At 71.4% G+C, this 57,671-nt stretch carries 38 protein-coding genes and 1 riboswitch (2 of these 39 running past the window's edge); of the genes, 19 read left to right on the top strand and 19 right to left on the bottom strand.

Annotated elements, in window-relative coordinates:
- The 11 genes from Amac_RS56060 to Amac_RS11250 form a co-directional block, all read left to right on the top strand.
- Positions 1-984, top strand: partial view of a type I polyketide synthase gene (locus Amac_RS56060; protein WP_246268251.1) — the 3' portion only. It extends 10,119 nt beyond the left edge of the window; the window shows 984 of its 11,103 coding nt (coding positions 10,120-11,103); its start codon lies off the left edge, out of view; its stop codon occupies positions 982-984.
- Positions 985-998: 14 nt separating this feature from the next.
- Entirely contained in the window at positions 999-5,936 is a 4,938-nt protein-coding gene (locus tag Amac_RS11300; protein WP_155354284.1) for a type I polyketide synthase, read from the top strand.
- 15 nt (positions 5,937-5,951) lie between these two features.
- Complete coding sequence (locus Amac_RS57260) at positions 5,952-15,155, top strand: type I polyketide synthase (RefSeq protein ID WP_170322434.1); 9,204 nt, start codon at positions 5,952-5,954, stop codon at positions 15,153-15,155.
- A gap of 12 nt (positions 15,156-15,167) precedes the next feature.
- Complete coding sequence (locus Amac_RS11285) at positions 15,168-21,698, top strand: type I polyketide synthase (RefSeq protein ID WP_155354283.1); 6,531 nt, start codon at positions 15,168-15,170, stop codon at positions 21,696-21,698.
- Positions 21,695-22,468 (top strand): SDR family NAD(P)-dependent oxidoreductase, encoded by a 774-nt coding sequence (locus Amac_RS11280; protein ID WP_155354282.1) that lies wholly within the window; start codon positions 21,695-21,697, stop codon positions 22,466-22,468. The genes Amac_RS11285 and Amac_RS11280 overlap by 4 nt, the downstream gene beginning before the upstream one ends.
- A gap of 8 nt (positions 22,469-22,476) precedes the next feature.
- Complete coding sequence (locus Amac_RS11275) at positions 22,477-22,890, top strand: ester cyclase (RefSeq protein WP_155354281.1); 414 nt, start codon at positions 22,477-22,479, stop codon at positions 22,888-22,890.
- The gene (locus tag Amac_RS11270) at positions 22,883-23,293 is read left to right on the top strand and encodes a nuclear transport factor 2 family protein (protein WP_155354280.1); all 411 of its coding nucleotides are present in this window, start codon (positions 22,883-22,885) and stop codon (positions 23,291-23,293) included. Before Amac_RS11275 ends, Amac_RS11270 begins: the two co-directional genes overlap by 8 nt.
- A gap of 111 nt (positions 23,294-23,404) precedes the next feature.
- Positions 23,405-25,072, top strand: a complete 1,668-nt coding sequence (locus Amac_RS11265) for an ABC transporter substrate-binding protein (protein ID WP_218041010.1) — start codon at positions 23,405-23,407, stop codon at positions 25,070-25,072.
- 8 nt (positions 25,073-25,080) lie between these two features.
- A complete protein-coding gene (locus tag Amac_RS11260; protein WP_246268250.1) occupies positions 25,081-25,998 on the top strand; it encodes an ABC transporter permease in 918 nt (305 codons plus the stop codon).
- Positions 25,995-26,828 (top strand): ABC transporter permease, encoded by an 834-nt coding sequence (locus Amac_RS11255; protein ID WP_155354278.1) that lies wholly within the window; start codon positions 25,995-25,997, stop codon positions 26,826-26,828. Before Amac_RS11260 ends, Amac_RS11255 begins: the two co-directional genes overlap by 4 nt.
- Positions 26,825-28,387, top strand: a complete 1,563-nt coding sequence (locus Amac_RS11250; protein WP_155354277.1) for a dipeptide ABC transporter ATP-binding protein — start codon at positions 26,825-26,827, stop codon at positions 28,385-28,387. The genes Amac_RS11255 and Amac_RS11250 overlap by 4 nt, the downstream gene beginning before the upstream one ends.
- A 1-nt stretch (position 28,388) precedes the next feature.
- Here Amac_RS11250 and Amac_RS11245 read toward each other — a convergent pair whose 3' ends face one another.
- The 8 genes from Amac_RS11245 to Amac_RS11210 all read right to left on the bottom strand — a co-directional run bounded on the left by Amac_RS11245 (position 28,389) and on the right by Amac_RS11210 (position 38,094).
- Positions 28,389-29,510, bottom strand: a complete 1,122-nt coding sequence (locus tag Amac_RS11245; RefSeq protein WP_155354276.1) for an LLM class flavin-dependent oxidoreductase — start codon at positions 29,508-29,510, stop codon at positions 28,389-28,391.
- Between the two features lie 67 nt (positions 29,511-29,577).
- Positions 29,578-30,651, bottom strand: coding sequence for an LLM class flavin-dependent oxidoreductase (locus Amac_RS11240; RefSeq protein ID WP_155354275.1), 1,074 nt, complete (start codon positions 30,649-30,651; stop codon positions 29,578-29,580).
- On the bottom strand, positions 30,648-31,802 hold the full coding sequence (locus Amac_RS11235) for an LLM class flavin-dependent oxidoreductase (RefSeq protein WP_155354274.1): 1,155 nt from the start codon (positions 31,800-31,802) through the stop codon (positions 30,648-30,650). The genes Amac_RS11240 and Amac_RS11235 overlap by 4 nt, the downstream gene beginning before the upstream one ends.
- A complete protein-coding gene (locus tag Amac_RS11230; protein ID WP_155354273.1) occupies positions 31,799-33,124 on the bottom strand; it encodes an NtaA/DmoA family FMN-dependent monooxygenase in 1,326 nt (441 codons plus the stop codon). Before Amac_RS11230 ends, Amac_RS11235 begins: the two co-directional genes overlap by 4 nt.
- Entirely contained in the window at positions 33,121-34,734 is a 1,614-nt protein-coding gene (locus Amac_RS11225) for a dipeptide ABC transporter ATP-binding protein (protein WP_155354272.1), read from the bottom strand. Before Amac_RS11225 ends, Amac_RS11230 begins: the two co-directional genes overlap by 4 nt.
- On the bottom strand, positions 34,731-35,537 hold the full coding sequence (locus tag Amac_RS11220; protein WP_155354271.1) for an ABC transporter permease: 807 nt from the start codon (positions 35,535-35,537) through the stop codon (positions 34,731-34,733). The genes Amac_RS11225 and Amac_RS11220 overlap by 4 nt, the downstream gene beginning before the upstream one ends.
- Positions 35,534-36,457 (bottom strand): ABC transporter permease, encoded by a 924-nt coding sequence (locus Amac_RS11215; protein ID WP_155354270.1) that lies wholly within the window; start codon positions 36,455-36,457, stop codon positions 35,534-35,536. Before Amac_RS11215 ends, Amac_RS11220 begins: the two co-directional genes overlap by 4 nt.
- A complete protein-coding gene (locus Amac_RS11210) occupies positions 36,454-38,094 on the bottom strand; it encodes an ABC transporter substrate-binding protein (RefSeq protein ID WP_155354269.1) in 1,641 nt (546 codons plus the stop codon). The genes Amac_RS11215 and Amac_RS11210 overlap by 4 nt, the downstream gene beginning before the upstream one ends.
- A 58-nt stretch (positions 38,095-38,152) precedes the next feature.
- A riboswitch (SAM riboswitch) is annotated at positions 38,153-38,266 on the bottom strand.
- Positions 38,267-38,360: 94 nt separating this feature from the next.
- Here Amac_RS11210 and Amac_RS11205 point away from each other — a divergent pair.
- Positions 38,361-38,975 (top strand): acyl-CoA dehydrogenase, encoded by a 615-nt coding sequence (locus tag Amac_RS11205; protein ID WP_155354268.1) that lies wholly within the window; start codon positions 38,361-38,363, stop codon positions 38,973-38,975.
- A gap of 79 nt (positions 38,976-39,054) precedes the next feature.
- Positions 39,055-40,773 carry a lysine--tRNA ligase gene (lysS, locus tag Amac_RS11200; RefSeq protein WP_155354267.1) on the top strand — a complete coding sequence of 573 codons (1,719 nt, stop codon included), beginning with the start codon at positions 39,055-39,057 and terminating at the stop codon, positions 40,771-40,773.
- Positions 40,774-40,821: 48 nt separating this feature from the next.
- Here lysS and Amac_RS11195 read toward each other — a convergent pair whose 3' ends face one another.
- From Amac_RS11195 to Amac_RS11185, 3 genes are all read right to left on the bottom strand, one after another.
- Positions 40,822-42,537 (bottom strand): S8 family serine peptidase, encoded by a 1,716-nt coding sequence (locus Amac_RS11195; RefSeq protein WP_155354266.1) that lies wholly within the window; start codon positions 42,535-42,537, stop codon positions 40,822-40,824.
- A 143-nt stretch (positions 42,538-42,680) separates the two neighbouring features.
- Positions 42,681-43,331: a response regulator transcription factor gene (locus Amac_RS11190; protein WP_155354265.1), complete on the bottom strand. Its 651-nt coding sequence runs from the start codon at positions 43,329-43,331 to the stop codon at positions 42,681-42,683.
- A gap of 23 nt (positions 43,332-43,354) precedes the next feature.
- Positions 43,355-44,935 (bottom strand): sensor histidine kinase, encoded by a 1,581-nt coding sequence (locus Amac_RS11185; RefSeq protein ID WP_155354264.1) that lies wholly within the window; start codon positions 44,933-44,935, stop codon positions 43,355-43,357.
- Between the two features lie 138 nt (positions 44,936-45,073).
- Here Amac_RS11185 and dctP point away from each other — a divergent pair, with 138 nt between their 5' ends.
- Positions 45,074-46,546, top strand: a complete 1,473-nt coding sequence (gene dctP, locus Amac_RS11180) for a TRAP transporter substrate-binding protein DctP (protein ID WP_155354263.1) — start codon at positions 45,074-45,076, stop codon at positions 46,544-46,546.
- Positions 46,547-46,551: 5 nt separating this feature from the next.
- On the opposite strand, the gene Amac_RS11175 is transcribed toward dctP, so the two are convergent.
- From Amac_RS11175 to Amac_RS11165, 3 genes are read right to left on the bottom strand one after another with little or no spacing between them, the layout of a single operon-like run.
- The gene (locus tag Amac_RS11175) at positions 46,552-48,003 is read right to left on the bottom strand and encodes a sensor histidine kinase (RefSeq protein WP_155354262.1); all 1,452 of its coding nucleotides are present in this window, start codon (positions 48,001-48,003) and stop codon (positions 46,552-46,554) included.
- Between the two features lie 4 nt (positions 48,004-48,007).
- A complete protein-coding gene (locus Amac_RS11170; protein WP_155354261.1) occupies positions 48,008-48,352 on the bottom strand; it encodes a response regulator in 345 nt (114 codons plus the stop codon).
- Between the two features lie 58 nt (positions 48,353-48,410).
- A complete protein-coding gene (locus Amac_RS11165) occupies positions 48,411-49,607 on the bottom strand; it encodes a cytochrome P450 (RefSeq protein WP_218041009.1) in 1,197 nt (398 codons plus the stop codon).
- Positions 49,608-49,732: 125 nt separating this feature from the next.
- On the opposite strand from Amac_RS11165, the gene Amac_RS11160 reads away from it, so the two are divergent.
- On the top strand, positions 49,733-50,323 hold the full coding sequence (locus Amac_RS11160) for a TetR/AcrR family transcriptional regulator (RefSeq protein WP_155354260.1): 591 nt from the start codon (positions 49,733-49,735) through the stop codon (positions 50,321-50,323).
- 70 nt (positions 50,324-50,393) lie between these two features.
- Complete coding sequence (locus tag Amac_RS11155; RefSeq protein ID WP_155354259.1) at positions 50,394-50,816, top strand: Hsp20/alpha crystallin family protein; 423 nt, start codon at positions 50,394-50,396, stop codon at positions 50,814-50,816.
- A 6-nt stretch (positions 50,817-50,822) separates the two neighbouring features.
- Here the strand turns inward: Amac_RS11155 and Amac_RS11150 are convergent, their stop codons facing one another.
- The 4 genes from Amac_RS11150 to Amac_RS11135 form a co-directional block, all read right to left on the bottom strand.
- The gene (locus Amac_RS11150) at positions 50,823-51,803 is read right to left on the bottom strand and encodes an LLM class flavin-dependent oxidoreductase (RefSeq protein ID WP_155354258.1); all 981 of its coding nucleotides are present in this window, start codon (positions 51,801-51,803) and stop codon (positions 50,823-50,825) included.
- Positions 51,804-51,820: 17 nt separating this feature from the next.
- Positions 51,821-52,687 (bottom strand): leishmanolysin-related zinc metalloendopeptidase, encoded by an 867-nt coding sequence (locus tag Amac_RS11145; protein ID WP_170322433.1) that lies wholly within the window; start codon positions 52,685-52,687, stop codon positions 51,821-51,823.
- Positions 52,688-52,768: 81 nt separating this feature from the next.
- Positions 52,769-53,170 carry a DivIVA domain-containing protein gene (locus tag Amac_RS57255; protein ID WP_155354256.1) on the bottom strand — a complete coding sequence of 134 codons (402 nt, stop codon included), beginning with the start codon at positions 53,168-53,170 and terminating at the stop codon, positions 52,769-52,771.
- Positions 53,171-53,178: 8 nt separating this feature from the next.
- Positions 53,179-54,312 carry a ZIP family transporter gene (locus tag Amac_RS11135; RefSeq protein ID WP_155354255.1) on the bottom strand — a complete coding sequence of 378 codons (1,134 nt, stop codon included), beginning with the start codon at positions 54,310-54,312 and terminating at the stop codon, positions 53,179-53,181.
- 141 nt (positions 54,313-54,453) lie between these two features.
- Here Amac_RS11135 and Amac_RS11130 point away from each other — a divergent pair, with 141 nt between their 5' ends.
- The 3 genes from Amac_RS11130 to Amac_RS11120 are packed head-to-tail and all read left to right on the top strand — an operon-like array spanning position 54,454 to position 56,663.
- The gene (locus Amac_RS11130; RefSeq protein ID WP_155354254.1) at positions 54,454-54,858 is read left to right on the top strand and encodes an ArsR/SmtB family transcription factor; all 405 of its coding nucleotides are present in this window, start codon (positions 54,454-54,456) and stop codon (positions 54,856-54,858) included.
- Positions 54,851-55,792, top strand: coding sequence for a cation diffusion facilitator family transporter (locus Amac_RS11125; protein WP_246268249.1), 942 nt, complete (start codon positions 54,851-54,853; stop codon positions 55,790-55,792). The genes Amac_RS11130 and Amac_RS11125 overlap by 8 nt, the downstream gene beginning before the upstream one ends.
- A gap of 4 nt (positions 55,793-55,796) precedes the next feature.
- Positions 55,797-56,663 carry a 3-methyladenine DNA glycosylase gene (locus Amac_RS11120; RefSeq protein ID WP_155354253.1) on the top strand — a complete coding sequence of 289 codons (867 nt, stop codon included), beginning with the start codon at positions 55,797-55,799 and terminating at the stop codon, positions 56,661-56,663.
- Here Amac_RS11120 and Amac_RS11115 read toward each other — a convergent pair.
- Positions 56,640-57,671, bottom strand: the 3' portion of a protein-coding gene (locus tag Amac_RS11115; RefSeq protein ID WP_155354252.1) for a serine hydrolase domain-containing protein. Its footprint extends 81 nt past the window's final position; 1,032 of the gene's 1,113 nt are visible here — the last part of the coding sequence; its start codon lies off the right edge, out of view; it ends in the stop codon at positions 56,640-56,642. The genes Amac_RS11120 and Amac_RS11115 overlap by 24 nt on opposite strands.

The following is a 57,671-nucleotide window of genomic DNA, read 5'->3' as shown; positions in this document are numbered from 1 at the left end:
GCGGCGGGCGTCCTCGACGACGGCGTGCTCGGGTCGCTCACCCCGGAGCGGATCACGGGCGTCCTGCGGCCCAAGGCCGACGCCGCCTGGCACCTGCACGAGCTCACCCGGGACCGGGACCTGTCGGCCTTCGTGCTGTTCTCGTCGGCGGCCGGTCTCCTCGGCACCGCGGGCCAGGCCGGGTACGCCGCCGCCAACTCCTTCCTCGACGCGCTGGCACGGCACCGGCGGGCGAACGGCCTGCCCGCCACCGCGCTGGCCTGGGGACAGTGGGCCGAGCCGAGCGGCATGACCCGCCACCTCACCCCGGCGGACCGCGCCCGGCTGGCCCGCGCCGGGCTCCCGCCGATGGGTACCGCGCAGGCACTCGCCCTGCTCGACGCCGCGCTGGCCGGGCCGGATCCGGTGGCGGTGACCGCCCACCTGGACCACGAGGCGAGCGGTTCCCCGCTATTCGCCCACCTTCGCCGGAACCGGGCCCTCGCGAACGGCCATTCGCCCGGACACGCGAACGGTCATGCGCCTGGCTATGCGAGCGGCCATTCGGCCGGTTACCCAAACGGTCACGCGGACGGCCACCCGAACAGTTCCGCGTCATTGGCCGGGGAGCTCGCGCTCCGCTCCGAGGCCGAACAGTCGAGCCGCCTGCTCGACCTCGTACGGACCGCCGCGGCGGCGGTGCTCGGACATGTGGACACCGACGCAGTCCCGCCCGACCGGGGCTTCCTGGAAGGCGAGTTCGACTCGCTCAGCAGCGTCGAGTTGCGTAACCGGCTCGGTCAGGTCACCGGTCTGAGGTTGCCGTCCACCCTCGTGTTCGATCATCCGACTCCGCTCGCGCTCGCCGCGTACCTGCGGGAACGGCTCGTCCCGGCGGAGCCGGAGAGCGGCGCCGAGCTCGGGACGGTGGTGGACGCCGAGATCGACCTGGCCACCAATGAGGAGCTCTTCGAGCTCATCGACACCGAACTGCGTCTTTCGTGAAGGGCATCGCGTCCATGACCGAAGAAGAGAAGCTCCGCTCCTACCTCAACCAGGTGACGCACCAGCTCCGGCGGACCCGGCAGCGCCTCCAAGAGGTGGAGTCGGCGAGCCGGGAACCGATCGCCATCGTGGGCATGGCCTGCCGGTTCCCCGGCGGGGTGGCTTCACCCGCGGATCTGTGGCGGCTGGTGACCGACGGGCGGGACGCGATCGGGCCCTTCCCCGCCGACCGCGGCTGGGACCTCGACGCGCTCTACCATCCCGATCCGGACCGCAGCGGTGCCACCTACGTCCGGGAGGGCGGTTTCCTCTACGACGCCGCCGGCTTCGACGCGGGGTTCTTCGGGATCTCGCCCCGGGAGGCGCTGGCCACCGATCCGCAGCAGCGGCTGCTGCTGGAGACCGCCTGGGAGGCGCTGGAGGACGCCGCCGTGGACCCGTCCGCGCTGCGCGGCTCCGACGCGGGCGTCTTCGCGGGCGTGATCGCCCAGGAGTACGGCCCCAGCCTGCACCACCGCCCGGCCCGCAACACCGACGGCTACGTGCTGACCGGGAACACGACCAGCGTCGCGTCGGGGCGGATCGCGTACTCGTTCGGGTTCGAGGGTCCGGCGGTGACGGTGGACACGGCCTGTTCGTCGTCGCTGGTCGCGTTGCATCTGGCGGCGCAGTCGCTGCGGCTGGGCGAGTGCTCCTTCGCGCTCGCCGGTGGCGCCACCGTGCTGGCCGCGCCCGGCATGTTCATCGAGTTCGCGCGGCAGCGCGGGCTGGCCCCCGACGGCCGGGTCAAGGCGTTCGCGGGTGCGGCGGACGGCACCGCGTGGGCGGAGGGCGTCGGGCTGCTGGCGCTCGAACGGCTCTCGGACGCGCGCCGGAACGGGCGCCGGGTCCTGGCTCTGCTGCGGGGCAGCGCCGTCAACCAGGACGGCCGCAGCAGCCAGCTCACGGCGCCGAACGGCCCGTCCCAGCAGCGGGTGATCCGGCGGGCGCTGTCCTCGGCCGAGCTGGCCCCCAACCAGATCGACTTGGTGGAGGCGCACGGCACCGGCACGACACTGGGTGACCCGATCGAGGCGCACGCGCTGCTCGCCACGTACGGGCAGAGCCGCGACGCCGGCCGTCCGTTGTGGCTGGGTTCGCTGAAGTCGAACATCGGTCACGCGCAGGCGGCGGCGGGGGTCGGTGGTGTGATCAAGGTGGTGCAGGCGATCCGGCATGGGTTGCTGCCGCGGACGTTGCATGTGGATGAGCCGTCGCCGTATGTGGACTGGTCGGCGGGATCGGTGGAGTTGCTGACCGAGACCCGGGAGTGGCCGTCGGGCGTGACGCGCCGTGCGGGCGTGTCGGCGTTCGGCGTGAGTGGCACCAACGCCCACGTGATCATCGAAGAGCCGCCGTCGGAGCCGCTGTCGCCGTTGTCGTCGCCCGAGGTCGCGTCCGGGTCAGGGTCACTGGCAGGGGCCGTGGCGGGGTCCAAAGCCGCATCCGCAGCCGCGTCCGAGCAAGGGTCCACGGTCGCGTCCGCGGCGGGATCCGAGGCTGCGTCTTTGGCCGCGTCCGTGGTGGGAGGAATCGGCGAGTCGGCGCGCCTGGCCGCTCGCTCTCGGCGGGTGGCCGGTGCTCCCACTGTCGATGCGTCGTTGCCGGTGTCGGCTTCGCCGTCGTCGCTGGGGGCTCCGGCATTTTGGGTGGTCTCTGGGCGTAGTCTCGCGGGTCTGCGAGGGCAGGCGACGCGGTTGGCAGAGCTTGCGGCAGCTGATCTTGATCCGGCGGATGTGGGTTATTCGCTGGCGCGTGGTCGTGCGGTTCTGGATGAGCGTGCGGTGGTGGTTGCCGGTGACCGTGGGGAGTTGCTGGCGGGGTTGTGGTCGTTGGCGGCGGGTGAGCCCTCGGGTCAGGTGGTCGGTGGTCGTGCGGGTCGGGCGTTGGCGTATCTGTTTTCTGGTCAGGGGAGTCAGCGGGAGGGGATGGGCCGGGAGCTGTATGAGCGTTTCCCGGTGTTCGCTGAGGCTTTTGACGCGGCCGTCAAGGAGTTGGACGCCCATCTGGCCGGGGCTCTGGTCGGGGGTGCGCCAGGCGAGGCGGTCGGGGGTGGGCTAGGCGTGGTGCCCGCTGACGTGCCGGGCGGCGCGGTCGGTGAGCTGGGCGGGCTTTCGGTTCGGGATGTGGTGTTCGGTTCGGCTGGGTTGCTGGATCAGACCGTCTATACGCAGTCGGGCTTGTTCGCGTTGCAGGTCGGGCTGTTCCGGCTGTTGGAGTCGTGGGGGATATTTCCGGATTTTCTGGTGGGTCATTCGATTGGGGAGTTGGCGGCGGCGCATGTGGCCGGGGTGTGGTCGCTGACCGATGCGGCGAGGGTGGTGGCCGCGCGGGGCCGGTTGATGCAGGCGTTGCCGTCGGGTGGGGCGATGGCTGCGATCGAGGCGAGCGAGGAGGAGGTTCCCGAGGGCGTTGAGATCGCGGCGATCAACGGGCCCAATTCGGTGGTGATCACGGGTGATGAGGACGCGGTCGAGGCCGTTGTCGCCTCATGGAAGCGGCGGACTCGGCGGTTGACGGTTAGCCATGCGTTCCATTCGGCCCGGATGGAACCGATGCTCGGCGAATTCCGGCAAATCCTGGAATCGGTGACCTTCAGTGAGCCGGTGATTCCGGTGGTGTCGACGTTGACCGGGCGGGTGAGCGACATCACCGATCCGGGCTACTGGGTGCGGCAGGTTCGCGAGCCGGTTCGTTTCGCCGACGCGATAAGAACGCTGGACGCCGCCGAGGTCACGACATTTCTGGAAATCGGGCCGGACGCGGTGCTGGCGGGGATGGCGCGTGAGTCGCTTCCGGACGGCCGGGTGGTCGCCTCCGTGCTGCGCAAGGGCCGTCCCGAGGAGGAAACCGCCCTGTTCGCGCTCGGCCACGCCCACATCCACGGCCGCCCGATCGACTGGGAGGCCGTCATCCCCGGCGCGACCAGGGTCGACCTGCCCACCTACGCCTTTCAGCGGGAACGCTTCTGGCTGGACGCGAGCAAGCCGGGCGGCGCGCTGGCCCAGGGCGTTGACGCCTGGCGGCACCAGGTGGCGTGGCGCCGCATGCCCGAGCCCTCCGGTGGGAGTCTCCAGGGGCGGTGGCTCGTCCTTGTCCCAGAAGGCGCGGGGGCAGAACAGGCGGCCGACCTCGCCGAGCGGGCGCTGAGCCGTCGCGGCGCGCAGGTCGTCCGGGTCCTCGTCCCGTCCGCCGACCGGGCCAAACTCGCCGCCGAGCTGGCGTCAGCGGGCCAGGTCGCGGGCGTGCTCTCGCTCCTTTCGGTCACCACCCGCGATCGTGCGGAGGCCGTCCCATGGGCGTACGCGGGGAATCTGGCCCTGCTCCAGGCCGCGCACGACACCCTCCTGACCGCCCCCCTCTGGTATGTGACCGGGAACGCCGTCTCGACTGGCTCCGGCGACGCCGCCCCCGATCCCGCGCAGGCGCTGCTCTGGGGCCTGGGTGCGATCGCATCCGTGGAGAGTCCCGCCCACTGGGGTGGCCTCGTCGATCTGCCAGAGCCGTACAACGAAGAGAACTGGGAGCGGCTCGCCGCGCTTCTCGGGGGCGCGGAACGTGAGGTCGCCATCCGCTCGTCCGGCGTGTACGCCCGGCGCCTGGCCCGCACACCCCCGCCCGACGAGACCCGGTCCTGGACGACAGACGGCACCGTCCTGGTCACCGGCGGCACCGGCGCGCTCGGCGGTCACGTCGCGGCCTGGCTGGCGGGCCGGGGCGTACGGCATCTTCTCCTGGTCGGCAGGAGAGGGGCGGCCGCGCCGGGCACGGCCGAGCTGAGCGAGCGGCTCGCGGCGCTCGGGGCGGAGGCGACCTACGCCGCCGCCGACGTCGGCGATCGGGACGCGCTGGCCCGCGTGCTCGCGTCGATCCCGCCGGAACGCCCGCTCACCGCCGTCGTGCACGCGGCGGCCGACCTGGACGACGGCCTCATCACCGCGCTGACACCGGAGCGGGTCGAGCGCGTCCTGCGGGTCAAGGCGGGCGGGGCCCGGCATCTGCACGAACTCACCCGCGACCTCGACCTGTCCGCCTTCGTGCTGTTCTCGTCGGTGGCCGGCGTCTGCGGCGTGGCCGGGCAGGCCAACTACGCGCCAGGCAACGCCTACCTGGACGCCATGGCCGCGCGCCGCCGGGCGGAGGGACTGCCCGCCACCTCGATCGCCTGGGGTCGCTGGGCGGGCGCGGGCCTGGCCGACCCGGCGGCCGGGCGCACCCTCGCCAGGTACGGCCTGCGCGCCATGCCCCCAGACCTGGCCGTCACCGCCCTGGGAAAGGCCCTCGACCGTGACGAGACCCACGTGGTGATCGCCGACGTCGACTGGGCGGCCCTGTTCGGGAACCGCCCGCACACCCTGGTGAGCGAGCTGCCGGAAGCCCACCAGGAGACCACGACGGCGCCCCCCGCCGAGGAAGACCTGGCCGGACGGCTCGCCGGGCTGACCGAGACCGAACAGCACCGGCTCCTGCTCCGGCTGGTACGGACCCAGGTCGCCGCCGTGCAGGGCCGCCCCTCACCCGAAGCCGTGGACCCCGGCGTGCGCTTCCGCGACCAGGGATTCGACTCGCTGGCCGGGGTCGAACTGCGCAACCGGCTCGCCGCCGCCACCGGCCTGCGGCTGCCCCCGTCCCTCGTCTACGACCACCCCACCCCCGACGCCCTGGCCGCCCACCTGCGCATTGAGATCGCCCCCGGTTCCGGGCCGGACGCCGTGGCCTCGGTCCTGGAACGGATCGACGCGCTCGAAGGCGCGCTGGCCACCCTGACCGGTCAGGACCGCGAGGCCGCGGGGGCCCGGCTGCGGCGGCTGGCCACCTGGGGGGACGGCGTCCCCTCCGCGGCCGACGAGCTCGAGTCGGCGGGCGACGACGAGCTCGTCGAGTTCATCACCAGAACCCTCGGCATCTCCTGAACCGGTGAGGCAACGATGACTGACGACCAGATCCGGCATCTGCTCAAGCGGGTCTCCGCCGAGTTGCACGAAACCCGGCAACGGCTCCAGCGCGTACGGGACGACCAGAGCGAACCGATCGCGGTGATCGGGATGGCCTGCCGGTTCCCGGGCGGGGTGCGATCCCCCGAGGACCTCTGGCGGCTGGTGGCCGACGAGGTCGACGCGGTCTCCGAGTTCCCGGACGACCGGGGCTGGGATCTGGACCGCCTGTACGACCCCAACCCTGACCGCCCCGGCACCACCTACACCCGGCACGGCGGGTTCCTGGCGGATGTGGCGGAGTTCGACGCGGAGTTCTTCGGGATCTCGCCGCGGGAGGCGCTGGCCACCGACCCGCAGCAGCGGCTGCTGCTGGAGACCGCCTGGGAGGCGTTCGAGCGGGCCGGCCTCGACGTGTCCGCCCTGCGCGGCGGCCGCACCGGCGTCTTCGCCGGGATGAACGGCCAGGACTACGCGGCGCGCCTTCCCTATGTCCCCGCCGCCGTCGACGGCTACCTGAGCATCGGTACGGCGGCGAGCGTGGCGTCGGGACGCATCGCGTACACGTTCGGGTTCGAGGGCCCGGCGGTGACGGTGGACACCGCCTGCTCGTCCTCGCTGGTGGCCCTGCACCTGGCCGTCCAGTCGCTGCGATCGGGAGAGTCCGACCTGGCACTCGCGGGCGGGGTGACGGTGATGACCTCGCCGGTCGGTTTCGTGGAGTTCTCCCGGCAGCGCGGCCTGGCCCCCGACGGCCGCGTGAAGGCGTTCGCCCGCGCCGCGGACGGCACCGGCTGGGCCGAAGGCGCCGGGTTCCTGCTGGTGGAACGCCTGTCGGACGCGCTCAGGCTGGGCCACGAGGTGCTGGCCGTGGTACGCGGCTCCGCCGTGAACCAGGACGGCGCCTCCAACGGCCTGACCGCGCCGAACGGGCCCGCACAGCGGCGGGTCATCCGGCGCGCGCTCGCCTCCGCCGGGCTGTCGGCGGGCGAGGTCGACCTGGTGGAGGCGCACGGCACCGGCACCACCCTGGGCGACCCGATCGAGGCGCACGCGCTGCTCGCCACGTACGGCCAGGGGCGTGATCCGAGCCGACCGCTCTGGCTCGGCTCGGTGAAGTCGAACATCGGGCACACCCAGGCGGCGGCGGGCGTGGCCGGGGTCATCAAGGCGATCGAGGCGATCCGGCGCGGCCTGCTGCCCCGGACCCTGCACGTGGACGAGCCGACACCGCACGTCGACTGGTCGGCCGGGCAGGTAAGGCTGCTGACTCGCGCCCAGGAATGGCTATCGGACGTGCCCCGGCGGGCCGGGGTGTCGGCCTTCGGGGTGAGCGGCACCAACGCCCATGTGATCATCGAAGCGGCTCCGGTGGTGTCATCTTCGTCGTCGTCCCCTCGATCGCCTATCGGGACGATCACGGAAGAAGCCGCGCCGGCTGCCGTGACAGGTGCGGTGCCATGGGTGCTCTCTGGGCGAACTCACGCAGGCCTTCGCGCTCAAGCCGCTCAACTGGCCGGATATCTCACGACAGAACCGAATAAGACGGACGCGGGGCACTCACTGGCCACCCGCCGCGCGGTTCTCGACGAGCGCGCGGTCGTGGTCGCCACCGACCACGACGACCTGATCGCCGGGCTGCGATCTCTGGCGAACGACGAACCATCCGCCAGCGTGATTCACGGCGGTACGGGCGGCGAGCTGGCATATCTGTTCACTGGCCAGGGAAGCCAGCGAGAGGGAATGGGCCGGGAGCTGTATGAGCGTTTCCCGGTGTTCGCCGAGGCTTTCGACGCGGCGGTCGCAGAGCTGGACGCTCATCTGAGCGGCGTCTCGGTTCGGGATGTGGTGTTCGGTTCGGCTGAGTTACTGGATCAGACGGTTTATACGCAGTCGGGTCTGTTTGCGTTGCAGGTCGGGTTGTTCCGGCTGTTGGAGTCGTGGGGGATATTTCCGGATTATTTGGCGGGTCATTCGATCGGGGAGTTGGCGGCGGCGCATGTGGCCGGGGTGTGGTCGCTGGCGGACGCGGCGAAGGTGGTAGCTGCGCGGGGGTGGTTGATGCAGGGGTTGCCGCCTGGTGGGGCGATGGCGGCGATTGAGGCGGTCGAGGAGGAGGTTCCCGAGGGGGTCGAGATCGCGGCGATTAATGGTCCTTCGTCGGTGGTGGTCACCGGTGATGAGGACGCGGTCGCGGCAGCGGTGTCCGAGTTCGCCGCTCGGGGGCGGCGGACTCGGCGTTTGACGGTCAGCCATGCGTTCCATTCGGCCCGGGTGGAACCGATGCTCGGCGAATTCCGGCAAATCCTGGAATCGGTGACCTTCAGCGAGCCTTCGATCCCGCTGGTGTCGACGTTGACCGGTCAGATCACAACCGTCACTCACCCGGATTATTGGGTGCGGCAGGTGCGGGAGCCGGTCCGGTTCGCCGATGCCGTGAACACTCTGGATGCCGCAGGTGTCACGACATTTCTGGAATTGGGACCTGATGGGGTTCTGGCCGGGATGGCGCGGGAGTCGCTTCCGGATGAGCGCGTGATCGCTTCCGTGCTGCGCAAGGGTCGTCCCGAGGACGAATCCGCCCTGCTCGCGCTCGGCCACGCCCACATCCACGGCCGCCGGATCGACTGGAACGCCGTATTCCCGGGAGCGAGAAAGGCCGATCTGCCCACCTATCCGTTCCAACGGCAGCGCTACTGGCTCGACGTTCCGCAAGCGCCGCCCAACGGTGCATCCGATCACCCGCTGCTGGACGGCGTCGTGCACCTGGCCGGCGGCGGCGTGCTGCTCACCGGCAGGATCTCCACCCGCTCACACCCCTGGCTCGCCGACCACGCCATCGCCGGAACACCGGTCTTTCCTGGCACCGCCCTGGTGGAACTCGCCCTCCGGGCACTGAACGAAGCGGGCGGCAGCACCCTGGACGAGCTGGTGATCGAGACCCCGCTAGTGCTCCCGGATCACGACACAGCGGAAATCCAGGTCTCCGTCGAGCATCTCGACGTCGCCATCCACTCCCGGCTCGACGGCGGCGAATGGCTCAGACACGCCACCGGCCGCATCACCACCACCGACCACCAGCCCCCTCACCAGCACACCGCCCGTCGGGATTCCACCACTCGGGACTCCGGCGGTAAAAGGGTCGCTCGTGAGGGTTCCGGCGGTCACGAGGTTGCGCGTGAGGGTTCCGGCGGTGAGGGGGTCGCACATGGCGTTTCCGGCGGTCACGAGATTGCACCTGAGGGCTCCGGTGGTCACGAGGTTACGCGTAGGGCTTCCGGCGGCACGGGGAATGCGAGTGGTGTTTCCGGTGGTCAGGGGGGCGCGCGTGAGGACTTTGGCGCCGAGGGCTCCGGTCGTGGGGGCTTCGGCCTGGTTGAATGGCCGCCCGCGGATGCCGAAGCAGTCGATGTCCGGGGGCTCTACGACGGGTTGGCCGTTGCCGGGCTCGATTACGGTCCTGCGTTCCAGGGTGTGACGGGCGCATGGCGGCGTGGTGAGACGATCTTCGCTGAGGTGGTTCTTCGGGAGGGTGAGCACTCCGATGCCGCTCGTTTTGGTGTTCATCCCGCGCTGTTCGACGCTGCCCTTCATGTCGCCGCCGACCAGAGCCGGGTCCTGCTGCCCTTCGCCTGGCAGGGTGTCCGCGCGTACTCCTCCGGGGCCACCACCGCACGGGTCAGGCTGACCCCGGCGGGATCCGACGCGTGGGCCGTGGAGGTCGCCGACGTCACTGGCGCGCCTGTGGTCTCAGTTGACGTGCTCCGGTCCAGGCCGATCGACCCGGACACGCTCCGGTCGGCTCCACGGCAGGATCTCTACCGGGTGGACTGGGTCGACGTTTCCACCACCACCTCCGCCACTGACCCCGTCGATGTGATCGACGAGCCGCTTAGCGGGGACGTACACGACCTGGTCAACCGGGTGCTGGCCGAGCTGAGCCGCCGTCTCGGTGATTCGTCGGAATCCGTGGTGGTCGTGCGGACCAGGAACGCCGTCTCCGCTCTCCCCGGTGATGCCGTCGATCCGCGAGCGGCGGCGGTCTGGGGGCTGGTCCGTTCGGCCCAAACGGAGCATCCAGGACGAATCGTCCTGATCGACGGTGACGTGCCCGCGATCCCCGCCGACGAGCCTCAACTCGCCGTACGCGGGGAGCGGATCCTGGTGCCCCGATTGGTGCGGGCGGCGGACACGGCGAGTCGGGTCAAGCCCCTCGACGGGGATGGGGGAGTGGGGAGCCACGGCAAGCCGGCCGGTCCGGGAGGGGAATCGGGAAGCCGCGCCGAGCGGGTCGATCCCGGTGAGGAGCTGGCGAGGCACGGCAAGCTGCTTGATCCGGGTGGGGAGTTGGCCATCAGCGCCAAGCCGTTCGACCCGGATGGGACGGTGTTGATCACTGGTGGCACGGGTGGGCTCGGTCGCCTGCTTGCCAGGCATCTGGTGGTGCGGCACGGCGTACGGCATCTGGTGCTGACCAGTCGTCGTGGCGCGCACGCCCCCGGCGCGAGTGATCTGAGAGATGAGTTGGCCGCGCTGGGCGCTCGCGTCGATATTCTCGCGGGAGACGCGGCCGACCGCGGCTTCCTTGAAACTGTGCTCGCCGCCATTCCGCCCGAGCATCCGCTGACCGCCGTCGCGCACACCGCCGGAATCGTCGACGACGGGGTGCTGACCTCGCTCACCCCCGACCGAGTCGCGGCCGTGCTGCGTCCCAAGGCGGACGCCGCCTGGCACCTGCACGAGCTGACCAAGGATCTCGACCTGGCCTGGTTCGTGCTCTACTCCTCGGTCGCCGGAATCCTCGGCAGCGCCGGGCAGGCGAGCTACGCGGCGGCCAACGCCTACCTGGACGCCCTGGCGGAGCATCGGCGCACGCTTGGCCTGCCCGCCGTGTCGCTGGCTTGGGGGCTCTGGGCGGAGAGCACCGGCGTCACCGCGCATCTCAGCGAGGCCGACCGGGCCCGGGCGGCCCGGGGCGGCGTGCGGGCGCTTCCGACGGCGACTGGCCTGGAGCTGTTCGACGCCGCGCTCTCGCTCGGGCACCCCGTCGTGGTCGCGGCCGCGCTCGACCCGCGATCCGGTGGCGAGGCGCCCCTGCTCCGCGGGCTCGTCCGCGCCCCCCGCCGGGCCGCCGCGCCTGAACTCCCGCTGGTACGGCGGCTGGCTGCGCTCGACGAGACCGCCCGTGCGGAGGCCCTGCTGGCCCTGGTCCGGGCCGAGGCCGGGGCGGTCCTCGGCACCAAGTCGGTGCCCGCCCAGCGCGCGTTCAACGACCTGGGACTCGATTCGCTGATGGCGGTCGAACTGCGCAACCGCCTCAACACGGCCACCGGTCTGAGACTCCCCGCCACCTTGACTTTCGACCATCCGACCCCGGCCGCGGTCGTGGATCACCTGCGCGCCCAACTCGAAGTCGTACAAACCGGCGGGCAGACCGCTGGACGGGACGGAGGAGAAAGCGCTGGACAGAGTGCTGGACGGGCTGGCGGGGAATTTGGCGGCGAAGTTGGCAGGGACGCTGGCAATCAAACCGGCGGCGGAGCCGACGGGCCGACCGGTGGAGAAGCTGGCTGGGGGAGCGGCGGAGAAGCTGGTCGGCGGAGCGGTGGGGAAGCTGGCGGGCGTATCGGCGGTCGGATGGAGGGCCGTGGCGGCGGCGGGCGGGTGGATGCTTCTGAGGATGTGATCGCCATCGTTGGGATGGCGTGTCGGCTTCCCGGGGGGATCGCCAGTCCCGATGACCTGTGGCGGCTGGTCGAATCGGGTGGGGACGCGATTACGGACTTTCCGGTCGATCGAGGGTGGGATCTGGAGGCTCTCTACCATCCGGACCCGGCCAATCCGGGCACCTCGTACACCCGGTCTGGGGGGTTCCTGCATGACGCGGCCGAGTTCGACGCCGCCTTCTTCGGGATCTCGCCCCGGGAGGCGCTGGCCACCGACCCGCAGCAGCGGCTGTTGCTGGAGACCGCCTGGGAGGCGTTCGAGCACGCCGGGATCGACCCGGACAGCCTTCGCGGGAGCCGGACCGGGGTCTTCGCCGGAGTGATGTACCACGATTACGCGCCCAGGCTGGGGGAGGCGCCCGTGCCGCTGGAGGGCTATCTGGCCAACGGCAACGCGGGGAGCGTGGCGTCGGGGCGGATCGCGTACTCGTTCGGGTTCGAGGGTCCGGCGGTGACGGTGGACACGGCCTGCTCGTCGTCGCTGGTCGCGTTGCATCTGGCGGTGCAGTCGCTGCGGTCGGGGGAGTCGGATCTGGCGCTGGCGGGCGGGGTCGCGGTCATGGCCTCCCCTTCGGTGTTCGTGGAGTTCTCCCGCCAGCGCGGGCTGGCCGCCGACGGGCGGTGCAAGGCGTACGCGGGCGCCGCCGACGGGACCGGGTGGGCGGAAGGGGTGACCCTGCTGCTGGTCGAGCGGCTGGCCGACGCCCGGCGGCTGGGCCACCAGGTGCTGGCCGTGGTGCGCGGCACGGCGGTCAACCAGGACGGCGCCTCCAACGGTCTCACCGCGCCGAACGGGCCATCGCAGCAGCGGGTGATCCGCCAAGCGCTCAACAACGCCGGGCTCGCCCCCGGCCAGGTGGACGCCGTGGAAGGCCACGGCACCGGCACCACGCTCGGCGACCCGATCGAGGCGCAGGCGCTGATCGCGGTGTACGGCCAGGACCGTCCCGGGGATCCGCTCTGGCTCGGCTCGCTCAAATCGAACATCGGGCACACCCAGGCGGCGGCCGGAGCGGCCGGGGTCATCAAGATGGTCCAGGCCATCCGGCACGGAGTGCTCCCCAGGACGCTGCACGTGGACGAGCCCACCCCGCACGTCGACTGGTCGGCCGGCGCGGTCGAACTGCTCACCAAACCCCGGGAGTGGCACTCCAGCGGCCCACGCCGCGCGGGCATCTCAGCTTTCGGCGTCAGCGGCACCAACGCCCACGTCATCATCGAGCAGGCCCCACCAGACCTCACCTTCTCCCCGAAACACACCCCGGCACCGCCCCAGGAATCGGCCCCTGGCCTGGCCTCGACCTCCGCCCCCGTTCCGGCACCGACCTCTGCCTTTATTTCGAATCCGGCTCCGGCCACGAATCCGGCTCCGGTCACGAATCCGGCTCCGGTCACGAATCCGGCTCCGGTCACGAATCCGGCTCCGGTCACGAATCCGGCTCCGGTCACGAATCCGGCTCCGGTCACGAATCCGGCTTCGGTCACGAATCCGGCTTCGGTCACGGGTTCGGCTCCGGCCACGAATCCGGCTTCGGTCCCGGGTTCGGTCCCGGTCACGGTTGCCGACTCGGCTTCTGTCTCGGCCACGTCCCAGGGAATGACGGCTGCCTTGGAACCTGATCCGACGTCGGCGTCTGTCGCTCGCGGGCCGGAGACGGGTGTCGCCGGGGTCTTGGCCTGGCCGATTTCGGCTAGGACGGCTGAGGCGCTTGGTGGGCAGGCTGCGCGGCTGGCGGAGTTGGCCGAGTCGGTTGACGCGGTGGATGTCGGGTTCTCGTTGGTGACGACGCGGGCCGGAATGGAGCATCGGGCGGTCGTGCTCGGTGGTGCGGATGGGTTCGGGGCCGGGTTGCGGGCGCTGGCGGGGGGTGTGTCGTCGTCGCGGGTGGTCCGGGGGGTGGCCGACGCCGAGGGCAAGGTGGTGTTTGTCTTCCCTGGTCAGGGGTCGCAGTGGGCGGGGATGGCGGTCGAGTTGCTTGACGAGGCCCCGGTGTTCGCCGGGCGGCTGGGGGAGTGCGGGAGGGCACTCTCGGCGTACCTGGACTGGACGCCTGAAGAGGTGTTGCGGGGCGCGCCTGGGGCGCCGGAGCCGGAGCGGGTGGATGTGGTGCAGCCGCTGCTGTGGGCGGTGATGGTGTCGCTGGCCGCGCTCTGGGAGTCCTACGGGGTGCGGCCGGATGCGGTGGCGGGGCACAGCCAGGGGGAGATCGCGGCGGCTTGCGTTGCGGGCATTCTCAGCCTCGATGACGCGGCGCGGGTGGTGGCGTTGCGCAGCCGGGCCATTCTGGCGCTGGCCGGGAGTGGGGCGATGGCGTCGATCGCGCTGCCGCCGGAGGACGTGGAACCCCGGCTGGGGGATCTCGTCTCGATCGCGGCCGTCAACAGTCCGGCGCAGGTGGTGATATCCGGGGACGCGGACGCGGTGGCGGGGCTGGTCGAGACGTACAAGAACGAGGAGGTCAGGGCGCGGCTCATCCCCGTGGACTACGCCTCGCATTCCGCGCACGTGGAGCGGATCGAGGCCGAGTTGCGCGAGGCGCTCGCGCCGGTCCGGCCGCGTCCGGGCCGGGTGCCGCTCTACTCGACGGTTACCGCGGACTGGCTCGGCGATACCCCGATGGACGCCGGCTACTGGTATGCCAACCTGCGCGAGCGGGTGCGTTTCGACGCGGCCGTGCGCGGCCTGGCCGAGCAGGGATACGGCGTGTTCGTCGAGGTCAGCCCGCATCCCGTGCTGACCGCCGGGATCCAGGAGACCCTCGCGGGCACGCCCGCGGTGGTGGCCGGATCGCTCCGCCGCGACCAGGGCGGCCTCGGCCGTTTCCTCACCTCGCTGGCCGAACTGCACGTCCGAGGTGTCCCTGTGGACTGGCTGCCGCTGTTCCCGGGAGGCCGCCGGGTGCCACTGCCGACCTACGCCTTCCACCGGCGCCGGTTCTGGCTGGATGCCGCGCCCCCCGGAACCAGGGCCGCCGAGGTCGCGCCGGAACCGGCGCCCCGGTCCATCACCGCGCTGAGCGGGCCCGAACTCGACGAGGCGGTCCTGGACCTGGTACGCGCCGAGTCCGCCGTCGTCCTCGGCCACGACGGGGGGAGCGCCGTCGAACTCGGCAGGCCCTTCCGCGACCTGGGCCTCGACTCGCTCACCGCCGTCGACCTGCGCAACCGGCTGAACGCGGCCACCGGCCTCCAGCTGCCGCCCACGCTGGTCTTCGACTATCCGACCCCGGCCGCGATCGCGGGCTACCTCAGGGACGAGCTGTCCGGCGCGGCCGTCAGGTTCCCGTCCGCGAACGCCTCCCTCGACTACCTGGAGACCGTGCTCGCCGCCGGGGCCGAGCCAGAGCTGCTGGCCAGGATGCGGCGGCTGCTTGATCAGTGGGGAACCGCCGCCGCTCCGGGCACCGCAGTCGACCTCGACTCCGCCACCGACGAGGAGCTCTTCCAGCTTCTCGACCACGATTCGCTTTGAGGAGCGCTTTCCATGGCCGACGACGACAAGCTTCGCGACTATCTGAAGCGCGCCATCGCCGATGTGCAGAGCCTGCGGGCCCGGCTCCACGAGGTGGAGTCCGCGCGCCGGGAGCCGGTCGCGATCGTGGGCATGTCCTGCCGGTTCCCCGGCGGCGTGGCCTCGCCCGAGGACCTGTGGGATCTGGTCGCGACCGGGCGCGACGCGGTGACCGCGTTCCCCGCCGACCGGGGCTGGGATCTCGACGCCCTGTACGACCCTGACCCCGACAATCCCGGCACCTCCTACACCCGGCACGGGGGCTTCCTGGCGGATGCGGCGGGGTTCGACGCGGAGTTCTTCGGGATCTCGCCCCGGGAGGCACTGGCCACCGACCCGCAGCACCGGTTGCTGCTGGAGACCGCGTGGGAGGCGTTCGAGCGGGCGGGGATCGATCCGGGGGCGCTGCGCGGGAGCCGTACCGCCGTGTTCGCCGGGCTCGCCGGGGGTGACTACGGTGTCGGGCCGGGCCTGCCGGTGGAGCTGGAGGGACAGCTGGGCATCGGGACCCTGCGCAGCGTGGCGTCGGGGCGGATCGCGTACTCGTTCGGGTTCGAGGGTCCGGCGGTGACGGTGGACACGGCCTGCTCGTCGTCGCTGGTCGCGTTGCATCTGGCGGTGCAGTCGCTGCGGTCGGGGGAGTCGGATCTCGCGCTGGCCGGGGGCGTGTCGGTGATGGCGACCCCGCAGGGGTTCGTGGAGTTCTCCCGCCAGCGGGGGCTGTCGGCCGACGGCCGCTGCAAGGCGTTCGCGCGTGCGGCGGACGGCACCGGCTGGGCGGAAGGGGTCGGGTTCCTGCTGGTGGAGCGGCTTTCGGACGCTCTCCGGCTGGGCCACGAGGTGCTGGCGGTCGTACGTGGGACGGCGGTGAACCAGGACGGCACCTCCAACGGGCTGACCGCGCCGAACGGCCCGTCCCAGCAGCGGGTGATCCAGCAGGCACTGGCCGCCGCCCGGCTGTCGGCTTCGGACGTGGACCTGGTGGAGGCACACGGCACCGGAACCAGCCTCGGCGACCCGATCGAAGCCCAGGCCATCATCGCGACGTACGGCCAGGGCCGTGATCCTGGCCATCCGTTGTGGCTCGGTTCACTGAAGTCGAACATCGGTCACGCGCAGGCGGCGGCGGGGGTCGGTGGTGTGATCAAGGTGGTGCAGGCGATCCGGCATGGGTTGCTGCCGCGGACGTTGCATGTGGATGAGCCGTCGCCGTATGTCGACTGGTCGGCCGGATCGGTGCAGCTGCTGACGGAGGCGCGCGAATGGCGTTCCGGCGCAACCCGCCGGGCCGGGGTGTCCGCGTTCGGCGTGAGCGGCACCAACGCCCACGTAATCATCGAAGAGCCGCCGTCGGAGCCGCTGTCGCCGTTGTCGTCGCCCGAGGTCGCGTCCGGGTCAGGGTTGTCGGCGGGGTCCGTGGCGGGGCCCAAGGCCGCGTCTGTGGCGGGGCCCAAGGCCGCGTCTGTGGCAGGGTCCGAGCCCGGGTCCGTGTTGAAAGGCATCGGCCGTCCCGGTGTCGATGCGGCATTGCCGGAGTTGGCTTCGCGGTGGTCGGCGGGCGGTCTGGTGCCTTGGGTGGTCTCGGGGCGTGGTCTCGCGGGTTTGCGTGGGCAGGCGGCGCGGTTGGCCGAGTTCGTGGTAGCTGATCTTGATCCGGCGGATGTGGGTTATTCGCTGGCGCGTGGTCGTGCGGTTCTGGATGAGCGTGCGGTGGTGGTTGCCGGTGACCGTGGGGAGTTGCTGGCGGGGTTGCGGTCGTTGGCGGCGGGTGAGCCCTCGGGTCAGGTGGTCAGCGGTCGTCCTGGTCGGGCGTTGGCGTATCTGTTCACCGGTCAGGGAAGTCAGCGGGAGGGGATGGGCCGGGAGCTTTACGAGCGTTTCCCGGTGTTCGCCGAGGCTTTCGACGCGGCGGTCAAGGAGTTGGACGCCCATCTGGCCGGGGTTCTGGTCGGGGGTGCGCCAGGCGTGGCGTCCGCTGACGTGCCGGGCGGCGCAGTCGGTGAGCTGGGCGGGCTTTCGGTTCGGGACGTGGTGTTCGGTTCGGCTGGGCTGCTGGATCAGACCGTCTATACGCAGTCGGGCTTGTTCGCGTTGCAGGTCGGGCTGTTCCGGCTGTTGGAGTCGTGGGGGATATTTCCGGATTTTCTGGTGGGTCATTCGATTGGGGAGTTGGCGGCGGCGCATGTGGCCGGGGTGTGGTCGCTGACCGATGCGGCGAAGGTGGTGGCCGCGCGGGGCCGGTTGATGCAGGCGCTGCCGTCCGGTGGGGCGATGGCCGCGATCGAGGCAAGCGAGGACGAAGTTCCCGCGGGCGTCGAGATCGCGGCGATCAACGGGCCTGGCTCGCTGGTGATCACGGGTGATGAGGACGCGGTCGAGGCCGTGGTTGCTTCGTGGAAGCGGCGGACTCGGCGGTTGGCGGTCAGCCATGCGTTCCATTCGGCCCGGATGGAACCCATGCTCGGCGAATTCCGGCAAATCCTGGAATCGGTGACCTTCAGCGAGCCTTCGATCCCGCTGGTGTCGACACTGACCGGCCGGATCACAACCGTCACTCACCCGGATTATTGGGTACGGCAGGTACGCGAGCCCGTCCGCTTCGCCGACGCCATAACTGCCCTGGACGCCGCCGGAGTCACGACATTTCTGGAATTGGGACCGGATGGGGTCCTGTCCGGGATGGCTCGCGAGTCGCTTCCCGAGGGCCGGGTCCTGGCCCCGGTGCTGCGCAAGGATCGGCCTGAAGACGTCACCGCCCTGCTCGCGCTCGGCCACGCGCACATCCACGGCCGCACGATCGACTGGAACGCCGTCTTCCCCCAAGCACGAAAAGTCGACCTCCCGACCTACGCCTTCCAGCACAGCCGCTACTGGCTGGAACCCCCCGCGCAACACCTGGCCGACCCAGCAGCCCTCGGTCTGACCGCCGCAGGCCACCCGCTGCTGGGCGCCGCCGCCGTGCTCGCCGACGCCGACGGCGTCCTGCTATCGGGCAGGATCTCACTGCGCACCCACCCATGGCTGGCCGACCACGCCGTCATGGGCACCGTCATCGTGCCCGGCACCGCCCTGCTGGAACTCGCCGTCCGAGCAGGCGACGAGACAGGCCTCGACACCCTCGACGAACTCGTGATCGAGACCCCATTGGTGCTCCCCGACCAGGGCTCGGTAGACGTCCAGGTCGCGACCGGAACCCCGGACGACTCCGGCCGCCGCCCGGTCACCATCCACTCCCGCCAGGAAGGAACCACCGCCTGGACCCGGAACGCCGCCGGATTCCTGACCGGCACCCACCCGGAGGCGAGACCGCCGGAAGGCGTCCGCCCCGCCCAGCTGGAGATCCTTCCGCAAGGAGGCCCGCAGCCTGATGCCGGGGCACAGGAAATACCTGGGCCTGATGCCGGAACGCGGGGAGTACCTGGGCCTGATGCCGGAACGCGGGGAGTACCTGGGCCTGATGCCGGAACGCGGGGAGTACCTGGGCCTGATGCCCGAATGCGGGGAGTACCTGGGCCTGATGCCGAAACGCGGAGGGTACCTGAGCCGGACGCCCAGGCACAGGGAGTACCTGAGCCTGGTACCGAGGTGCATTCGGAGGTCTGGTCCCAGGGAGTAGCCACGCTTCGCGGCCAGTTCGAGGTATGGCCGCCGGAAGGGGCGATCCCGGTCGAGGTTGATGACGTCTACCAGACGCTGGCGAGCGCTGGTCTCACCTACGGACCCGCCTTCCAGGGACTGCGCGCCGCCTGGCGTGCCGGGGACGAGTTCCTGGCCGAGGTGGAGCTGGCCGAGCCGGAGCACGCCGACGCCGCACGCTTCGGCATTCACCCCGCCCTGCTCGACGCCGCCCTGCACATCGTGGCCCATCACGGGCTGCGGGACAGCCCGCCAGGCCAGAACCGCCTGCCCTTCGCCTACGGCGGGGTGCGGTTGCACGCCTCCGGCGCGGCCGCCCTCCGGGTCCGGCTCACCCCGCGCGGCACCGAGGAACTGTCCCTCCACGCCGCCGACGCGTCCGGAGCCCCGGTCGTGAGCGTGGCGTCGCTCAGGGCCAGGCTGGTCGCCGCCGAGCGCCTGCGGCCCGCCGCGCACGACGCCCTGTTCCAACCGGTCTGGACGGAAGTCGAAGCCACGACCGCGGAAGAACCCGCCTACGTGGTCCAGGTCACCGGCGCGGAATTCCGCGACCTCGAACCCGAGGCGGCCGTGCGCGCCCACATCAACCGGGTCCTCGACCGCGTGCGCGAATGGCTGGCCGCCGAGCGCGACGGCTCGTCCCGCCTCGTGGTGGTGACCAGGTACGCCGTCGCCACCACCACCGAGGAGAGCCCGAACCTGGTGATCGCGCCCATCTGGGGCCTGATCAGGTCCGCCCAGGCCGAGCACCCCGGCCGGATCGCCCTGGTCGACGTCGCCGCCTCCGGGCCCGACGCCATCCGCTGGGCGGTGGCCGCCGCGCTCGGCTCCGGCGAACCCCAGCTCGCCGTACGAAACGGGAAGGTGCTCGCGCCACGCCTCACCCGGGCCTCCGCCGGGGACGGCGGCCGGGACTGGAACCCTGAGGGGACCGTGCTGATCACCGGCGGCACCGGCGCCCTGGCGGGGGAGCTCGCCCGCCACCTGGCGACCACGCGCGGCATCCGCCACCTCGTGCTGCTCGGCAGGCGAGGCCGGCTGGCCCCCGAGCTCACGGCCGAACTGACCGCGCTCGGCACCCAGGTGACCATGGCCGCGGCCGACGCCGCCGACCGTGCGGCACTGGCCGCCGTGCTGGCCGCGATCCCGGCGAGGCACCCGCTGACGGCGGTCGTGCACGCCTCCGCCGTGGTGGACGACGGCCTGATCGAGTCGCTGACCCCGGAACAGGTGAGCCGGGTACTGCGCCCCAAGATGGACGCCGCGTGGGCGCTGCACGAGCTGACCCGCGACCACGATTTAGCCGATTTCGTCCTCTACTCGTCGGGGGCGAGCCTGCTCGGCGGCCCCGGCCAAGGGGGATACGCCGCCGCCAACGCCTTCCTGGACGCGCTGGCCGCACACCGCCGCGCGCTCGGCTTGCCGGGAGTCTCGCTGGCCTGGGGCCTGTGGGAGCGGCCGACCGGCGTCACCGCCCACCTCACCGACGCCGACCGGGCCCGCGCGGCCCGCGCCGGTCTTGGCGCGCTGACCACCGAAGAAGGGCTGACCCTGTTCGACGCGGCGCTCCGGTTGGACCAGCCGGTCCTCGTCCCGGCCCGCCTCGACCTGCGACCACGCGACGAACCGCCGCCCGCGCTGCTGCGCGCCCTGATCCGCCCGGTACGGCGCTCTGCCCGCACCCGCGCAGAGACAGGCCCGGTGCTCGCCCACCGCCTGGCCAGACTCCCGGGAGAACGCCGCGCGGAGGCCGCCTTAGAGGCGGTCACGGTCGAGGTGGCCGCAGTGCTCGGCGCGAACGCCGCCACGATCGCGCCGGACCGCCCGTTCAACGACCTCGGCCTCGACTCCCTCACCGCCGTCGAACTGCGCAACCGGCTCGACACGGTGACCGGCCTGCGGCTCCCCGCCACGGTCACCTTCGACCACGGCACCACCGGCGCCCTCACCGCGTACCTGCTGACGAGACTGGCCACCGCGCCCGAGCCGGAACCCGCCGAGACGGCACCGCAGGGCCCGCTCGCCGACCTCTACCGGCGGCTGTGCGCCAAGGGCGAGTACGCGGCGGCGGCCGAGCTGATCGGCGTGGCCTCGCACCTGAGGTCGAGCTTCACCGCCGGGCAGGCCAAGGACCACACGCTGGACCCGATCCGTCTCGCCGAGGGCCCCGCGCCGATCGCGCTCATCTGCTTCCCAGCCGTCAGCGCTATCTCCGGCCCGCACGAGTACGCCCGCTTCGGCCACGCCTTCACCGGCGAGCGCGACGTCCACGTCCTTCCGTCCCCCGGCTATGACCAGGACGACCTGCTCCCGGACAGCGAGGAGACGTTCATCCGGATGCACGCCGACACGGTGGCCCGGCTGGTCGGCGACCGCCCGTACACGATCGTGGGCCGGTCGATGGGCGGCTGCGTGGCGCACTCGGTGGCGGCCGAGCTGGAGAACCGGGGAGTGCCCGCCTCGGGCCTGGTGCTGATCGACTCCTACCCGATCGAGAGCGCGTCGCTGGAGGGCATGCGGGACTGGTGGCTGAAGGCGATGCTCACCGGAATGCTGGAGCGCATCGAGCGCTACCGCATGGTGTGGAGCGACGCCAGCCTCACCACCATGGGCGGCTACGGCCGGATCCTGGCCGGGTGGGAGCCCAAGCCGATCGACGCCCCCACCCTGGTCGTCCGCGCCGAACAGCCGCTGCGCGGCACCATCGTCGACCCCACCGGCCGGCTCGACTGGCGGGCCTTCTGGCCGCTGCCGCACGAGACCGCCGACGTGCCGGGCGACCACTTCACCGTGCTGGAAGAGCACTCGGACACCACCGTCGCGGCCGTACGCGACTGGATCGAATCCATCGAGAAGAGGAGCACATGAGCGTACAGGTCGTGGCCGTCACCGGCGCCGCCGCCGGGATCGGCAGAGCCACCGTGGAGCTGTTCGCCGAGCGGGGCGCGCGGGTGGTGGCCGTCGACGTCGACAAGGCGGGCCTGGACGAACTGGCCGGCGACGGTATCGCCACGCTGGCCGGGGACGTGTCCACCGAGGAGACCAACGCCGCCCTGGTCGACCTCGCGCTCGACCGGTTCGGGCGGCTGGACGCGGTCGTCCTGAACGCGGGCGTCAGCGGCGCAGGCCCGCTGGAGTCGCCGGGCGCGATCGAGCGGTTCGACCGGATCCTCGCCGTCAACGTGCGCGGCGCGGTCCTGGGCGTGCGGGCCGCGCTGCCCGCGCTCCGCGCGTCCGGGGGCGGCTCCGTCGTGGTCACCTCCTCGATCTCCGGGCTCGGCGGCGATCCGGTCACCTGGGCGTACAACGCGTCCAAGGCGGCCCTGGTCAATCTGGTGCGCGGGCTGGCGATCGACTACGCGGTGGAGAACATCCGGATCAACGCCATCGCCCCCGGCGGGACGGTGACCGCGCTCACCGCCGGAGTGCTCGCCCATCCCACGCTCGGCCCTGCCGTGACCGAGCGCATCCCGCAGCGGCGCTGGGCGCAGCCGCGCGAGCAGGCCGAGGTCGTCTGGTTCCTGACCTCCCCCGCGGCCTCGTACGTGACCGGCGTCACCATCCCCGTCGACGGCGGCCTCAGCGCCAACAACGGCATCCTCCTCCCGCCCGCGTACCCGGGCGACTCACCCCGATAGGAGCGTTCATGAGCGTCGAACAGAACAAGGAAACCGCCCGGCGGCTGTACGAGGAGCTGATCACGCTCCGCCGCCCGGAACTGCTGGACGAACTGGTCGCCGAGGACGCGGTCGACGAGACGGTCCAGGGCGGCAGGGGCGGCCGGGACGACTTCCGCGACCACGTCCAGGGCGTCTGGGACACGGTCGAGGGCGTCAAGGCGACCGTCACCGATCTGGTCGCGGAGGGCGACCGGGTGGTGGTCTTCTGGCGGATCGAGGGCGTCCAGCGCCAGCCGCTCTTCGGCGCCCCGCCGAGCGGCCGCCATTTCATCGGCAGCAGCATCAGCTGGCTCACGTTCCGGGCCGAGAAGATCGTGCGCTACAACGTGCTGCCGGACCGGCTTGGCATTCTCCAGCAGATTTCCCCGGCAAATGGATGAATTGTCGCCCGAGGATGTCGGGAACATTCGCCAGACCCTCGCCCTGTTCGCGCACGTCTTCGACAACAAGGAGGTCGCCGATCTGGGCCTGGTCTTCACCGAGGACGCGGTGATCGAGCTGACCCGGGGAGCGGGCCGCACCATCGAAGGGCTGGCCGCCATCGGCGAGCTCGCGGTCGGCCTCGGCGCGGACGCCCCTGACCACCATACTCTCGACACGCACGTGTCCGTGGACGCCGACGGGACCGTCCGGGCACGCAGCCGCTATCTCGCCATCCTCCCCGACGGCAGCGTGCACAACGGCGACTACCTGGACGTCCTCGAACGCACGCCGGGCGGCTGGCGAATCGGGCGGCGCGTTTCCGTGCCGCGATATCCACGGGCCGCCGAGAATACCGGTTAGGGGCTTCTAGGGGTATCCACTCCGGTCGGCCCGCAATAGCCTTCCGGCGAAAGTCGAATTCAGTTTTCCTTTTATTACTATTTCCGACCCCGCCGGAGCGGTGAAATGCACGTGCCCAGAACATTTCGATTGTCACGGCAGGCCGCCATCGCGAGCCTGGCCGTCTTCCTGGCCGTCGCCTGCGGCGGCGCTCCGGCGGAACCCTCCGGCGCGGGGAACACGTCGGCCGCGCCGGTCAAGGGCGGCGCCCTCACGTTCGCGGCCGACACCGAGCCGGTCTCCTTCGACGTCCACGTCAGCTCCCAGGACATCACGGGAGCGATCCTGCGCAACGTCTTCGACTCCCTGATCGCGGAGGACGCCGCCGGGAAGTTCCACCCGTGGCTGGCCGAATCCTGGGAGGTCGCCCCCGACCTGAAGAGCTACACCTTCCACCTGCGTAAAGACGTGAAGTTCCACGACGGCACGCCGTTCGACGCCGAAGCCGTGAAGATCAATTTCGACCGGATCGCCGACCCGGCCACCAAGTCGCAGCTGGCCGCCAGCCTGCTCGGGCCGTACACCGGAACGAAGATCGTCGACCCGCACACGGTGACGGTGGAGTTCTCCGCGCCGTTCGCGCCCTTCCTGCAGGCGGCCAGCACCGCCTACCTCGGCTTCTACTCGCCCAAGACGATCGCGGCCAACGCCGCGACACTCGGCTCCGGCGGGTCCGTCGGGGTGGGCACCGGTCCTTTCGTCTTCACCGAGTACGCCAAAGGCCAGCAGGCCGTCTTCACCCGCAACCCCGCCTACGCCTGGCCGCCGAAGACGGCCGTGCACACCGGGCCCGCCTACCTGGACAAGCTGACCGTGCGGTTCCTGCCCGAGGCCTCGGTCCGGGTCGGCTCGCTGACCAGCCGGCAGATCGACGTCGCCGCCGCGATCCCCCCGGCCAACGCCGGGACCATCGACGGCAACGCCGCCCTGACCCTGCTCAACGCCGACTATCCCGGCGGCAACTACAGCATCTACCTGAACGCCTCCAAGGCCCCGCTCAACGACGAGAAGGTCCGCAAGGCGCTCCAGCGCGGCCTCGACATCGACACCAACGTCAAGGCGCTCTACTTCGGCCACTTCAAGCGCGCCTGGAGCCCGCTGGCCCCGACCACGCCCGGCTACAACACGGCGCTGGAGAACAGCTGGCCGTACGATCCGGCGCTGGCCAACCAGCTGCTCGACGAGGCCGGCTGGACCGCCAGGGACGCCGACGGCTACCGCGTCAAGGACGGCAAGCGCCTGGTCGTCGACTGGCCGCTGCTCCCCGCCCAGTACGTCCGCGACCAGCGGGACATCCTCGGCCAGGCGTTCCAGGCCGACCTGAAGAAGATCGGCGTGGAGGTCAAACGCCCGCAGGCCGACATCGGCACCTACCTGGAACGCGTCTACGGCGGCAAGGCCGACATGGCCGACTACAGCTGGTCCCGGTTCGAGCCGGACGTGCTGTGGCTGCTGTTCAACGGCGCCAGCCGCCCGCAGGAGGGCGGCCAGAACGCCACCTTCCTCAACGACCCCGACCTGACCAAGTGGACCGACCAGGGCAGGGCCACCCTCGACGAGGCCGTCCGCGCGGACGTCTACGGCCGCACCCAGCAGCGCGCCGTCGACCTCGCCCTGGTGATCCCCGTCTACACCCAGTCGCAGGTGCTCGGCCTGGGCAAGCAGGTCCGGGGGCTCACCCTGGACGCCAACGCCTGGCCGCTCTTCTACGACGTCTGGCTCGGCAAGACCACCCAGTGAGACCAACGGTGCGAACCCTGGCGAAACGCGTCGGCGCGGGGCTCGCGGTGCTGTACGGCGCCGCGACCCTCGCCTTCGTCTCCCTCCAGCTCATCCCCGGCGACACCGTCTCGACCCTGCTGGGCCCGGCCACCACCGCCTCGGCCGAGGTGCGCGCCCAGATCAGCGCCGAGCTCGGCCTCGACCAGCCGCCCCTGACCCGCTACCTCGCCTACCTGGGCCGGGTCGTCACCGGCGACCTCGGCTCGTCCTACCAGCTGCAGCGGCCCGTCTGGCAGCTGATCGGCGACCAGCTCGGCCCGACCGTCCAGCTGGCCGCGGCCGCGATGGCGGCGGCCGTGCTGATCGCCCTGGTCTCCGCGGTGGCGACGGCGGGACGGCGCCGCCAGGTCCGGGCCGCGGCCACCGCCTGGGAGCTGGTGGCGGTCTCGCTGCCCTCCTACTGGCTGGGCATCCTGCTGCTGACCGCGTTCTCCTTCCAGCTCCCGATCTTCCCGGTGATCGGCGCCCAGGACCTCCCGGCGCTGGTGCTGCCCGCGCTCACGCTGGGGCTGCCGATCGCCGGGGTCCTCGCCCAGGTGCTGCGCGAGGGCCTGGAGGCCGCGCTGGCGCAGCCGTTCGCCGTCACGGCCCGGGCGCGGGGCCTGAGCCAGACGGCGGTACGGCTGCGCCATGCGCTCCGGCACGCCGCGTCGTCGCTGGCCACCCTCACCGGCTGGCTGGTGGGCACCCTGCTCGGCGGGGCGGTGCTGGTGGAGACGGTCTTCGGCCGGTCGGGCATCGGCGCGCTCACGCTGCAGGCGGTGGACAACAAGGACATGCCGGTGGTGATGGGCGTGGTGCTGCTGTCGGCGCTGGTGTTCGTGGTCATCTCCAACCTCGTCGATCTTCTGTACCGGGTCATCGACCCCCGGGTGCGGGCATGACGGCGCTCACCCTCACCCGGGCCCCCGGGCGGCGCTGGTCGCTGCCGCTCGCCTGGGCGGTCCTGGCCCCGATCCTGGTCGCCGCCGCCGCTCCCGAACTGCTCGCCGCCGTCTCGCCGATCGCCACCGACCCCGTGAACGCGCTGCTGCCGCCCGGCGCGGGGCACTGGTTCGGCACCGACCAGCTCGGCCGTGACCTGTTCACCCGCGTCGTGCACGGCGCCCGGCCGTCCCTGCTGCTCGGCCTCGGCGCCACCGTGCTGGCCGTCGCCGCCGGCGCGCTGCTCGGCCTGGCGGCGGCGCTCGGCGGCCGGGCGGCCGACCAGGTCGTCACCCGGGTCCTGGACATCCTGCTCTCGCTGCCCCAGCTGCTGCTCGCCCTCCTGGTGATCACCGTGCTCGGCGGGGGCGTGGCCAACGTGGTGCTGGCCATCGCCGTCGCCTTCACCCCCGGGTATGCGCGAATCGTCCGCGCGGAGGCCCTGGTGGTCCGGCGGTCCGGCTACGTCGAGGCGGCCAAAGGCCTCGGGCTCGGCCGTCCGGCGCTGATCGCGCGCCACATCCTGCCCAACGCCGTCGGCCCGCTGCTGGTGCTCGCCACCGTCGGCTTCGGCACCGCCCTCATCGCCGGGTCCGGGCTGAGCTTCCTCGGCTTCGGGGTGCAGCCGCCCGACCCCGAATGGGGCGCGATGCTGGCGGAGGGCCGCGACTTCCTGGCGACCGCCTGGTGGATCGGGCTGTTCCCAGGCGCCGCGATCACCGCCACGGTGATCGCCGTCAACGTGCTCGGCCGTGCCGCGCAGCGGCGTTTCACCCGGAGGACGTCATGATCCAGGTCGACGGTCTGGAGGTGTCCTTCGGCGCCGTGCCCGCCGTGCGCGACGTCTCGTTCCGGGTCGCGCCGGGCGAGTGCCTGGCCATCGTGGGCGAGTCCGGCTCGGGCAAGAGCGTCACCGCGCGCGCCCTGGTCGGCCTGGCCGGGGACCGGGCGGCGGTCCGGGCCAGGGCGTTCACCTTCGAGGGCGAGGATCTGACGGCGCTGACCGAGACCGGCTGGCGGGCCGTGCGCGGGCGGCGGATCGGGCTCATCCTGCAGGACGCGCTGGTCTCGCTCGACCCGCTCAGGACCGTCGGCGCCGAGGTGGCCGAAACCCTCCGCGTGCATCGGATCGCGGACCGGGCAGCACGTCCCGACCGGGTGTTGTCGCTGCTGTCCGAGGTGGGCATCCCCGATCCGGAGCGGCGCGCCAGGCAACACCCGCACGAGCTCTCCGGCGGCCTCCGGCAGCGGGCCCTGATCGCCTCCGTGCTCGCCGCGGGACCGTCCCTGCTGGTCGCGGACGAGCCCACCACCGCGCTCGACGCCACCATTCAGGCGCAGATCCTCGACCTGCTCGGCCGCCTCAGGGATTCCGGCTCCGGGCTGCTGCTGATCAGCCACGACCTCGCCGCCGTGGCCCGCCTGGCGGACAGGATCGCGGTCATGCACGAGGGGCGGATCGTCGAGGAGGGCCCGGCGGCCGAGCTCCTCGCGGGCCCCCGGCACCCGTACACGCGGGCGCTGCTGGCCGCCGTGCCGGGCGCCCGCGCGAAGGCGCCGGGCGAGCGAGGTCCCGTGCTGCTCTCGGTGGCGGGCGTGTCCCGGCGGTTCCGCACCCCCGACGGCCACCAGCAGGCGGTCGACGACGTCTCGTTCGAGCTCAGGGAGGGGGAGACCCTCGGCCTGGTCGGCGAGTCCGGGTCCGGCAAGACCACCGTGGCCAGGATCGCGCTCGGCCTGCTGGAACCGGACGCGGGCCGGGTCCTGCTGGGCGGCGAACCGTGGAGCGGCGTCCCGGAGCGGGACCGCCGGGCCAGGCGGCGCCGGATCCAGGCCGTCTACCAGGACCCGCTCGGCTCCTTCGACCCCCGGCACACGGTGGGCCGCATCCTCGGCCAGGCGGTGGCCCTGACCGGCCTGCCGCGCCGCGCGCGCCCGGCCCGGGTGGCCGAACTCCTGGACCAGGTCGGCCTGTCCGCCACCCTGCTGGGACGGCGTCCGCTGGAGATGTCCGGCGGCCAGCGCCAGCGGGTCGCCATCGCGCGCGCCCTCGCCGCCAGGCCGGACGTGATCGTCTGCGACGAGCCGGTGTCCGCCCTCGACGTCTCCATCCAGGCCCAGATCCTCGACCTGCTCGCCGCGCTCCAGCGGGACCTGGGCGTGGCCATGCTGTTCATCTCCCACGACCTCGGCGTCATCCGCCACGTCAGCGACCGGATCGCGGTCATGAAGGACGGCCGGATCGTGGAGAGCGGCGACGCCGCCGAGGTGTTCGAGTCGCCCGCGCACCCGTACACGAAGGAACTGCTCGCCGCCGTCCCCACCCTCACACCGGAACGGAGCGCGTGAATTACCTGAGACCCTCACCCCACGCGGCGGCGAGCAGCTCGTGCGAGCGGACCCGGTCGCCGTGGTCGTGCGTGATCGTGGTGACCAGCAACTCGTCGGCGCCGGTCGCCTCCCGCAGCACCCGCAGCCGCTCGACCACGGAGTCCGGCGAGCCGACGAACTGGGTGTCCAGCCGGTCGGCCACCAGCGCCCGGTCCTCCTCGCTCCACTCGAACGCCGCCGCCTCCTCCGGCGACGGGAACGCCATCGCGCCCGCGCCGGTGCGGATGCTGCGCACCCACAGCCCGTACGGCTCCGCGATCCGCCGTGCCTCCGCGTCGCTCTCGGCCACCACCACGTCGGCGGAGACCATGACATGCGGCGCGGCCAGCACCTCCGAGGGTTTGAACGCGTCCCGGTAGGCCTCCACCGCCTCCAGCACGCTGGCCGGGCTCACGTGGTAGTTGGCCGCGAACGGCAGCCCACGCTCCCCGGCCACCTGGGCGCTCTGCCCGGCGCTGCTGCCCAGGATCCACAACTCCAGCTCCGCCCCTTCCCCAGGCTGGGCGTGCGCCTCGAACCCTTCCTCCGACCGGTACGTCCCGTCGATGAACGCCTGGATGTCCGCCACCTGATCCGCGAAGTCGGGCGACTCCGCGCCGGGCTGCTGCAGCAGCGTCGCCCACAGCCGGATGATCGGCGACTTGGCGATCGACGCGAACGAGAACGGCGGCGGGATGAGCAGCCCGTTCACGATCCGCGACTCGGTGGGCGGCGGGGGAGGCGGCTGCGCGGCCAGCTCCTTGGCCCGCTGGCCGGACCGCCCGAGCCCGAGGTCGATGCGCCCCGGGTGCAGGGCGTCCAGGGTGCCGAACTGCTCGACCACGGCGAGCGCCGTCTGGTGGCCGAGCTGCACCGCCCCGGAACCCACCCGGATCCGCTCGGTGGCGGCGGCGACCAGGCCGATCAGCACAGCCGGAGCCGAGCTGGCCACCCCGGGGGTGAGATGGTGCTCGGCCAGCCAGTAGCGGTGATAGCCCGCCGCCTCCGCCCGCCGGGCCAGGTCGATGGTGTTCCTGATCGCCTGCCTGGCGCTCCCGCCGGAGACGATGGGGGCCAGGTCGAGAATGGACAGCCGGGTCATGCGAGCCCTCCCGGGGATATTGATTAGAAAGTCGTGATCTGGACTGCCGCAGCGGTGATTAGCCTGGTCAGCGGCTATGCGGCTGTCTATGGGACGGGTTTCTGGTCAAAGGTCTGCTGGGGATCTCCTTGCGGAGCACGGGGGCGATCTCGGCCTGGAACAGTTCGAGCGAGTCCCGGTGCTGGGCCTCGGTCAGCCCGTCGGCCTCGGCGGACAGGTGCATGACCTCGTGGCCGAGCCGCTGGTGGTACCAGAGGACCTTGTCGATGATCTGCTGCGGGCTGCCGATCAGGATGGAGCTACGCTCGATGGCGTCCTCCAGGCTGGTGAAAACCGGGTCGAGGCCGCGCGCGGCGAAGAACTTCAGCCGCGCGTCGAAGATCGGCCGGTAGGTCTCGATCGCGTCCTGGGATTTAGGCGTGCTGTAGTAGCCGGCGCTTCCCGCGCCCACCAGCAGATCGGCCGGGTCGTGCCCGTAGTGCTCCCACCGCTCCCGGTAATACCGGACCAGCTCGGCGTACGGTTCGACCGGGTTGGTGACGTTGGCCGAGAACAACGGGTCGCCGTAATAGGCGGCCAGGTCGACCGACTCCTTGCTGGTCGCGCTGCCGTGCCAGACCCTGATCGGCTGCTGGAACGGCCGGGGCAGCGCCTCGGCGTTCTCCAGCGACGGCCGGAACTGTCCCGACCAGGTCACCTTGTCCTCGCGCCAGAGCCGCCGGAACAGCTCGTAGCCCTCCCGATTGCGGTCCCACTGATCCTGCTCGGTCACGTGGAACAGCTCCGCCTGGGCGGTGCCGTTGCCCTTGCCGATCATCAGGTCCAGCCGCCCGCCGGACAGGTGGTCGAGCGTCGAGTAGTCCTCGAAGGCCCGCACCGGATCCAGCAGGCTGAGCGTCGTCACGGCCGTGAACAGCCGGATCCTGGACGTGCGCGCCGCGATGTGGCTGAGCACCACCGGCGGCGAGGAGGACAGGAAAGGCCGCTCGTGCCGCTCCCCGAACCCGAACCCGTCGAACCCCAGCTCCTCGGCCTGCACCGCGCTCGCGACCACCTCGCGGAACCGCTGGTTGGTGGATTTCAGCTCACCGGTGATCGGATGCGGCGTGTGGAAGGCGAGGGTCATCGCGAGGAACTTCACGACGCCCTCGCATACCGGCTGACCGGCCGCGCCAGCCCCAGCCGCCCGCGCAGATCCGCCGTCTCGTACGCCTTCCGGAACAAACCCCTGGCCTGGAGCTCCGGCACCAGGCCCTGGGTGATCGCGGACAGATCGCCCGGGAGCACCCCGGGACGCAGGCGATACCCGTCCAGGCCCGCGTCCCGCCAGCCCACCAGCAGGTCGGCGAGCCCTTCCGGCGTGCCCTCGAAGATGTGCGCGTCCGAGACCAGCGCCGCGCCGTCGAGATCGTCCAGGCGGGCCTTGTCACCTCCCAGGAACACCACCAGATCGGCGAAAATTTTCAGCTCGGGCCCGGTCCGGCCAACGGTCGCCTCCGCCTCCCTGACCTGCCCGACGATCCGCCGCGCGTCGTCCTTGTCCTGCGGCGTCACGTAAACGACATCGCTGCCGCGCGCCGCGAACTCGTACGGCACGACGTCATGCCCCAGCGAAGTCACCAGCGGCTGCCCCTGCGGCGACCGTGGAGTGATCGACGGACCCTTGACGTCGAACCACTCGCCCTGGAAGTCGATGTAATGCAGCCGGTCCCGGTCGATGAACCGCCCGGTCGCGGCGTCGCGGATCTCGGCGTCGTCCTCCCAGCTGTCCCACAGCCGCCGCACCACCTCCACCGCGTCGGCCGCCTCCCCGAACAGCCGCCGGATCCGCGCCACGTCGGCCACGTCCAGCGGCGGGAACTCCCGCCGCCCGAAATGCGCGGCCTCGTCCGGCCGGGCCGACAGCCGCGGCCGCCAGCCCGCCCGGCCCCGGCTGGCGTGATCCAGCGAGGCGATGCCGATGGCCACGTGGAACGGCTCGGTGTGGGTGACGATGGTGGTCGGGATCAGCCCGATCCTGGACGTCAGCGGCGCCAGCGCGGCGGCCAGCAGCACCGCGTCCAGCCGCCCGCGCACCTGGTCGAGCCGGTCGTCGGGAGCGTCGAACCGGGACGACTGCAGGCCGAGCGAATCCTCGAAGGTGACCCAGTCGAGCAGGCCGCGCTCGGCCTCCACGACCAGCTCGGCCCAGTATCCGGCGGTGAACAGCCGGTCGGGGCGGGCGCCCTCGGCACGCCAGGCCGCGGGATGCCAGCCGGCGCCGTCCAGCGCGACGGCGAGGTGCAGAGTCATGACGGCTCCTTCGTGAGGCCCAGATGGTCGCGGAGGGTGGGACCGGTGTAGTCGGCGCGGAAGACGCCCTTCTCCTGCAGCAGCGGAACGACCTGGTCGACCAGGTCGTCCAGGCCGCCCGGGGTCAGGTGCGGGACGAAGATGAAACCGTCGGCGGCGTCGGTCTGCACGAACAGGTTGATCTCCTCGGCCACCGAGGCCGCCGTGCCGACGAAGGTCTGCGGGGCGGCCGTCTCGATGACCAGCTCCCGGATGGACAGGTTCTTCTCCTCGGCCAGCGCCCGCCACTTGGCCGCCACCGCGCCCCGGTCGCCGCGGAACTGCGCCCGGCCCTCGGACACGCCCGGCCCGAGGTCAGGTTCCAGGTCGGGCAGCGGCCCGTCCGGGTCGTACGCGGACAGGTCCCGCCCCCACACCCCCTCCACGAAGGAGATCGCGGTCTGCGGGCTGACCTGGGCCTTGCGGATCTCGGCGGCGCGCTCGGCGGCGTCCTCCTGGGTGTCGCCCAGGACGTAGGTGACGGCGGGGAGGATCTTCAAGTCGTCGGGGCTTCGGCCGTACCGGGGGAGGCGGCTTTTGACGTCGCGGTAGAAGGCGCGGCCCTCCTCCAGTTTGCTGTGGCGGCTGAAGATGACGTCGGCGGAGGAGGCGGCGAAGTTGCGGCCCTCGTCCGAATCCCCGGCCTGGATGATCACCGGATGCCCCTGCGGCGGGCGGGGCACGTTGAACTGGCCGGTGATGGTGAAATGTTTGCCTTCGTGGTGGAAGGTGCTGATGCCTCCCGGGCGGATGAACTGCCCGTCCGCGGCGGTCACCGCGTCGGGCGCCCAGGAGTCCCACAGTTCCCTGGCGGTCTGCAGGAACTCGGTGGCCCGGGTGTACCGGTCGGCCTCGGCCAGGTAGCCGCCGCGCCGGAAGTTCTCGCCGGTGAAGGCGTCCCAGCTGGTCACGACGTTCCAGGCGGCCCGGCCGCCGCTCAGATGATCGAGCGAGGCCAGCCTCCGGGCCACCTCGTACGGCTCGTTGAAGGTCGAGTTGACCGTCGCCGCCAGCCCGAGATGGGTGGTGACGGCCGACAGGGCGGCCAGCACGGTCAGCGACTCCGGGCGGCCGACCACGTCCAGGTCGTGGATGCGGCCCTTCATCTCCCGCAACCGCAGCCCTTCGGCCAGGAAGAAGAAGTCGAACTTCCCGCGCTCGGCGGTCTGGGCCAGATGCCGGAAGGAGTCGAAGTCGATCTGGCTGCCCGACCGCGGGTCGGACCAGACGGTGGTGTTGTTAACGCCGGGAAAATGCGCGGCGAGATGGATCTGCTTGGTCATGAAGCCCTCCTGACCAGAGGTGCGGTGGTGTCGAGCCGGGGAACGGCGGCCAGCAGTTCGCGGGTGTAGCCGGCGGCGGGCGCGGTGAGGACCTGGCGGACGTCGCCGGACTCGACCACCCGCCCGTCCTTCATCACCAGCACCCGGTCGCTGACGTGGTGCACCACCCCGAGGTGGTGGGAGATGAACAGGTAGGCGACGCCCAGCTCGGCCTGCAGGTCGGTGAGCAGGTCCAGCACCTGGGCCTGGATGGACACGTCCAGGGCCGACACCGGCTCGTCGCAGACGATCACGCGCGGGCGCGGGGCCAGCGCGCGGGCGATCGCCACCCGCTGCCGCTGCCCGCCGGACAGCCGTAACGGCCGCCGCTCCAGCACGCTCGCGTCCAGACCGACCTGTTCGAGCAGCTCCACCGCGCGGTCGCGGCGGGTGGCCCGGGGTTCGCCGCCGACGTCGAGGGCCTCGTCCAGGATGCGGCGCACGCTGAACCGGGGGTCGAAGGAGCTGAGCGGATCCTGGTAGATGACCTGGATGTGCCGCCGCAGCTCCCGCTTCCGCCGGGCGGTGAGCCCCGCCCACGGCTGCCCGTCGATCTCGACGGACCCCCGGTCGGGGGCGAGCAGGCCGAGCACCAGCCGGGCGGTCGTGGTCTTGCCCGAGCCGGACTCGCCGACGATGCCCAGCGTCTCCCCGGCGCGCAGCTCGAACGACACGCCGTCCACGGCAGCCCGGCCCTTGAACGACTTGGCCAGGTCGCGCGCCTCGATCACCACCTCGCCCGGGGGCGCACGCCGTACCTCGGGAGCGGTGGTGGCCGACAGGCGGGCGCCCTTGGACTCCTCGGTCGGGATCGCTGCCAGCAGGCCCCGCGTGTACGGATGCTCCGGCTCGCGCAGCACCTGGTCGGCGGGACCGCTCTCCACCACCACGCCGTCCTTCATGACCAGGATGCGGTCGGCCAGCTCGGCCACCACCGCCAGGTCGTGACTGATCAGCAGCAGCGCGGTGCCGCCGCGCCTGCGCTCGGCCAGCAGCCGCAGGATCTGCGCCTGCACGGTGACGTCCAGCGCGGTGGTCGGCTCGTCGGCGATCAGCAGCCGGGGGTGGCAGGCGATCGCCGAGGCGATCAGCGCCCGCTGGCGGAGCCCGCCGGACAGCTCGTGCGGGTACTGCCGGGCCCGCTGCTCCGGCTCGGGCACGCCGACCTCTTCGAGCAGCTCGAGGACGCGCCCGGGGATGGCCGCGCGGGGGACCGCGCGGTGCAGCCGGAGCGTCTCGGCGATCTCCTTGCCGACCGGGCGGAGCGAGTCGAGCGAGACCAGCGCGTCCTGGAGCACGAACCCGATGCGCCGCCCCCGGATCGACCGCCACTGCCGCTCGGAGAAGCCCGACGTGTCCACGCCGTCCACCCGCAGCGCCCCCGCCCTGACCCGGGCCTCCTCGCCGGCCAGGCCGAGCAGGGTACGGGCGGTGACGCTCTTGCCCGACCCCGACTCGCCCACGATCGCCACGCACTCGCCAGGGTGGACCGCGAACGAGATCCCCCGCACGGCCTCCAGCGTGCCGAACGACACATGCAGATCGGTGACCTCGACGACAGGTTCGGTCATGACGTTCTCCCTTCGACCAGCCGTTGCAGGTGCCGCCCGACCACCGTGATGGACAGCACGGTCAGGGTGATCGCCACGCCCGGGAAGATGGCGATCCACCACGCGACGGAGAAGTAGTCCCGGCCGCCGGAGAGCATCGCGCCCCACTCCGGCGCGGGCGGCTGCGGGCCGAGACCCAGGTAGCTGAGCGAGGCGGCGGCCACCAGGGCGGTGCCGACCTCGATGGTGGCCAGCACCAGCAGCGGCGCGAACGCGTTCGGCAGCACGTGCCGCAGGATGATCCGGCCCTGGCCCAGGCCCAGCGAGGTGGCCGCCTCCACGAAACCGGCCCGGCGGATCACCATCGTCTGGGCCCGGACCAGGCGGGCGTAGCTGGGCGCGGTGTACAGGGCGATGGCCAGGATCACGTTGACCGTGCCGGGACCGGTGATGGTGATCACCAGCAGCGCGAGCAGCAGCGTCGGCAGCGCCAGCACAACCTCCACCAGGCGCATCACGATCTCGTCCAAAGCCCGGCCACCGAGCGCCGCCAGCAGGCCCAGCGCCGTGCCCACCGCCACCGCCAGCGCGGTCGCGCCGAGCCCGGCCAGCAGCGACGGCGCGGCGCCGTAGACGATGCGGGTGAACACGTCCCGGCCGTTGGCGTCCGTGCCGAACAGGTGGTCGGCGCTCGGGCCCTCCAGCGCGGCCAGCGCGTCCGCCTGGTCCGGGGTGCCGTCCACCAGCAGGGCGGGAGCGAGCGCGGCCAGCGTGATCAGGGCCAGCGTCACCGACGCCGCGCCCACCCCCACGCGGGCCTTCACGCGGCGCTCCGCAGCCGCGGGTCGATCACCAGGTAGAGCAGGTCGATCAGGATGTTGACCACCACGTACAGCAGGGCCGTGACCAGCACCACGCCCATCACCACCGGCAGATCCTTACCGGACACGGCGGTCAGGGTGAGCTGGCCGATGCCCTGCCGGGAGAAGATCTGCTCGACCGCCACCATGCTGCCCACCATCAGGCCGATCACCCAGCCGAGCAGGGTCACCGCCGGGACCAGGGCGTGCCGGAGCGCGTGGCGGAGCCGTACCCCCAGATCGGACATGCCGCGCGAGCGCGCGGTCAGCACGAACGGCTCCTCCAGGGTCAGCTCCAGGCTCTCCCGCATCAGCTGGGTGAGCATCGTGGTGATCGGGATGGCCACCGCGATGACCGGGAGCACCAGGCTGCTGCCGCTGTCGTCGCCGACCGCGGGGAACCAGCCGAGCTGGAAGGAGAAGACGGTCAGCAACAGGATCGCCGCCCAGAACGTCGGGATCGAGACGCCGATCAGCTCCAGGCCCGAGGACAGGCCCCGGATCCAGCGTTTCCGCCGGGCGGTGAGCAGCGCCAGCGTCGTGGCCGCCACCACCGCCACCAGCAGGGCGGCCCCGGCCAGCTGGATCGACGGACCCAGCTGGGTGCCGATCGCCGTCGCCACCGACTCGTGCAGCTGGTAGGACTGGCCGAGGTCCCCGCGCAGCACCCGGCCCAGGTAGGTCGCGTACTGCACGGGCAGCGGCGCGTCGAGCCCGTAGTCGGCGATGATCTGCGCCCGCACCTCGGGCGTCACGATCGAGCTGCCGATCAGGACGTCCACCACGTTGCCGGGCGTGAGGTGCAGGGCGGTGAAGGAGACCGTCACCGCCCCCCAGAGCACCAGCACCGAGGTGCCGATCCTGGTCAGGATCCTCCGGATCATGCCTTGGACACCCAGGCGTCGTAGAAGGTCGGGTACGCCTGCGGCTCCCAGGCGATGTCCCGGACGTTCTTCGACACGCCCAGCAGGTAGTTGAAGACGTACACAGGGAAGACCACCGCGTCGGTGTTCACCTTCTGCTGGATCTTGGCGTACAGGGCGGCCCGCTCGGCCAGGTCCGTGGTGGCCAGCGAGTCGCTCAGCCAGCCGTCCACCTCGGCGTCCTCGTAGCGGGCCAGGTTCTGCCCGAAGAACGTGCCGCTCGGGATGTTGGAGATGGCGAACAGGTTGCGCAACGTGTCCCCGTCCGCGCGCTGCCAGCTGAAGTCGATCAGGTCGTAGTCACCGGCGATGGCCTTGGGCGCGAAGTCCGTGGCCGTCACGTCGGTGAAGACCACCTCGAAGCCGATCTTCTTCGCCTCGGCCTGGATCTGCTCGGCCAGCGTGCCGCGCTGCTCCCGGGCGAACGACTTCAGGAACGGCCAGCGCACGGTCAGCCGCGCGCCGTCCTTGGTGCGGTAACCCTCGGCGTCCTTGGCCGTCCAGCCCGCCTCGTCCAGCAGCCGGCCCGCGCCCTCGGGGTCGTAACGCCACTGGGACTCGGTCGCCGCGTCGTAGCCGTGGGTGGCCGGGGAGACCGGGCTGAACGCCGGGTCGAAGGTGCCGAAGTAGAGCTTGCCGACGATGGTCGCGAAGTCGATGCCGTCCCGGAACGCCTGCCGGACCTTCTGGTCGGCGAAAACCCCCTTGGCGGTGTTCGGGTAGTAGTTGTAGTTGCCGCCCGGCGCCTGCTTGCGCACGATGGTCAGCTTGGGATCGGCCTCCACCTGCTTGACGTTGACCGGCGGCACGCTGGCGATCGCGTCGATCTGGCCGCTGGTGAGCGCGCCCAGCCGGACCGCGTCCTCGGTGAGAACCTTGATCTCCAGCTTCTCCAGGTACGCCGGACCGGTGTGCTTGGCGCCCTCCGGAGCCCAGTTGTAGTCCGGGTTGCGGTGATAGGTGATGCCCTGGTGGGGCACGAAGGCGTCGATGACGAACGGCCCCGTCCCCACCACCTTCTTCGCCAGCGCCTCCGGCCCTTCGGCCAGCGCCGTCGGCGACTGGATCCCGAAGTACGCGGTGGCCAGCGCCGCCAGGAACGGCGAGTACGGCTTGCTGAACGACACCTCCACGGTCTGCGCGTCGATCACCTTCGTGCCCTCGTACGGCCCGAAGGCGGCGGCGGCCAGCTGCGACTTGGTCTTCGGATCGACGATGTGGTCCAGGTTGGCCTTGACCGCCGCCCCGTCGAAGACGCCTCCGTCGCTGAACTTCACTCCCTCGCGCAGCTTGAAGGTGTAGGTCTTCCCGTCCGCGGAGATCTCCCACGAGGTGGCCAGCCAGGGGTGAATGCCGCCCTTGTCGTCGAGCGCCACCAGCGAGTCGAGCACGGGACGGGTGAACAGGCCGGTCACGTCCTGCGGGCTGGCGTGCGGGTCCAGGTTGATCGGCTCGGTGTTGACGCCGAAGACGAGCGTTCCGCCCTTGGCGGGCGCTCCAGCCGGGGCCTGGGCTGCCGGGGTGGCCGAGGTGCCACAGGCGGTGAGCGCTAACAGGACTGTCAGCACCGGGATGGCGAGGCGGCGGTTGAGGGACAAGGAGATCACCTTCTCCGGGAGGCACGCCGGAGCGGGCCTCCACGACCATGAGCCCGGAGGCCCGCGCTTTGCGGCGAAGCGGTCGCTCGCCGCCAGGTTTCCCCGGGGCACCCCATGCGAGCGCGGGGGTTGCCGGCCGACCAGCCGGGGCTTGGCGTCGGCTCTCATTACCTACTTAGACTGTAGGAAATAAGGGTTTTGCCGTCAACAGGCTTTTTATGAGTATTGCCTACCTGATATACATGAAATCCTTCAGGAGGTGGACCATGGCCCTGTCCCTTCGCCGCGCGGCCCCCGTACTCGCGGACGGCTTCGAAGCCCTCGCCGCCGCCCGCGCCCTCACGGCCACCTTCAACGACGCCACGCTCCAGGCCAGCGGCCTGCTCGCGATCAGGGTTCCCCGCTCATCCGGCGGGGCCGACGTGAGCGCACGCATCCTGACAAAGGTCCTGCTCACCCTCGCGACAGCCGACCCCGCCCTGGCCCAGCGCTACCGCGCCCACACCCTCACCGTCGAATCCCTCCGCGCCTGCGACGGCCCCTTCGACGACGTCCTGTCCGGACGATGGCCCACCGATCACCCACCCACGCGCCCGGGCCCCCTCGCCCCGCTCCTCAACGCCGCGATCGACCTGGGCATCGCCAAACGCATCCTGACCGAGGCCACCCGAACCTGGTCCGAACTCGCTCCCTGGCTTCCCGCGCCCGTCCCCGAACGGCTCACCGAACTCACCACCGCCCTCCGCACCGCCGAAGCCCTCCTCGACACGGCCGCCTCCACGATCGACAACGGCCGACCGGTCACGGCCATCTCCACGGCGATATCCCAGGCCCATACCGCCATAACGAACACCACGATCAAGTTAGGGCTGCCGTCCTGATCATGGCCGGGGGGTGGTGGCCGGTCCCGGTAGGCTTGGCCGTACATCGTGGGACGGTTCCTGGAAGGACTATTCGATCGTGGCTGAGCGTAACGAGGTCGACTGGGTTTCTCGCTTCGCGGACGAGGTCATCGCGGAAGCGGAGCGCCGGGGTGCCGGCAAACCCATCGTCTGCGCCTCGGGTCTCAGCCCGTCGGGGCCGATCCACCTGGGGAACCTGCGTGAGGTGATGACGCCGCATCTGGTGGCCGATGAGATCCGCAGGCGGGGGTATGAGTGCGTGCATCTGCTGTCGTGGGATGACTACGACCGGTTCCGCAAGGTTCCCGCCGGTGTCGACCCGTCCTGGGCGGAGCACATCGGCAAGCCGCTGACCACCGTCCCGGCGCCGACCGGCAGTCCGTACGCGACCTGGGCCGAGCACTTCAAGGCCCCGATGGTGGCGGCGCTGAAGGAGCTGGGCATCGAGGTGCACGGCATCAGCCAGACCGAGCGTTACACCTCCGGCGCCTACCGGGACCAGATCCTGCTGGCGATGCGGGAGCGCGGGCGCATCGACGCCGTCCTGGGCCGCTACCGGACCAAGGCCAAGCCCGGCGCGGTCGTGCCGCAGGGCGCGGACGAGGCGAGCCAGGAGGCGGCGCTGGCCGCGGCCGAGGGCTCCGGCGCTGCCACCGAGGACGACGGCGCCACCGCGGCGGGATATTTCCCCTACAAGCCGTACTGCTCGTTCTGCGACAAGGACACGACCACGGTGACCTCCTACGACGAGGAGACCACCGAGATGTCCTATGTCTGCGCCAATGGGCACGCCGAGACCGTGCGGCTGTCGGAGCACAACCGGGGCAAGCTGGTGTGGAAGGTCGACTGGCCGATGCGCTGGGCGTATGAGGGCGTGGTCTTCGAGCCGTCCGGCGTCGACCACAGCTCGCCCGGCTCCTCGTTCGTGGTCGGCGGCCAGCTCGTCCGCGAGGTGTTCGGCCAGGACCCGCCCATCGGCCCGATGTACGCCTTCGTCGGCATCAGCGGCATGGCCAAGATGAGCAGCTCCAGAGGCGCGGTGCCGACCCCGGCCGACGCGCTGGAGATCATGGAGGCGCCGGTCCTGCGCTGGCTCTACGCGCGCCGCCGCCCCAACCAGTCCTTCAAGATCGCCTTCGACCAGGAGATCTACCGGCTCTACGACGAGTGGGACACCCTCGGCCGCAAGATCGAGGACGGCTCGGCGCCCCCCGCCGACGTGGCCCCCTTCGGCCGCGCCGCCCGCACGGCCACGGGCGAGCTGCCGCGCACGCCCCGGCCGGTGCCGTACCGGACGCTCGCCTCGATCGTCGACGTGACCACCGGGCACGAGGAGCAGATCCTGCGCATCCTGCGCGACCTCGACCCTGCCGACCCGGTCTCCTCGCTGGCGGAGGTCCGGCCGCGGCTGGACCGCGCGCAGGCGTGGGTGGAGACGAAGATGGACGCCGACCAGCGCACCCAGGTGCGCGAGGAGCCCGACACGGCGCTGCTGGCCGGGCTCGGCGACACCGAGCGGAACATGCTGCGCCTGCTGCTGGAGGGCCTGGACGCGCACTGGTCCCTGGAGGGCCTCACCAACCTGGTGTACGGCGTGCCCAAGCTCCAGCAGGGACTCACCCTGGACGCGCCTCCCACGCCGGAGATCAAGGTGGCCCAGCGGGCGTTCTTCGCGCTCCTCTACCACCTGCTGGTCGGCCGCGACACCGGCCCCCGGCTGCCGACGCTGCTCCTGGCGGTGGGCGCCGCCCGCATCCGCAAGCTGCTCAGCGCCTGAGCACATGAAGAGGCCCGCCCCCCGGTAGGGGAGCGGGCCTCTCGGGGGTTAGTGGCCCACGGCGCGCAGGGCGTTGACGATGCCCTGACCGTAGAAGCCGTTGTTGCTCTTCCCACCCTCACAGGTGTGCGTCGCGGTCACGGTGGCGCCGCTCGGCAGGTGGCGGGTGTAGGTGTAGGTGCCGCCGGCCGGGCACCGGGTGTCGGTGGCGGTGGCCTTGAGCACGCGCTCCACGTCGTCCGGGTCCATGCCGAAGCCGCCCCGGCCGTTGCGGCCGTACTTGCTGACGATCAGGGCCGCCACGCCGACCGCGCGGGGCGAGGCCATCGAGGTGCCCTGCAGGTACTGGTAGTACGCGCAGACGCTGCCCCGGCAGTCCTTCACCACATACTCGACCGTCGGGTCGCCGTTCTCGTCGATCTCCCCGTTGGCGCGGGCCAGCGATTCGGGGTACGCCGAGAGCGTCGCCTTGGTGATGTCCCGGGTGTTGCCCGGCGTGTCGTACACGTCGCCACCGGGCGCGGCCACGGCGATGTACCCGTTGCCGTGGTCGGAGTAGTACGACTTGCGGGTGCTGATACCGGTGGAGGAGACCGGCACCACGTGGTCGCCCTCGCTCGGCATCGAGATGCAGCTCGTCGGGATCGTCCTGCTGCGCGGCGCCTCGCCCGGCGTGGAGGCGAAGTCCGGCGAGGAGGCGTCGACCAGCGTCTTGGTGTAGTCGCTGGCGCCGTTCCCGGCCGCCGCGATCAGGGTCACGCCCTTGCGGTGCGCGTAGTTGAGCGCCCGCTGGGTGGCCTTGATGATGGTGGCCTGCTCCAGCTGGTCGGCCGGCGAGTCGGCCGCGTTGTCGACGCAGTTGAACAGCCACGGGTCGATGTAGTAGCTCATGTTGACCACGTCGATGCCGATGTCACCGGCGTAGGTGAGCGCGTCCACCGAGGGCTGCAGGAAGAAGTAGCCCGAGTCCTGACCGGCCCGGATGTTGACGATCGTGACGTTGGGGGCCACGCCCGCCACGCCCAGCTTGTTCAGCGGCGAGGCGATCGAGGAGGCGACGTGCGTGCCGTGCCCGTCCTCGTCCACGTTCGCCGGGTCGTTGCAGGAGGCGTCGGGCTCTTCGGCGCACGGCCCGTCGATCCGGTCGCCGTTGGCGTCGGTCGGGATGTCGACGGTGAAGTTGCGGCTGAGCGCGTTGCTGAAGTTGGGGGCGATGTCGGGGTGCGTGCCGTCGACGCCGGTGTCGAGGATGCCGACGAGCACGCGCTTGTCGCCCTGCTCGTACTTGTGCGCCTCGTTGGCCTTCATCTGGTCGAGGTCCCACTGCAGGTCGTCCAGCGGCTCGGCGGACGGCTTGCGGTTCCACTTGGGGAACTTGCCGTTGCCCCGGCCTTCCTTCTCGACGGCCTTGGCCTCGATGGCCTTGCGGACGTCGGCCTTGACTCGGGCGGTTTCCGGGGCCGCGCCGATGACGCGGTTACCGGCGACGCCGTCGATGGCCGCGTTGTTCTTGATCGCGTCGACGAAGCCGGCGTTGGTGGTGCTGACCGTGGCCAGCCCGACCGCGGTGTTGACCTTCACAATGGTGCCGCCGGCCGCCTGGATCGCCTTTTGGGCATCGGCCGCGCTGGCTCCCTCCTTGTAAAGGACCACATACTCCTTGCTGGTCGCGGGCTCGGCTGACGAGGGTGCCGCCTGAGCCGGCGCCGTCAGAGCCGCCGCGCCTAACGCGACGACGGCGGTGAGGGCGAGAAGACGTTTCAACTGCCACCTCCCTGTGGGCAGGAGAACATAAACAAACAGATCGGTACGGATCTGCCGCGCAGCACATATTTCGGCATTGACACCCCGCGTCAAAGACCGCCAGAAAGTTGAGGCCAAGGTGTGACATGAACGCGACGGTGAGCTCAGCCGCCCGAGCGGATGAAGGCGAGGACGGCGAGGACCCGGCGATGCGAGCTCGGGTCGTCGAGCAGGCCCAGCTTGCCGAAGATCTGCGCCACGTGCGCCTCCACGGTGCGTTCCGTGATGGTGAGGCGGGCGGCGATGGCCTTGTTCGACAGGCCTTCCGCGAGCAGGGCGAGCACCTCGCGCTCGCGGGCGGTCAGGGCCGCGAGGGGGTCCTTCGCGCGCTGCCTGCCCAGGAGCCGGGAGACGATCGTGGGGTCGATGACCGTTTCGCCGTCGGCGAGGCGGCGGAGCGCGTCGACCAGGATGGCCTGGTCGAAGACGCGTTCCTTGAGGAGGTAGCCGACGCGTTCCGGGTGGTCGCGCAGGAGGCGCATCGCGTAGGCGGGCTCGACGTACTGCGAGAGCACGAGCACGCCGACGCGCGGATGGTCGGCCCTGATGCGTTCGGCGGCGACCAGCCCCTCGTCGGTGTGGGTCGGGGGCATCCGGATGTCGACCACGACCAGGTCGGGTTCCTCCGCGCGCACGGCCGCCAGGAGCGTGCCGGCGTCGTCCACCTCCGCGGCCACGGTATAACCGGACTGCTTGAGGAGGTACGCCACGCCGGCCCGGGTCAGCAGCGAGTCATCCGCCACCACCACGCGCATGAGATCTCCGCTCACATGGGGGCTCACATCGTAGCCCCGGCGAGGGGAATCTCCACGCGGATGTGATCGGCGGTCGCCGTCACCCGGCCGCTGAGGGCGCCCGCGCGGTCGCCGAGGTGGCCGGGCAGGCGGGGGACGGCTCCCGTCGCCTCCAGGGTGAGCACGTCTTCCCGGGCTTCCACGCGCAGGTTCAGCGGTCCCGTGGCCGCTTTCGCCAAGTGGTCCGCGATCAGGTAGACGGCCCGCTCGACGGCGGGCGGGAAGCGTACGCCGGGGAGTTCGGAGATCTCGACCGGGAACGGCGCCCGGTCGGCGAGCGACCACAACGCGCCCTCGATTCCGGTCTCCTCGAGGATGACGGGGAAGATGCCGTGGGCCAGCTCCCGGAGTTCCCCCAGCGCCTGGAGCACCGTGTCGACCGCGGGATCCCCGGCGAGCCTGAGCTCGAAGGCCACCGCGAGCAGGCGCTGTTGCGCGCCGTCGTGCAGGTCGCGTTCGAGTCTGCGGCGCGCGTCGTCGCCCGCCGCCACGACGCGGGTCCGGGAGGCACGCAGGTCCGCGATCTGGGCCAGCACCTCCGCGCGCAGCCGCTCGTTGTCGATGGCGAGCCGGGCCGCCGGGCCGATGCGCTCGGTGAGTTCCCGGCTGCCGGGGTCGTGCGCGATCAGCGCCACGGGCTGGCCCTCCCTGACGATGGAGGTCACCGCCTGCCCCTGCTCCGGTTCGGCGGGGACTTCGGCGCCCCGGCTGTCCACGTAGCGTCCGTAACTGGGCAGCCAGTAGGCGACGGTCAGGGACGGATCGCCGGTCACCCGGCCGAGGGCCGCCTGTAGGGACGCGGAGCCGAGGTCGTCGGCCAGGCGTCCCACCGCGGCCCGCCTGAGCCATCCCGCGACGGTCGTCCAGATGACGGCCGCGGCGAGGCAGCAGAGCGCGGCGGCTTGGGCGAAGAAGATCGCGAGGTAGAGGGGGTTGTCCGGGCGTTCGGCCGGGCCGAGGAGCAGCGCCGTGCCGTAGCAGGCGAACGTCGCCGTCGCCACAGCGCCGGGCGGCAGGGGGAGCCCGCGCACGCGGCGGGCGACGGGGGTCATCCGCCGGTGGTCCTGGATGGCGCGGGTGGTCGCCGCGACGCCGAACACCACCGCGAAGGCGGCCCAGGAGGTGCTCAGCCACTCGGCCGCCGCCTGGTTCGGGAACGCCGGGAGGATGTTGTCGCAGAGCCGCCAGCAATCGGGGTCGTAGAACGGGTCGTATACGAGCGTGCGGCCCACCGCCAGCAGTGCGGTGATCGTGTAGGCCGCGATCGGGGGCCGTCGCAGCGTCAGGTGGGCGGCGGCGGGGAGCAGGAAGGGAACCGCGACCATCGCGGCGCTCCTGGCCCAGGACGGGCCGCCGGCGATCCAGATCGGCGCCAGCCAGCACAACCCGCCGGCGTACGCGGCTCCTCGCCGGCTGACGGCACCGGCCGCGAACAGGAAGAGGGCCGTCATGACGGTCACCGCGACGGGATACCTGGTTTCCGGGTCCACGTCGGCGAGCACCGCGACCGTCGCGAAGCCGTACCCGACCGCGGTGAGCGGTACGGCCAAGGGGGTGACCCGCACGCGCCTATTCTCTCGCGGAGGTGGGGATCCGCCATTGCGGCTAGCACGTAGGCCGCGGCTCCCGGTGGCCGTGCTGGTCGCGATGGCATGGCGGGCGCCCCGGCTTAGCGTCGATGCTGACGTCAAGGGAGGGTGGTCATGAGACTGAGAAACGTCGTGGTCCTCGCCGCGACGGCCGCGCTCGTGGTGGCCTGCGCGAGCACGACGCAGGGTGGGAAGAGCGGCCCGGGGCCCGCCGTCACCACGCTGACGCTGGGGACCGACGACAAGCCGGGGCTGCCCGGGGCCGACGCCGTCGAGGAGTTCGCGCGGCTGGTCCAGGCGAAATCCGGCGGCACGGTGCGTGTTCGGCCGAAGTGGAACGCGGCCGGGCCGGTGACCCAGTGGGACCAGGCGGTGGCGCGGCTGGTCACCGGAGGAGATCTCGACATGGGGCTGATCCCGGCCCGCGCGTGGGACACCGAGGGCATCACCACCATGAGCGCGCTGCACGCGCCGTTCCTCGTCACGAGCGACTATCTGGTGGACCGGATCCTCGCCGACGACGCCTTGGCCGCGCAGATGCTCGGCGGTCTGACCAAAGCCGGTCTGACCGGTCTGGCCCTCCTTCCCGACGGGTTGCGGCACCCGTTCGGCGTGCACGGCCCGCTCACCTCGCCCGCGGACTTCGCCGGGAAGACGTTCCGCGCCCCGCATTCCGACACCGCCTACGCGCTCTTCCGGGCATTCGGCGCGGAACCCGCCGACCTGCCGGGCGACGCGATGGGACAGGCGATCGCCGCCAAGTCCCTGGCCGGGATGGAATCCTCCTACACCTGGGCGTCGTCCTGGCTGCCCGCGAGCGTGGCCGCCGCCAACGTGACGTTCTTCCCGAAGGTGAACACGCTCGTCATCCGGTCCTCGGTGCTGGACGGCCTGTCCGAACGGCAGCGCGCCGCCGTGACGGAAGCGGCGGCGTCGACCGCCGTCTGGGCCCGATCCCACCGCCCCTCGGAGATCGAGGCGGGCCGGGCGTTCTGCTCGTACGGCGGAGCGGTCGTCTACGCGGAGGACGGCGACATCGCCGCTCTGGAACGGGCCGCCCAGCCGGTCTACGCGACGTTGGAGAAGGACCCCCAGGTCAAGGGGATGATCGAGCGTATACGCGAGCTGAAGAAGAACGCCCTGGCGGCGCAAATCGCCATCCCCTGCGACGGCAGGAAGAGCACGGGGACGCTCGCGAAGAGCAGCGCGGCGGAGAAGTTTCCCGAAGGGGTCTACCGGGCGGAGATCCCGATGCGACGGTTCCTCGACTACAAGGTGCATCCCGCCTGGGCGCGCGACAACGCGGGCATTTCCACCCTGACCTTCAAAGCGGGCACCTGGCGCCACCACGTCGGCGGAAGTCCGGACAGCGCGGACTGCTACGGCCCTTACACGGCCACCGGCGGCAAGGTCGTGCTCTCCTTCCGCGAGGTCCTGTGCGGCACCGCGGGTGGCAACCTGTTCTCCGCCGGGTGGCGGCTCGACGGCGGCGAGCTCAGGTTCGTCGACGTGGAGGCAGGCCAGCCGGGGGAGGAGTCGCTCATGTACGTGGTGTTCGGCAGCGAACCGTGGAAGAAGATCGGCTGACGCGTTCAGCGCGGCTCGCCGCTGAGGGGGATCTCGGCGACGAGCCGCGTTCCGTTGCCCGGCGCGGAGTCGACGGAGAGGCGACCGCCGAACGTTTCGACGCGATCCGACAGTCCGCGCAGGCCGCTGCCCTGGGAGGGATCGGCTCCGCCGACGCCGTCGTCGTGCACTATGACGGAGAGTTTTGCGCCGTGCCGCGCGAGCGTGATGGAGACCGTCGACGCGTTGGCGTGCTTGGCGACGTTGGCCAGGGCTTCGGCGCACACGAAGTAGACGGCCGCCTCGATATCCGCCGGGAGTGGTTCCGGGGACGCGTTCAGCCGTACCGGCACTGGGGAACGCGCGGCGAGCGCGGCCAGGGCGGATGAGAGGCCGCCGCTGAGCTCGCGGGGATGCAGGCCGTGGGCGAGGTCGTCCAGCTCCTGGAGAGTACTGACCAGGTGCTCTGCGGCTCTGCCCGGTTTGAGGGTGTCGAGCAGGCCGGTGAGGCGCCGCACGGGACCCTCCTGCAGGCGCTCGGCGAGGTGGCGGCGCTCCTCGTCGGCGGCCACCATGAGCCGCCGACGGGAGGCCGCCAGCTCGGCGGCCTGCGCGCGCACCTCAGCCTGAAGCGCGTCGTTCACAGCGGTCAGCCTGGCGGCGGTGCCAACGGCCTCGATCATGGATGTGCCGGTGAGCACGGCCCGATCGTGCACGATGACGGCGAAGGGCTCGCCGTCATCGCCGATGAATGTCGTGGCCCGATCCCCGGCGGGGAGCGCGATCAGGACGCCGCGTTCGTCCAGATAGCCGCCGTCCCGCCAGAAGCCGACCCGCAGGCCCGGGTCGCCAAGGGTCTCCGCCAGCGCGGTACGCAAGGAACCCGGCCGGGCGAGCTCGATGACCTGGTCGGTGACCGCCTCGTGGCCGGGCCGTCGGAGCGTCCAAGCCAGGGTGATCGCGATGCCGCACAGGACGGCCTGGTAGCCGAGGGCCGCGGGGAAGGCGACCTCCCCGGCGGGGAAGACGAGGCGGCTTGCGGCGCCGCCGTACACGGCGAGGGCGAAGGCGATGGTCGCCCGCCGTGTGCCCCCGGCGACGAGCAGCGCGGAGACCAGCGCGACGGCGGCCAGGTCCGTGTTCCAGACGGGCTGGACGGCGGCGGCCACGTAGCCGGTCCCGACCGCCGCCCAGCCGACCCGGGTCGTGGGCCGCCAGCCCGGGAACATGAGCAGCAGGTGGATCAACGGCCCCCGGTGCCAGTACCACAAGGCTGGATCCAGATTCCCGGCGAACCAGGCGAATCCGGTCGCGATCAGCAGCGTGCCCGGGGCTTTGCGCGCGTACAGACCGGCGCCGACGAGCACGAGGCCGGTCAATAGGTCGGGAATCCACCGTCCGGGCTGCTCCCAGCCGTAGGCCACCCACTCCGACGCGAGACCCGCCACGATCGCCAGGACCAGGATCGGCGCCCGCACGCCGTCACCCGAGGAGACCGCTGAGCGCCGGACCAGACAGTTCGTGCTTGGGGAGGAAACGGGCTCCCCGCAGCCGGGGACCGTACGTCACGGCGTCCCGGCTCGACACGAACACGACCACCGGCGGATCCGCCAGCCCGGTGAGGCGCGCGGCCACCGTGAAACCATCCAGGTCGGGCAGCTGGATGTCGAGCAGGACCACGTCCGGGCGGAGCCGGTCGGCGGCGGCGACGGCCTCCGCGCCGGTCGCCGCGTCACCGGCGACGACGAAACCGCCCGCCTCGAGCAGCGCCCGAGCCGAGGAACGGAATCCGTCATGGTCGTCGACGATCAGCACACTCCGGGCCACGGATCGATGGTCGCACCCGTTCGCGGGTCCGGCATCAGTGCTGGCACGGAGATGGCGTTCACCAGGTCACCGGCAGGCGCTGGGCGCCGAAGATGAGGGCGTCGCGGTACTCGACCTCGGCCGGGTCGACAGCGAGGGCGAGGCCGGGCAGCCGGGTGAGGAGTTCGGTGAGGGCGATGCGCAGTTCGGCTCGCGCCAGCGGCTGGCCCAGGCACTGGTGCACGCCGAAACCGAAGGCCATGTGCTGGTGGGAGCCGCGGCTCAGGTCGAGGTCGCCGGGCTCGGCGAAGACGGCGGTGTCGTGGTTGGCGGCGGACACCAGCGCGATCACACCCTCCCCGGCCTTGACGACCTGGCCGCCGATCTCGGTGTCGGCCACGGCCGCCCGGGTGAGGCCGGTCCGCACGATGCTCAGGTAGCGCAGCAGCTCCTCCACCGCGTCGTCCATCGACTCGGGCTCGGCCCGGAGCCGCCGCATCTGCTCGGGATTCCGCAGGAGCGCCAGCGTGCTCAGGCCGATCATGTTCGAGGTGGTCTCGTGCCCGGCGACCAGGAGCAGCAGCGCCACCCCGGACAGCTCGTCCGCGGTCATCTCGCCGGTGGCCACCCGCTCGGCGGCCAGCCGGCTGATCAGGTCCGCGCCGCCGTCCCGCTGCCGCACCAGCTTGTCGAGGTAGTCGCGGATCTCGTCCCGCGCGGCCAGGGCCTCCTGCGGCGGGGTGGACCAGGCCAGCATGACGCGGCTGCGCTCCTGGAAGAACGTGTGGTCGCTGTACGGCACGCCGAGCAGATGGCAGATCACCATCGAGGGCACGGGCAGCGCGAACCACTCGACGAGGTCGGCGGGCGCCCCGTGCGCCCGCATGGCGTCCAGCGCGCCGACGACGGTCTCCCTGATCAGCGGTTCCAGCGTGCGAATATGCCTGATCATGAACTCCGGGACGAGCATGCGCCGGAGCCGGGCGTGGTCCAGCCCGTCCATGCGGATGAACATGCCCGGCGGCGGGCCGTCCGGCAGCTGCGGCAGGGCCCGGATCATCGGAAAGCCCGGTTTGGTGAAATCGCTGGAGAAGTCCGGGCTGCGGAGCACCTGGCGCACGTACTCGTGCCGGCTGACCAGCCAGGTGATCTGGCCGGTGGGCAGCTCCACCTGCCCGATCCCGTCGGGGAAGGAGACCGCGCGCGGCGTCAGGGGATCTCCGTGTCGCGGGCGGAAGGGAAACCGCAGCATGTTCGTCCCGGATGTGTCGATCATCGCGTCCTCCGTTGCGTGAACGTACGAGCTCACTCAGCCACGCTACCTGCCTTTCCGGCAAAAATGCCTATGTGGCAAGTATGCCTGAGATGTAGGTATATTTACTCGTGGAGGTGGTGATCCTGATGGCAGGCACGCAAGGGCTTCGCGAACGCAAGAAGGCCGCCACCCGGCAGGCCGTGCACGACGCGGCGATGCGGCTCACCATCGAGCGCGGCATCGACAACGTCACGATCGACGAGATCACCGAGGCGGCGGGCATCTCGCGCAGATCGTTCTCCAACTATTTCACCGGCAAGGAAGACGCCCTGCTCTACGCGGACGGCCAGCAGATGCGCGCCTTGCTCGCCGCCATCCACGACCGTCCCGCCGGCGAGTCCGCCTGGACGGCGATGCGCGCGGTCGTCGCCACCATGGCCGACCGGGACGAGCACACCGTCAGCGAATGGGCGATCCGCACCAGGCTTGCCCTCACCCATCCCGGCCTGCTGGCCGTCCAGCTGGGCAACCACGCCGCCCTGGAGCGCGACCTGGCCGCCGTCGTGGCCGAACGCGACGGGGTGGGCCCGGTCCGCGCCCACGTCCTGGCCACCGCCTTCCTCGCCTCCGTACGCATCGCCATGCGCCTGTGGGTCCAGGACGGGCAGCCCGGCCGCCCGGGCGAGGTCATCGAACGCGTACTGGACGAGATGGAGCGCCCCTTCGACGGGCATTAGGGACTTCTGCCCCTACCCTCGCGGTCGCGGCCCGGCTGAGCTGGAAGAAAGCGACACGGAGGTGAACGCCATGGGTATGATGATGCGCCGCGACCGGGGCCTCTTCCCGGAGATCTTCGACATGCTGGAATCGCCGCTCCTCAGCCTGCGCCCGATGGGCCAGTCGCTGCGGTTCGAGGACTTCGTCCGGGACGGCCAGTATGTGCTTCGGTGCGAACTCCCCGGCGTGGACCCGGCCAAGGACGTCGAGGTGACCGTCGCGGGCGGCATGCTGACCATTCACGCGGAGCGCCACCAGGAGGAGAAGGAAGGCGGCCGCAGCGAATTCCGCTACGGCAGCATGACCCGGTCGATCACCTTGCCCGCGGGGGCGAGGGAGGACGAGGTCACCGCCACCTACGACAAGGGCATTCTGGAGATCTGCGTCAACATGGCCGAGGCCAAGCAGGCCGGGACCCGGGTGCCGATCGCCATGCCGGAGCAGGGGAAGTAGCGCTGATCAGTTCCTGAGCCGGGGGAGGACCTCCGAGCCCAGGCGGCGGATGTTCGCCAAGGTGCGGCGGTGGTCGCCCATGCCTTCCACCATGAGGATGAGGTGGCGGAGGCCGGTCGTCTCGCGGGTGGTTCTGAGCGTTTCCACGCAGTGATCGGCGTCGCCGACGGGATGCACGCGGGTCAGGAAATTTACGTATTCGTCCAGGTCGCGGGTCTGCCGGGGCTGGCCGTCTACGCGTACATATCCGGCTATGCCGGGTTCGAGCCACAGGGGAAGCTGGGCTCTCAGTTCGTCCTGGGTCTTCTTGGTCGAATCACCCACGAAAGCGACCACCGCGGCCATGTGCGGGGCGTCTATCGGGGATATATCCGCATATTCGGCCAGAATCAGTGCCTTGGCCGCGTCGTCCAGCTCCATCCCCAGCAGCATGCCCAAGCCCCGCTCCGCGGCCACCCGGGTCGTACGCCCCGAAGCCCTGGCCACCACCGGCCGCATCCGCGCCGACGGCACCATCGCCACCTCGCGGAACCGGAAGAACTCCCCGCTCGCCGCCACCGAAGGCTCGCTCAGCGCCCGGCACAGCAGATCGAGAGATTCCGGGAACCCCCGTTCCCACCTGTCCAGATCCGCGCCGAACACCTCCAGGTCCACCCACGGCCCGCCCCGCCCCACGCCCAGCGTGAAACGGCCGCCGGACAGATGGTGCAGCATGGCCGCCTGCTCGGCCAGCGCCACCGGATGCGTCGTGGACAGCACGCTCACCGCCGTCCCGACCCCGATCCGCTCGGTACGGCCCAGGGCCATCGCCGCCAGCGTGATCGCGGACGGGCACACCCCGTACGACATGAAGTGGTGCTCCGCGATCCACGCGTCGTCGAATCCGGCGTCCTCGGCGGCGACGATCGCCTCCATGGTGTCCCGCAGGACCTGTCCCGGCGGGCGCCGGGAAGATCCCGCCGCGATGAGGAAGACGCCGATCCGCATCCCTCCATGGTGCCCGGTCAGATGAGCCCAGGCGGCTCCTCCTGAGAGACGCCGCAGAAGAGCGTGGCGTCCAGAGCCGCCGCGCGCATCTCGGCCAGGAAGAGCGGAGACGGCAGCACATACGGTTCCGCCGCCGCCATGTCGACCTGGTAGCCCATGTCCCCGAGCGCCGCCACCGTGAGACGGCTCAGCGGATTGCCGAGGCCGGCGCCGACCCTGCTGGTCATGAGCTCGGCGCCGAACACCGACTCCCGCCAGTGCGAGCCGGCGCTGCCGGGACCGCCCACGTTCTCCACCGGGACGACGTGCGGTTCCGCACTGCCGAGCAGGGACGCGAACACCTCACGGGCCCTCGCGCCGGTGAAGACCGGGTCGGTGGTGCCAAGCCCTTCCACGAGGTGCAGGTCCTGCCAGATCCCCCCGCCGAGTCCCAGCGCGTGCCCCATCTCGTGCGCGATCACATCGTGCAGGAGCCCCGACTGTTCCATCCGGTCCAGGTCGAAACTGTCGAAGGTCATCGTGCCGACCGCCGGGAGACGGCTGCCCGTCCGCACGAGAATCGGCCGCGCCTGCCCCAGAATGTTGCCCTCCGGCGTCCCCGCACCGTCGATCTTGGCGCCCTGGGCGAGGATCACGATGTCGTCGACGGCCTCCCCCGGGGTGAGGCCCGCGGGCAGTTCCGGCACGTCGGGAATGGCGACGTCGGGCAGATCCCCGACGATCATCCGCGCCCACCGGTCGGCCGCGGCCGCGAACGCCGCCTTCTGCGTCTCGCTCAGACCCCCCAGGAACCGCACCTCGATCGTGAACGGCGACTCGGTAGCCGCCACCGCCCGCGCGCGCCCCGCGTCGGCACGCGCCAGATGTGTCTCGAACTCGTCCATCGCTCCGCCTTTCCACGTCACGGACTTGGCCATCGTCCCCCCGTCACCGGTCGTACGCCTTGAGTAACCCCCTACTCAACGTCACGACGTGGCCACCGCGTCCTTGATCTGGGCGAGCTGATCTTCGAGGCCGGTGCGCCAGCGGTCGAGCTCCCGTACCCCCGCCGTATGGGCTTCGGCGAGGATGTCGGTGGCCCTGCGCAGGCGCTCGCGCGTCTCCTCCTCGAGGGCGCGGGCGCGGTCCTGGGCCTCCGAGATGATCGTCTCCGCCTGCTCCCGCGCGTTGACGATCAGCAGCGTCGCCGTCTTCGGATCGGCGACGAGGCCTTTCAGGTGGGCGTTCTCCTGGTGCAGCCGGCGCAGGCTGGCCGCCACCTCGTTCAGGAAGACGTCGACTTCGGCGAGGTCATAGCCCTCGCGGAGCCGCCCGGTCGTGAACACTTTGGCGCGGACATCGTCGGCGGTCAGCGTCCTGTCGGTCATGGGATCGTTCACCGAGCCTTTCGCGGAGTGGAGATGACTTCCAGCAGGTACGCCCGCTGCCGGTCCGACAGATCGCCGAGCCGGTGATCGGGCGCGATGTCGTTGGCGGCGAGCAATTTCTTGACTTCGTCCGGCTGGTGGCCGGGCAGGGTGCGCAGCAGCCACCCGATGTGCGTCCCCTTGGTCAGGTCGTCGGTCCGCGCGAACACCTCAGACAGGCTCATGTAGCCCGCGGCGACGGCGGCGCGCAGGTGCTCCCTGCTGACCGGGGAGAAGCGAGTCGGAGTCGGGGTCGGCGCCGGCTGGGGTAGCCGGACCATCATCTGCCCGGTGGCGACGGGATGCTCGCCGCCGCCGGGCAGCAGGTGGGCGGCGACGAGCAGAACCGCCACCGTGCCCGCGACGCCGATCGCGCTCACCGCGTGCCGCTTCGGCAGCCGCCCGTCCGCCTGCCGGATCGCGGCCAGCTTCAGGCCCACCAGCGCCGTACGGAGCAGCACCCCCGCCACCACGCCGATCAGGATGGGCTCCACCCGCGGCGGCAGGGGACTGATGGTGGCGATCAGGATGCCGGCGGCGGGGCTGACACAGGAGAGGACCAGCCACGGCGCCAGCCGCCGGGAGGCCATGTCGAGCAGGGTGGTCAGGGCGAGGCCCTCGCTGGTGGAATGGACCATGAGGGCGATCACCACGATGGCCGAGGTGGTCAGGGCGAGCGTGGCGCCCTCGACCGCGCGGTGCACGGAGAGCGCGGCGGCGGTGCCCAGGCCGCTGAACACGGCCGCGCTGAGCACCTCCTTGACGCGGCGATGCAGCCCGGGCGCGTGATTCCCACCGGCGGGGCCGGTGTGCTCGTGCCCGCAGCCCTTCCGGGTGAAATAGGTGATCACCAGGAAGCCGGACAGGATCGCCAGCCCCACCGCCCACAGCGGGACGCCGTTCTCCACCGCCCCCCGCCAGGCGTCGGGCAGCATATCGATCAACGCGGTGACCAGCATCAACGCGGACGCGACGGCCAGCCATCCGGTGACCTGCCGCGCTTTCCTCCTGGCCAGCCACGCCCCGGCCAGCGTCGAGAGGCAGATCAGAGCGGCGGCCAGCCACACCGCGAGGGCAGGAGATCGGAGATCGAGCGGCAACACGAGCACTCCCTTGTGGATGTCATGGCGAACGACGTGCTTTGATTACAGAGCGTTGATATCCAGTTACTCAACGATTACACATCTGAACCACTGTTCAAGTGACTGTTGAAGATCCCCGGAGCGCGACATACACTCCGGCATATGAACAATGATTCAAGTGTTGTAGTGGCGCTGTCGCCCGACGCTTGTTCCACTCCCGTCGTGGACGCCGACCGGGTCGCCGCCGTCCGCCGCACGCTGCCGTCCGACGACGTGGTGCGCGAGCTCGCCGACGTGTTCTCGTTGCTGGCCGACCCTGGCCGGTTGCGCCTGATGGCCGCGCTGCTCGAAGGTGGCGAGATGTGCGTGTGCGACCTGGCCGCCGCCACCGGGCAGAGCATGTCCGCCGCCTCGCACGCGCTGCGCCTGCTGCGCACCCACCGGGTGGTCAAGGTGCGCCGTTCCGGGCGGATGGCGTACTACCAGCTGGCCGACTCCCACGTCCGCATGCTGTTCGACCTCGCGATCACCCACATCGGCCACGACGAGGAGCGGCGCGGTGGCTGAGCACGGTCACGGGCACGCGGCGGGCGGCGACCGCCGGTATCTGACCGGCGCGCTCGCCCTGATCACCGGATTCATGGCGATCGAGGTCGTCATCGGCGTCATCGCCCGGTCTCTCGCGCTGATCTCCGATGCCGGGCACATGCTCACCGACGCCATCGCCATCGTCGTCGCCCTGATCGCGATGCGCATCTCCGCGCGCCCGCCCCGCGGCGGCTACACCTACGGCCTCAAACGCGCCGAGATCATCTCCGCCCAGCTCAACGGCCTCACCCTGCTCCTGCTCAGCGCGTACTTCATCGTCGAGGGCGTTCGCCGCCTCGTGCACCCGCCCGAGGTCCAGGGCCTGTACGTGGTGCTCACCGGCCTGGCCGGAATCGTGGTCAACCTGCTGGCCACCTGGCTGCTGGCCAAGGCCGACCGGGGCAGCCTCAACGTCGAAGGCGCCTACCAGCACATCCTCAACGACCTGTTCGCCTTCATCGCCACCACCGTCGCCGGCGCCGTCATCTGGCTCACCGGCTGGGGCCGCACCGACGCCCTCGCCGCCCTGATCGTCGCCGCGCTCATGCTGCGAGCCGGCTGGGGCCTGGTCCGCGACTCCGGCCGCGTCTTCATGGAAGCCGCCCCCGTCGGCATGAACCCCACCGAAATCGGCACCAAGACCGCCGCGCTGGACTCTGTCGTCGAGGTGCACGACCTGCACATCTGGGAAGTCACCTCCGGCTACCCCGCGATGTCGGCCCACATCCTGGTCAAGCCCGGCGCCGACTGCCACGCCGTCCGCGCCGCCGCGGAAAGGCTCCTCCACGACGAGTACGGCATCGCCCACACCACCCTCCAGGTCGACCACGCCCCCCAGGAACTCCTCACGGTCGGCGCGCCCGCCACCCACTGCCGCGCCCCGCACGGCCCCGCGCACCGGCGGCTAGCATGATTCGGTGCGTGTGCTCGACAGGCGGGAATGGGAGGCCAGGGCCGAGGCTCATCGGCGGCGCGTAGACGGGTGGATCGGCCCGCATCTCAGCCGTCGCAGGGCCGGGGTGGCGCACCCGGTGGAGGACTTCCTGTTCAGCTACTACGGGTATCGGCCGAGCCGGTTGCGGCGGTGGCATCCGGGGGCGGGCGTCGTGCTTGAGGGGGCGCGGGAGTTCGGGACGGGATACGTCGACGTCGAAGGCGGCGCGACCCTGGACACGGCCGCGCTCGTGCCGCGGCGGCGGGAGACCCTCACGTGGGTCGCGGGCCTGCTGGCGGCGACCGCCGGGCGGCCCGGGCAGTTCGGGTGTTTCGGCATGCACGAGTGGGCGATGGTCTACCGCCTGCCGCCCGACCGGGTCAGGCACGCCACGCAGCCGCTGCGGATGTCATCGGAGGCGGTGGCCGCCGTCGTCGAGGAGCGCCCGCTGCGGTGCAGCCATTTCGACGCGTTCCGGTTCTTCACCCCGCAGGCCCGCCCGCTGAACCAGGCCCAGCTCACCCGCGAACACCAGGTCGAACGCGAACAGCCCGGCTGCCTGCACGCCAACATGGACCTCTACAAGTGGGCGAGCAAGCTGTCCCCGCTGGTGCCGGGCGAGCTGGTGGCCGACTGCTTCGAACTGGCCAGGGACATCCGCGCGGTCGACATGCGCGCCAGCCCCTACGACCTGAGCCACCACGGCTACCCGCCCATCCCGGTCGAGACCCCGGCGGGCCGGATCGAGTACGCGGCGGCCCAGCGGGACTTCGCCGAGCGGGCCGCCCCGCTCCGCCGGCGGCTGCTGGCCGCCTGCGAGGGACTGCTAGCCGAAGCGGGCGCACTGTAGGACGGCCGGGATCAGGCGCTCGTTCTCCGGGGCCGCGCCCGCCGGGACGGGCAGCCGCCGCCGCGCGTAGCCGTACGCGATGCCGCTGCGCGGGTCGGCGAACGCCTGCGAGCCCGCCGCGCCGCTGTGGCCGAAGGCGTCGGGGCCCAGCGCGGGGTAGAGCAGCGGCACGGCTTCGAAGCCGAGCGCGAACTTGTTCACGTCGCCGGTGACCAGGTCGGTTCCCGGCGTGTGCAGGCGGGAGAACTCCGTGATCGTGGCCGGGGTCAGCAGTGGCGGCTTACCGTCCAGGCCGGAGACGGCGGCGGCGTACAGAGCGGCGAGCCCCCGCGCGTTGGCGACGCCGCCCGCGGACGCCGGGCCCAGCGCGCGCGTCTGGCGGCTGTTGGCGAAGGCCACCAGATCGGTGGGGGAGGGGGCGTTGAGATTGAACGCGACGCCGGTCAGGCTCGCCGGATCCACGACCTCCCCGGGAACGGGACGCATCGGCCGCGCCGGGACGAACCGCGATTCGAACTCGGCGGGCAGCCCCAGATAGAAGCCGATGTTGTACGGCGCCCGGATGCGCTCCTCGTATATCTCCTGAATCGATTGCCCGGTCGCCCGCCGGACCACCTCACCGGTGAGCGCGCCGATCACGAAGGCGTGATACCCGTAGGCGGCTCCGGGAGTCCAGTACGGGCGCTGTCCCGCCAGCTTCTTCGCGATCAGCCGATCGTCGGCCAGTTCCGCCTCGCTGAACCCCCCATCCACCCCGATCAGGCCCGCCCGATGCGCCAGCAGCCCCCGCAGCGTGATCTCGGCCGGAAACTCCGGCCACCACTCGCCGACCCGATGATCCAGATCGAGTACGCCCTCCTGCACCAGCAACGCCACGACCAGATGCGCCGCCCCCTTGGTAGAGGAGAAGACCGCGAACAGCGAATCACCCGCGACCCCGTCCCCCGCCCACAGATCGACCACCTGCTGCCCATCCCGATAAACGGCAAGCTGCGCCCCAGGCTCATC

Origin of the sequence: Acrocarpospora macrocephala (assembly GCF_009687865.1) — a bacterium.
In the GTDB taxonomy this organism is placed as follows: Bacteria; Actinomycetota; Actinomycetes; order Streptosporangiales; family Streptosporangiaceae; genus Acrocarpospora; species Acrocarpospora macrocephala.
The sequence above is the reverse complement of the archived record's forward strand: the minus strand, read 5'-3'. Positions and strand labels throughout refer to the sequence as shown.

What these genes read in the sequence shown, in the direction of transcription:
- Amac_RS11300 (WP_155354284.1), top strand. Translation starts at nt 999, where the DNA reads ATGACCGAAGAAGAGAAGCTCCGCTCCTACCTCAACCAGGTGACGCAC.
- Amac_RS57260 (WP_170322434.1), top strand. Translation starts at nt 5,952, where the DNA reads ATGACTGACGACCAGATCCGGCATCTGCTCAAGCGGGTCTCCGCCGAG.
- Amac_RS11285 (WP_155354283.1), top strand. Translation starts at nt 15,168, where the DNA reads ATGGCCGACGACGACAAGCTTCGCGACTATCTGAAGCGCGCCATCGCC.
- Amac_RS11280 (WP_155354282.1), top strand. Translation starts at nt 21,695, where the DNA reads ATGAGCGTACAGGTCGTGGCCGTCACCGGCGCCGCCGCCGGGATCGGC.
- Amac_RS11275 (WP_155354281.1), top strand. Translation starts at nt 22,477, where the DNA reads ATGAGCGTCGAACAGAACAAGGAAACCGCCCGGCGGCTGTACGAGGAG.
- Amac_RS11270 (WP_155354280.1), top strand. Translation starts at nt 22,883, where the DNA reads ATGGATGAATTGTCGCCCGAGGATGTCGGGAACATTCGCCAGACCCTC.
- Amac_RS11255 (WP_155354278.1), top strand. Translation starts at nt 25,995, where the DNA reads ATGACGGCGCTCACCCTCACCCGGGCCCCCGGGCGGCGCTGGTCGCTG.
- Amac_RS11250 (WP_155354277.1), top strand. Translation starts at nt 26,825, where the DNA reads ATGATCCAGGTCGACGGTCTGGAGGTGTCCTTCGGCGCCGTGCCCGCC.
- Amac_RS11245 (WP_155354276.1), bottom strand. Translation starts at nt 29,510, where the DNA reads ATGACCCGGCTGTCCATTCTCGACCTGGCCCCCATCGTCTCCGGCGGG.
- Amac_RS11235 (WP_155354274.1), bottom strand. Translation starts at nt 31,802, where the DNA reads ATGACTCTGCACCTCGCCGTCGCGCTGGACGGCGCCGGCTGGCATCCC.
- Amac_RS11230 (WP_155354273.1), bottom strand. Translation starts at nt 33,124, where the DNA reads ATGACCAAGCAGATCCATCTCGCCGCGCATTTTCCCGGCGTTAACAAC.
- Amac_RS11225 (WP_155354272.1), bottom strand. Translation starts at nt 34,734, where the DNA reads ATGACCGAACCTGTCGTCGAGGTCACCGATCTGCATGTGTCGTTCGGC.
- Amac_RS11215 (WP_155354270.1), bottom strand. Translation starts at nt 36,457, where the DNA reads ATGATCCGGAGGATCCTGACCAGGATCGGCACCTCGGTGCTGGTGCTC.
- Amac_RS11205 (WP_155354268.1), top strand. Translation starts at nt 38,361, where the DNA reads ATGGCCCTGTCCCTTCGCCGCGCGGCCCCCGTACTCGCGGACGGCTTC.
- Amac_RS11190 (WP_155354265.1), bottom strand. Translation starts at nt 43,331, where the DNA reads ATGCGCGTGGTGGTGGCGGATGACTCGCTGCTGACCCGGGCCGGCGTG.
- dctP (WP_155354263.1), top strand. Translation starts at nt 45,074, where the DNA reads ATGAGACTGAGAAACGTCGTGGTCCTCGCCGCGACGGCCGCGCTCGTG.
- Amac_RS11165 (WP_218041009.1), bottom strand. Translation starts at nt 49,607, where the DNA reads ATGATCGACACATCCGGGACGAACATGCTGCGGTTTCCCTTCCGCCCG.
- Amac_RS11160 (WP_155354260.1), top strand. Translation starts at nt 49,733, where the DNA reads ATGGCAGGCACGCAAGGGCTTCGCGAACGCAAGAAGGCCGCCACCCGG.
- Amac_RS11155 (WP_155354259.1), top strand. Translation starts at nt 50,394, where the DNA reads ATGGGTATGATGATGCGCCGCGACCGGGGCCTCTTCCCGGAGATCTTC.
- Amac_RS11150 (WP_155354258.1), bottom strand. Translation starts at nt 51,803, where the DNA reads ATGCGGATCGGCGTCTTCCTCATCGCGGCGGGATCTTCCCGGCGCCCG.
- Amac_RS11145 (WP_170322433.1), bottom strand. Translation starts at nt 52,687, where the DNA reads ATGGACGAGTTCGAGACACATCTGGCGCGTGCCGACGCGGGGCGCGCG.
- Amac_RS57255 (WP_155354256.1), bottom strand. Translation starts at nt 53,170, where the DNA reads ATGACCGACAGGACGCTGACCGCCGACGATGTCCGCGCCAAAGTGTTC.
- Amac_RS11130 (WP_155354254.1), top strand. Translation starts at nt 54,454, where the DNA reads ATGAACAATGATTCAAGTGTTGTAGTGGCGCTGTCGCCCGACGCTTGT.